At 59.5% G+C, this 56,159-nt stretch carries 57 protein-coding genes, 1 tRNA gene and 1 pseudogene (2 of these 59 running past the window's edge); 19 read left to right on the top strand and 40 right to left on the bottom strand.

The window, feature by feature from the left end; genetic code table 11:
- Both choW and choV read left to right on the top strand, forming a co-directional pair.
- Positions 1–592, top strand: the 3' portion of a protein-coding gene (gene choW / locus AB4Z24_RS20405; protein ID WP_441711156.1) for a choline ABC transporter permease subunit. The gene continues 263 nt to the left of window position 1, outside the view; 592 of the gene's 855 nt are visible here — the last part of the coding sequence; its start codon lies off the left edge, out of view; its stop codon occupies positions 590–592.
- Complete coding sequence (gene choV / locus AB4Z24_RS20400) at positions 589–1,779, top strand: choline ABC transporter ATP-binding protein (RefSeq protein WP_441711154.1); 1,191 nt, start codon at positions 589–591, stop codon at positions 1,777–1,779. The genes choW and choV overlap by 4 nt, the downstream gene beginning before the upstream one ends.
- A 25-nt stretch (positions 1,780–1,804) precedes the next feature.
- Here the strand turns inward: choV and AB4Z24_RS20395 are convergent, their stop codons facing one another.
- From AB4Z24_RS20395 to AB4Z24_RS20345, 11 genes are all read right to left on the bottom strand, one after another.
- Positions 1,805–2,920: a 2Fe-2S iron-sulfur cluster-binding protein gene (locus AB4Z24_RS20395; protein ID WP_441711152.1), complete on the bottom strand. Its 1,116-nt coding sequence runs from the start codon at positions 2,918–2,920 to the stop codon at positions 1,805–1,807.
- 6 nt (positions 2,921–2,926) lie between these two features.
- On the bottom strand, positions 2,927–4,207 hold the full coding sequence (locus AB4Z24_RS20390; RefSeq protein WP_441711150.1) for an aromatic ring-hydroxylating oxygenase subunit alpha: 1,281 nt from the start codon (positions 4,205–4,207) through the stop codon (positions 2,927–2,929).
- Between the two features lie 25 nt (positions 4,208–4,232).
- A complete protein-coding gene (locus tag AB4Z24_RS20385; protein WP_441711148.1) occupies positions 4,233–5,018 on the bottom strand; it encodes a hypothetical protein in 786 nt (261 codons plus the stop codon).
- The gene (locus AB4Z24_RS20380; RefSeq protein WP_441711147.1) at positions 5,015–6,136 is read right to left on the bottom strand and encodes an electron transfer flavoprotein subunit alpha/FixB family protein; all 1,122 of its coding nucleotides are present in this window, start codon (positions 6,134–6,136) and stop codon (positions 5,015–5,017) included. The genes AB4Z24_RS20385 and AB4Z24_RS20380 overlap by 4 nt, the downstream gene beginning before the upstream one ends.
- Complete coding sequence (locus AB4Z24_RS20375) at positions 6,133–8,013, bottom strand: (Fe-S)-binding protein (protein ID WP_441711146.1); 1,881 nt, start codon at positions 8,011–8,013, stop codon at positions 6,133–6,135. Before AB4Z24_RS20375 ends, AB4Z24_RS20380 begins: the two co-directional genes overlap by 4 nt.
- Positions 8,014–8,015: 2 nt before the next feature.
- The gene (locus AB4Z24_RS20370) at positions 8,016–10,079 is read right to left on the bottom strand and encodes an oxidoreductase (RefSeq protein ID WP_441711144.1); all 2,064 of its coding nucleotides are present in this window, start codon (positions 10,077–10,079) and stop codon (positions 8,016–8,018) included.
- A 10-nt stretch (positions 10,080–10,089) separates the two neighbouring features.
- Positions 10,090–10,695 carry a sarcosine oxidase subunit gamma gene (locus AB4Z24_RS20365; protein WP_441711142.1) on the bottom strand — a complete coding sequence of 202 codons (606 nt, stop codon included), beginning with the start codon at positions 10,693–10,695 and terminating at the stop codon, positions 10,090–10,092.
- Positions 10,688–13,738 carry a sarcosine oxidase subunit alpha family protein gene (locus tag AB4Z24_RS20360; RefSeq protein ID WP_441711140.1) on the bottom strand — a complete coding sequence of 1,017 codons (3,051 nt, stop codon included), beginning with the start codon at positions 13,736–13,738 and terminating at the stop codon, positions 10,688–10,690. Before AB4Z24_RS20360 ends, AB4Z24_RS20365 begins: the two co-directional genes overlap by 8 nt.
- On the bottom strand, positions 13,735–14,034 hold the full coding sequence (locus AB4Z24_RS20355; RefSeq protein WP_441711138.1) for a sarcosine oxidase subunit delta: 300 nt from the start codon (positions 14,032–14,034) through the stop codon (positions 13,735–13,737). Before AB4Z24_RS20355 ends, AB4Z24_RS20360 begins: the two co-directional genes overlap by 4 nt.
- 14 nt (positions 14,035–14,048) lie before the next feature.
- Positions 14,049–15,302, bottom strand: coding sequence for a sarcosine oxidase subunit beta family protein (locus AB4Z24_RS20350; protein ID WP_441711136.1), 1,254 nt, complete (start codon positions 15,300–15,302; stop codon positions 14,049–14,051).
- Between the two features lie 189 nt (positions 15,303–15,491).
- On the bottom strand, positions 15,492–15,980 hold the full coding sequence (locus AB4Z24_RS20345; protein WP_441711135.1) for a hypothetical protein: 489 nt from the start codon (positions 15,978–15,980) through the stop codon (positions 15,492–15,494).
- A gap of 148 nt (positions 15,981–16,128) precedes the next feature.
- Here AB4Z24_RS20345 and AB4Z24_RS20340 point away from each other — a divergent pair, with 148 nt between their 5' ends.
- Positions 16,129–16,602: a DUF1801 domain-containing protein gene (locus tag AB4Z24_RS20340; RefSeq protein WP_441711133.1), complete on the top strand. Its 474-nt coding sequence runs from the start codon at positions 16,129–16,131 to the stop codon at positions 16,600–16,602.
- 392 nt (positions 16,603–16,994) lie between these two features.
- Here the strand turns inward: AB4Z24_RS20340 and AB4Z24_RS20335 are convergent, their stop codons facing one another.
- The 13 genes from AB4Z24_RS20335 to AB4Z24_RS20275 form a co-directional block, all read right to left on the bottom strand.
- Positions 16,995–17,396, bottom strand: coding sequence for a DoxX family protein (locus AB4Z24_RS20335; RefSeq protein ID WP_441711131.1), 402 nt, complete (start codon positions 17,394–17,396; stop codon positions 16,995–16,997).
- Positions 17,397–18,081: 685 nt separating this feature from the next.
- Positions 18,082–18,966: a TonB family protein gene (locus tag AB4Z24_RS20330; protein ID WP_441711129.1), complete on the bottom strand. Its 885-nt coding sequence runs from the start codon at positions 18,964–18,966 to the stop codon at positions 18,082–18,084.
- The gene (gene exbD / locus AB4Z24_RS20325) at positions 18,966–19,427 is read right to left on the bottom strand and encodes a TonB system transport protein ExbD (protein ID WP_441711127.1); all 462 of its coding nucleotides are present in this window, start codon (positions 19,425–19,427) and stop codon (positions 18,966–18,968) included. Before exbD ends, AB4Z24_RS20330 begins: the two co-directional genes overlap by 1 nt.
- Before the next feature lie 5 nt (positions 19,428–19,432).
- Positions 19,433–20,554 (bottom strand): tonB-system energizer ExbB, encoded by a 1,122-nt coding sequence (gene exbB / locus AB4Z24_RS20320; RefSeq protein ID WP_441711125.1) that lies wholly within the window; start codon positions 20,552–20,554, stop codon positions 19,433–19,435.
- Positions 20,555–20,705: 151 nt separating this feature from the next.
- Complete coding sequence (locus AB4Z24_RS20315; protein ID WP_441711123.1) at positions 20,706–21,320, bottom strand: biliverdin-producing heme oxygenase; 615 nt, start codon at positions 21,318–21,320, stop codon at positions 20,706–20,708.
- A gap of 61 nt (positions 21,321–21,381) precedes the next feature.
- Entirely contained in the window at positions 21,382–24,795 is a 3,414-nt protein-coding gene (locus tag AB4Z24_RS20310; protein ID WP_441711121.1) for a TonB-dependent receptor domain-containing protein, read from the bottom strand.
- 249 nt (positions 24,796–25,044) lie between these two features.
- Positions 25,045–25,986, bottom strand: a complete 942-nt coding sequence (locus AB4Z24_RS20305; protein ID WP_441711119.1) for a FecR family protein — start codon at positions 25,984–25,986, stop codon at positions 25,045–25,047.
- 134 nt (positions 25,987–26,120) lie between these two features.
- Entirely contained in the window at positions 26,121–26,639 is a 519-nt protein-coding gene (locus AB4Z24_RS20300; protein ID WP_441711117.1) for a sigma-70 family RNA polymerase sigma factor, read from the bottom strand.
- Between the two features lie 416 nt (positions 26,640–27,055).
- Complete coding sequence (locus tag AB4Z24_RS20295; protein WP_441711115.1) at positions 27,056–27,868, bottom strand: TonB family protein; 813 nt, start codon at positions 27,866–27,868, stop codon at positions 27,056–27,058.
- Positions 27,869–28,240: 372 nt separating this feature from the next.
- A complete protein-coding gene (locus tag AB4Z24_RS20290; RefSeq protein WP_441711114.1) occupies positions 28,241–30,532 on the bottom strand; it encodes a TonB-dependent receptor domain-containing protein in 2,292 nt (763 codons plus the stop codon).
- Between the two features lie 1,122 nt (positions 30,533–31,654).
- Positions 31,655–31,731 (bottom strand) — tRNA-Arg (locus AB4Z24_RS20285).
- 109 nt (positions 31,732–31,840) lie between these two features.
- Positions 31,841–32,629, bottom strand: a complete 789-nt coding sequence (locus AB4Z24_RS20280; protein WP_441711112.1) for a glycosyltransferase family 2 protein — start codon at positions 32,627–32,629, stop codon at positions 31,841–31,843.
- A gap of 192 nt (positions 32,630–32,821) precedes the next feature.
- Positions 32,822–33,076: a GlsB/YeaQ/YmgE family stress response membrane protein gene (locus AB4Z24_RS20275; RefSeq protein WP_441711110.1), complete on the bottom strand. Its 255-nt coding sequence runs from the start codon at positions 33,074–33,076 to the stop codon at positions 32,822–32,824.
- Between the two features lie 575 nt (positions 33,077–33,651).
- Here AB4Z24_RS20275 and AB4Z24_RS20270 point away from each other — a divergent pair.
- The 5 genes and pseudogenes from AB4Z24_RS20270 to AB4Z24_RS20250 all read left to right on the top strand — a co-directional run bounded on the left by AB4Z24_RS20270 (position 33,652) and on the right by AB4Z24_RS20250 (position 37,685).
- Positions 33,652–34,167 carry a hypothetical protein gene (locus AB4Z24_RS20270; protein ID WP_441711108.1) on the top strand — a complete coding sequence of 172 codons (516 nt, stop codon included), beginning with the start codon at positions 33,652–33,654 and terminating at the stop codon, positions 34,165–34,167.
- Between the two features lie 34 nt (positions 34,168–34,201).
- A complete protein-coding gene (gene idi / locus AB4Z24_RS20265) occupies positions 34,202–34,777 on the top strand; it encodes an isopentenyl-diphosphate Delta-isomerase (protein ID WP_441711107.1) in 576 nt (191 codons plus the stop codon).
- Between the two features lie 238 nt (positions 34,778–35,015).
- Positions 35,016–36,368 (top strand): ammonium transporter, encoded by a 1,353-nt coding sequence (locus AB4Z24_RS20260; protein ID WP_441711105.1) that lies wholly within the window; start codon positions 35,016–35,018, stop codon positions 36,366–36,368.
- 210 nt (positions 36,369–36,578) lie between these two features.
- Positions 36,579–37,235 (top strand): annotated as a pseudogene (locus AB4Z24_RS20255) (UdgX family uracil-DNA binding protein); the annotation flags it as partial.
- Positions 37,236–37,316: 81 nt separating this feature from the next.
- Positions 37,317–37,685: a response regulator gene (locus AB4Z24_RS20250; RefSeq protein ID WP_441711103.1), complete on the top strand. Its 369-nt coding sequence runs from the start codon at positions 37,317–37,319 to the stop codon at positions 37,683–37,685.
- A gap of 48 nt (positions 37,686–37,733) precedes the next feature.
- On the opposite strand, the gene AB4Z24_RS20245 is transcribed toward AB4Z24_RS20250, so the two are convergent.
- Positions 37,734–38,099: a hypothetical protein gene (locus tag AB4Z24_RS20245; RefSeq protein WP_441711101.1), complete on the bottom strand. Its 366-nt coding sequence runs from the start codon at positions 38,097–38,099 to the stop codon at positions 37,734–37,736.
- A gap of 113 nt (positions 38,100–38,212) precedes the next feature.
- Positions 38,213–38,410: a CsbD family protein gene (locus AB4Z24_RS20240; protein ID WP_441711100.1), complete on the bottom strand. Its 198-nt coding sequence runs from the start codon at positions 38,408–38,410 to the stop codon at positions 38,213–38,215.
- A gap of 175 nt (positions 38,411–38,585) precedes the next feature.
- On the opposite strand from AB4Z24_RS20240, the gene AB4Z24_RS20235 reads away from it, so the two are divergent.
- Together AB4Z24_RS20235 and AB4Z24_RS20230 are read left to right on the top strand one after the other, a co-directional pair.
- Positions 38,586–38,840 (top strand): hypothetical protein, encoded by a 255-nt coding sequence (locus AB4Z24_RS20235; protein WP_441711098.1) that lies wholly within the window; start codon positions 38,586–38,588, stop codon positions 38,838–38,840.
- Positions 38,841–39,242: 402 nt separating this feature from the next.
- The gene (locus tag AB4Z24_RS20230; RefSeq protein ID WP_441711096.1) at positions 39,243–39,671 is read left to right on the top strand and encodes a hypothetical protein; all 429 of its coding nucleotides are present in this window, start codon (positions 39,243–39,245) and stop codon (positions 39,669–39,671) included.
- A 445-nt stretch (positions 39,672–40,116) separates the two neighbouring features.
- On the opposite strand, the gene AB4Z24_RS20225 is transcribed toward AB4Z24_RS20230, so the two are convergent.
- The 4 genes from AB4Z24_RS20225 to AB4Z24_RS20210 form a co-directional block, all read right to left on the bottom strand.
- Positions 40,117–40,662: an HD domain-containing protein gene (locus tag AB4Z24_RS20225; protein ID WP_441711094.1), complete on the bottom strand. Its 546-nt coding sequence runs from the start codon at positions 40,660–40,662 to the stop codon at positions 40,117–40,119.
- A gap of 238 nt (positions 40,663–40,900) precedes the next feature.
- The gene (locus tag AB4Z24_RS20220; RefSeq protein WP_441711093.1) at positions 40,901–41,854 is read right to left on the bottom strand and encodes a patatin-like phospholipase family protein; all 954 of its coding nucleotides are present in this window, start codon (positions 41,852–41,854) and stop codon (positions 40,901–40,903) included.
- A gap of 140 nt (positions 41,855–41,994) precedes the next feature.
- The gene (locus tag AB4Z24_RS20215; RefSeq protein ID WP_441711091.1) at positions 41,995–42,201 is read right to left on the bottom strand and encodes a hypothetical protein; all 207 of its coding nucleotides are present in this window, start codon (positions 42,199–42,201) and stop codon (positions 41,995–41,997) included.
- Between the two features lie 77 nt (positions 42,202–42,278).
- Positions 42,279–42,473, bottom strand: coding sequence for a hypothetical protein (locus tag AB4Z24_RS20210; RefSeq protein ID WP_441711089.1), 195 nt, complete (start codon positions 42,471–42,473; stop codon positions 42,279–42,281).
- Between the two features lie 326 nt (positions 42,474–42,799).
- Between AB4Z24_RS20210 and AB4Z24_RS20205 the strand changes: the two genes are divergently transcribed.
- A complete protein-coding gene (locus tag AB4Z24_RS20205) occupies positions 42,800–42,991 on the top strand; it encodes a hypothetical protein (RefSeq protein WP_441711087.1) in 192 nt (63 codons plus the stop codon).
- Positions 42,992–43,008: 17 nt separating this feature from the next.
- On the opposite strand, the gene AB4Z24_RS20200 is transcribed toward AB4Z24_RS20205, so the two are convergent.
- The 7 genes from AB4Z24_RS20200 to AB4Z24_RS20170 form a co-directional block, all read right to left on the bottom strand.
- Positions 43,009–43,251 (bottom strand): hypothetical protein, encoded by a 243-nt coding sequence (locus tag AB4Z24_RS20200; RefSeq protein ID WP_441711085.1) that lies wholly within the window; start codon positions 43,249–43,251, stop codon positions 43,009–43,011.
- 73 nt (positions 43,252–43,324) lie between these two features.
- Positions 43,325–43,669, bottom strand: coding sequence for a cupin domain-containing protein (locus AB4Z24_RS20195; protein WP_441711083.1), 345 nt, complete (start codon positions 43,667–43,669; stop codon positions 43,325–43,327).
- A 13-nt stretch (positions 43,670–43,682) separates the two neighbouring features.
- Positions 43,683–44,042 (bottom strand): PRC-barrel domain-containing protein, encoded by a 360-nt coding sequence (locus AB4Z24_RS20190; RefSeq protein WP_441711082.1) that lies wholly within the window; start codon positions 44,040–44,042, stop codon positions 43,683–43,685.
- Positions 44,043–44,160: 118 nt separating this feature from the next.
- Positions 44,161–44,511 (bottom strand): low affinity iron permease family protein, encoded by a 351-nt coding sequence (locus AB4Z24_RS20185; protein WP_441711080.1) that lies wholly within the window; start codon positions 44,509–44,511, stop codon positions 44,161–44,163.
- A gap of 244 nt (positions 44,512–44,755) precedes the next feature.
- Entirely contained in the window at positions 44,756–44,998 is a 243-nt protein-coding gene (locus AB4Z24_RS20180) for a PsiF family protein (RefSeq protein ID WP_441711078.1), read from the bottom strand.
- A gap of 262 nt (positions 44,999–45,260) precedes the next feature.
- Entirely contained in the window at positions 45,261–45,581 is a 321-nt protein-coding gene (locus AB4Z24_RS20175) for a hypothetical protein (protein WP_441711076.1), read from the bottom strand.
- Positions 45,582–45,848: 267 nt separating this feature from the next.
- Positions 45,849–45,989: a hypothetical protein gene (locus AB4Z24_RS20170; protein WP_441711074.1), complete on the bottom strand. Its 141-nt coding sequence runs from the start codon at positions 45,987–45,989 to the stop codon at positions 45,849–45,851.
- Between the two features lie 284 nt (positions 45,990–46,273).
- Between AB4Z24_RS20170 and AB4Z24_RS20165 the strand changes: the two genes are divergently transcribed.
- Positions 46,274–46,639, top strand: coding sequence for a hypothetical protein (locus tag AB4Z24_RS20165; RefSeq protein ID WP_441711072.1), 366 nt, complete (start codon positions 46,274–46,276; stop codon positions 46,637–46,639).
- Positions 46,640–46,709: 70 nt separating this feature from the next.
- Positions 46,710–47,012, top strand: a complete 303-nt coding sequence (locus AB4Z24_RS20160) for a hypothetical protein (RefSeq protein WP_441711070.1) — start codon at positions 46,710–46,712, stop codon at positions 47,010–47,012.
- A 36-nt stretch (positions 47,013–47,048) separates the two neighbouring features.
- Here the strand turns inward: AB4Z24_RS20160 and AB4Z24_RS20155 are convergent, their stop codons facing one another.
- From AB4Z24_RS20155 to AB4Z24_RS20145, 3 genes are all read right to left on the bottom strand, one after another.
- Positions 47,049–47,402 carry a hypothetical protein gene (locus AB4Z24_RS20155; RefSeq protein WP_441711068.1) on the bottom strand — a complete coding sequence of 118 codons (354 nt, stop codon included), beginning with the start codon at positions 47,400–47,402 and terminating at the stop codon, positions 47,049–47,051.
- 720 nt (positions 47,403–48,122) lie between these two features.
- Positions 48,123–48,275 (bottom strand): hypothetical protein, encoded by a 153-nt coding sequence (locus AB4Z24_RS20150; RefSeq protein ID WP_441711066.1) that lies wholly within the window; start codon positions 48,273–48,275, stop codon positions 48,123–48,125.
- A gap of 253 nt (positions 48,276–48,528) precedes the next feature.
- On the bottom strand, positions 48,529–48,696 hold the full coding sequence (locus AB4Z24_RS20145; protein ID WP_441711064.1) for a hypothetical protein: 168 nt from the start codon (positions 48,694–48,696) through the stop codon (positions 48,529–48,531).
- Here AB4Z24_RS20145 and AB4Z24_RS20140 point away from each other — a divergent pair.
- The 6 genes in view from AB4Z24_RS20140 to AB4Z24_RS20115 are tightly spaced (at most 37 nt apart) and all read left to right on the top strand, a layout consistent with a single transcriptional unit that may run on beyond the window.
- On the top strand, positions 48,695–48,784 hold the full coding sequence (locus AB4Z24_RS20140; RefSeq protein WP_441711063.1) for a K(+)-transporting ATPase subunit F: 90 nt from the start codon (positions 48,695–48,697) through the stop codon (positions 48,782–48,784). The genes AB4Z24_RS20145 and AB4Z24_RS20140 overlap by 2 nt on opposite strands.
- Before the next feature lie 12 nt (positions 48,785–48,796).
- Complete coding sequence (gene kdpA, locus AB4Z24_RS20135; RefSeq protein WP_441711061.1) at positions 48,797–50,500, top strand: potassium-transporting ATPase subunit KdpA; 1,704 nt, start codon at positions 48,797–48,799, stop codon at positions 50,498–50,500.
- 20 nt (positions 50,501–50,520) lie between these two features.
- Positions 50,521–52,632 (top strand): potassium-transporting ATPase subunit KdpB, encoded by a 2,112-nt coding sequence (kdpB, locus tag AB4Z24_RS20130; protein ID WP_441711059.1) that lies wholly within the window; start codon positions 50,521–50,523, stop codon positions 52,630–52,632.
- Positions 52,633–52,643: 11 nt separating this feature from the next.
- A complete protein-coding gene (locus AB4Z24_RS20125) occupies positions 52,644–53,249 on the top strand; it encodes a K(+)-transporting ATPase subunit C (protein ID WP_441711058.1) in 606 nt (201 codons plus the stop codon).
- Between the two features lie 37 nt (positions 53,250–53,286).
- On the top strand, positions 53,287–56,007 hold the full coding sequence (locus AB4Z24_RS20120) for an ATP-binding protein (RefSeq protein ID WP_441711056.1): 2,721 nt from the start codon (positions 53,287–53,289) through the stop codon (positions 56,005–56,007).
- Positions 56,004–56,159, top strand: the start of a protein-coding gene (locus tag AB4Z24_RS20115) for a response regulator (RefSeq protein ID WP_441711055.1). Its footprint extends 549 nt past the window's final position; the window shows 156 of its 705 coding nt (coding positions 1–156); the start codon lies at positions 56,004–56,006; its stop codon lies off the right edge, out of view. The genes AB4Z24_RS20120 and AB4Z24_RS20115 overlap by 4 nt, the downstream gene beginning before the upstream one ends.

The raw sequence follows: 56,159 nt of genomic DNA, 5'->3' as shown, positions 1-56,159 counted from the left end.
TCTCAATCAGGGGCTCTGGAAAGAGACCGTTCAAACGCTCGTGCTGGTCGTCGCTGCCACAGCGCTCTCGATGTCCATCGGCGTTCCGCTTGGCATATGGGCGGCGCATAATCCCCGCGTCTGGCGGGTGGCGCAGCCGCTGCTCGATCTGATGCAGACGATGCCAACGTTCGTCTATCTCATTCCTATCCTCATTCTATTCGGTCTCGGCGCGGCGCCGGCTTTGATCGTCACGATCATCTTCGCGATGCCCGCGCCGGTGCGCATGACATATCTCGGGCTGACCTCGATCCCCAAGCCGATGCTCGAAGCCGGCGAGAGCTTCGGCGCGACGAAGCGGCAGCTGTTGTGGAAGGTTGAACTGCCCGCGGCCCTGCCCTCCATCATGGCGGGCTTGACACAGTGCATCATGCTTTCGCTGTCGATGGTCGTCTTCGCGACACTGATCGGAGCGCCGAGCCTCGGCAATCCGGTCAACCGGGCGCTTGCCAACCGCAACATTCCGCTCGGCATTGAAGCCGGTCTGGCGCTCGTCATCCTCGCCATCATCCTCGACCGCGCCCTCTCCGTGCAAGCCGGAGCTCGCAAATGACGGTCGCAGTCGATTTCCAGAACGTCGATATCATCTTCGGCAAAGACGTCGCGAAGACGTTGGCCATGGTCGACGCGGGTGCGACGCGGGCGCAAATTCTCGCCAAGACGGGAGCCGTACTCGGCGCGGCCGGCGCCAATCTCACCGTGAACGAGGGCGAAATTTCCGTTCTCATGGGTCTTTCAGGTTCCGGCAAATCCACACTGCTGCGCGCCGTCAACGGTCTCAACAAGGTGTCGCGCGGTGCTGTCCTCGTGAAGGATGGCGACCGGATGGTGGATATCGCTTCGTGCGATGCGACGACGCTTCGCCACATGCGCCAGAAACAGGTCGCAATGGTTTTTCAGCAGTTTGCGCTGCTGCCGTGGCGAACCGTACGGGAGAATGTCGGGCTTGGACTCGAGCTTGCCGGCGTTCTGCACGCGGAACTCAAGGAGCGCGTTGACCGGCAGCTCAATCTCGTCGGCCTCGACACCTGGGCCGAGAAGTATGTTCACGAGCTTTCGGGCGGCATGCAGCAACGCGTCGGGCTTGCACGCGCCTTTGCGACGGACGCGCCGATCCTGCTGATGGACGAGCCGTTCTCGGCGCTCGACCCACTCATTCGTACAAAGCTGCAGGATGAGCTTTTGCAGCTGCAGAAATCGATCAAGAAGACGATCATCTTCGTCAGTCACGATCTCGAAGAAGCGCTGAAGATTGGCAATCGCATCACCATCATGGAAGGCGGGCGGATCGTACAGTCGGGCGCGCCGGAAGAAATCGTGCTGCAGCCTGCCGATGATTACGTCCGCGATTTCATCGCCAACGTTAATCCGCTGTCGGTACTGACGGCGTGGAACGTCATGCGCGACATGCGCGACCTCAAACGCGAGGCCGATGGGTGGATATGGCTTGACCGACGAAAGACGACGCGATTCAAAATCGATGCCTTGGGCAAAGTGCAGGCGGCCGAATGTGACGGCCGTCAAGCAGCCTGGGTGACGTGCGGCGAATGCGAAAAGCACGTCGGCGAAGATTCTTCACCCGTCTATTGGGCGAGGCCCGGCACAAGCCTCAAGACCGTCATTCTCGCAATGCACAAGTCGGGCACGGCACCCGTAGCGCTCTTCGACGACGACGATCGCTTCGTCGGCGCCATCGGCATCCGCGACGTGCTGCAGGCCATCTTGCGACGCAAGGATTGAGCGCTGCGCAGCGCCCCTCCGTCCGCTATTTTTCGATAGTGACGTTTTCGAGCGGCTTACTGCAGCAAATTAAGATCATGCCGGCGTCGATCTCGCGCTGGCGAATTCCGCCGCCGTGCTTCATCTCAACTTGACCTGAAAGCTTCTTGCTTTTGCAGGTGCCGCACACGCCTTTGCTGCACGAAAACGGCAGCCGCATTCCAGCTGCCTTTGCTGCATCGAGGATGAACTGATCGGGACGGCATTCGATCGTGCGGCCCGAGCGGGTAAACTCGATCTTGAACGTTCCGGCGTTCGCGGCGACGCCGGGGGCTGCAGCTTCCGCTTCCGGCAAGGGCACGCCTTGCCGCTCGAACGAAAAGCTCTCTTCGTGATAGTGTGCCATGTCGAAAGCGGCTTCTCGCAGCATCGCCCGGGCATTCGCCATATAGGCTTCCGGCCCGCAGCAGAAGATTTCGCGCGCCGCGAGATCCGGAACGATCGACTTCAGAAGCGGCAACGAGAGGTAACCCGTCGGCGCGCTCCAGTCGCGGGCTTCGGCAATTTTTTCGCACACGAACGCCGTTCTGAAATTGCTCGTTCCATGCGCCATCATCGCCAACTCGTGGCGAAAGATGATATCGCGCGGCGAGCGCGCGCTATGCACGAAGACGACGTCATGGTCGTCGCCGAGTTCGTAAAGCGTGCGTGCCATGGACATCAGCGGCGTCACGCCCGAGCCACCCGATATAAACAGATATTTCGGGCCTGGATGCAGCGTGCAGCTGAAGTCGCCGGACGGTCCGAGCGCTTTTATCTTGACGCCGGGTCTCATGTTGTCGTGCAGCCAATTCGAAACCCTGCCGCCCGGGTGCCGCTTCACCGTGATCGACAGCGTATCGGGGCGCGTCGGCGGCGACGATATCGTGTAGCAGCGGTTGATTACCTCGCCGTCGATCGCAAGCTCTAACGTGATGAACTGCCCGGGCCGGAAGCGGAAGAGACGCGGAGTCTCAGTGCGGAAAAGAAAGCTCTTGACGTCGTGCGTCTCCTGCCGGACGTGCGCACAAATCAGCGTATCGTCCTCGTCGGCGTTCCATTTGCCGGGCGTCGTGTCCCAAAGCTCCGGCCCCAGACGGCCCGGCCGATCTGCGTTACTCATGACGGATCAGGCGCTCGCCGCGAATGGGCTGACGGTCGCGGTTTCGTGTCCCGTTTCCGCTCGGAGCCGCTTGAAATACCAGGACATGAATTTCTCGACCAGCTCCTCGGTGTATGGCGAATACGGTCCCGGCAGATAGGCAGAGCTCTGAGAACCTATCTGCGTGCGTTCGACCAGCGCGCCGTCCTGCTTGTTCGTCGCGTGCCAGACTTCGCTCAATTCTTTCGGATCGTAATCGCGCCCTTCCACGGCATCCTTATGAATGAGCCACTTCGTTCTCAGAAGCGTGCGCTCGGCATCGATCGGCAGCACGCTGAACGTTACGATGTGATCGCTCATGAAATGATGCCAGGAATTCGGCTGCGTCCAGAATGAGAGGCCGCCGAGGTTCCGCTGCGTGAGATCACCCAGCAGCTTCTGGCAGGCGACCTTGCTGTTCATCGTCTGGGATTCACCGGCCTTATCGAGCGGCAGCCTCTGGGTACGATAGGCCGTCACGCGGCTGTCGAGAAACTCGCGTTCGACGGAGGGAAGTCCGCAGGACTCCCATCGCATGGTCTCGCGAACGATCAGATCCCTGAAGGCTTGAACCTCCTCGGAGTTTTCCGGCGACGGCTGGTAGCCAAAGCCGAATTCGTAGAGCGATACGGTCAACTCCGGATGGTTCGCCTTGCAATGGTAGCACTCACGATTGTTCTCCATCGTGAACTTCCAATTGCCGTTCTCGATGAGATCTTCCTCGTAGGCGATCTTACAGTTGCTGATCTGATGCGGAAGAATGTAGGGCTCCATCTCCTGGCGCATCTGTTCGAAATCGGCGGGTGGTTCGTCGGCGAGGCAGATGAAGATGAGGCCCGCGACGTTCCCCACGTGCACCGTCTTCAGCCCGAACTGGCTGCGATCGAAATCATCACCCATATGCTCCGTATGGATGAGCTTTCCGGTCAGATCGTATGTCCACTGGTGGTACGGGCAAACGACATTGCCGACGCTGCCTTTGTCGCCGTCGCAAAGGCGCGCGCCGCGATGCCGGCAGACGTTGTGAAAGGCGCGAACCGTCATGTCGTCGTCACGCACGACGACGACCGACGCGCGGGCGAGCGGCACCGTGAAATAATCGCCTGGCTCTGGAATGTCAGGCTCGACGCCGACAAAGATCCAGTGGCGTCCGAAAATGACGTCCATATCGAGGTCGAAGATCTCTTTGTTCCGGTAAAACGGCGCCTCGAGGCTGTAGCCGGGACGGCGACGTCCGATCATCACCCGCAGTTCGTCGGATATTTGCATGTGATCCTCCCTTCGCACGGGCATGCTAGAAATCGACGAGCCGATGTTCTCTCAGATAGTTCAGCATCACTTGTGCTTTATCGACGGTTGTCCCCTCAAAAGCGACAACGCCGCCTTTCGCCTCGGAAACGATGGCAGATTGCATCCGCGCGTGGGCTGATTTTCCGTCTTGCGCCTTGAGCTTCACCGGGCGGCGCGGCGCAGTCTCGACCGCCCATTCCGGCAGCAGCAGGGGCGCGGCCATTCCCTGATCCGGAGCAACATCGATACGGCCCGACACACGCCGGGCATATGCATATTTGAGTTCAACCGGTGCACGCGGATGAACGGAAACGACGAGCGGCAAGGGACAGGCGATCCGACGCCGCTGACCCTTTGGCAGAAACTGACGAATTTCAGCGTTCCAACGCGCGTCGGCGTTTATTGCAAGGCGCACATCGAGTGCGTTGGCGATCACCGGACGCTTAAGCGCTTCTGCCAGCGCGTATGGGAGCAGCCCGCTGCCTCGGCCGAATTCGGCATTGCCGCCGGTGAGGATGATATCGACATTCCGCAAATAGCCGGCGAGTGCTGGTGCGGCGTCGGTGCCCGCATCGACAGGCAAAACCTCGATCGTTCCCGCGCCAAGCGCCAGATAGTCTTGAAGCGAGGGCTCGTCCGCCGTGCCCGCGTGAACAACGTGAAGGGCATCGCCAGCGAGTTGGTGGCCCAACGCCATCGCAACGGCGTCAGCGCGGCAAGCGCGTGGCGCGCCGCTCACCGGATGCCGTCCCGCCGAGATCAGGGCCGCGACAGTGAGCGCGCTGCTCATCGTTCGACCTCCCCCGCTTCGCCCTGGCTGCGCGCCTGCTCCACGCGCGTTATCAGCGCCTGCATGAGTTCCTCGGCATCGCCAATGACTGTCAGATCCGCCCGCTTGACGATCGGCGCGCCTGCGTCGCGATTGATGGCGATGACGTGACGGCAGCTCTTGATGCCTTGTAGATGCTGAACGGCACCCGAAATTCCGATCGCGAAATAGGTTGTCGCGCTGACCGTCTTTCCTGATGCGCCGATCTGCTTGTCGCGCGGGAACTTGCCTTCATCGACCGCGACGCGGCTAGCGCCCACGGCTGCACCGAGCGTTCGGGCAAGCGTGTCGATTGTTTCGACGTTGTGCACGCCATTCCCTGCCGAGACAATGAAGTCTGCCTCTTCGAGCGCGATATCCGACATCTCAGTCGGCTCGTGTCCAAGATCCCGGCCAACCTCGGAGACGCCTAAAATTTGCGGCGGCTGCGTTTTCTCTCCTGCACCTACGTATGGGAGATCGATATCGACGGTCCCGGGCGCCAGGAGCAGAAAACGCGGGAGCGCTGCATTCGCAAGAGCGGTGCCGTTCCATCGGACAGACACGTGACGACGATTCAGCTCCACCACCTGCGTGGCCGCTTGGGAGCTCTCGTGCTTTGCGATCAACCGGCGACCGAGGTCGCCGTCGCCAAGCATGTTGTCAGGCATGAAGACATGCTCGGGGCGATATTCATCCAACAGCATCTGAACGGCGACGACTTCGCGCCGGGGCTGAAATCTCGCGGCATCCAGCTCGGGAATGACGATGATCCTATCGGCGCCCAATGCCGCGATGTCCTCGTGCAATTCACCGAGTATGACGGCGATGACGCCAGTTTCGGGCGTCGCAATGATGGCTGCCGCCGCAATCGCTTCGCGTGCGTGATCATCGAGCCTGCCGCGATTGGAATGGGCGATGGCCATGTGCCAGCGCTTGGCTGGTTCGCCCGTTCGGCGTGGCTTAACTTTTTCATGAGGACGAGAAATCGCGCCAAATTGCAGACCAACCCCAGCACTCTCTCCGAGCACGATGCGGCGCAATCCCGAAGGCGACAGGCGATAGGGCCGGCGTGGATCGACGCGCTTCACACCGCTCATTGTTGCGCCTCCAAAGACGAGGCCACCAGTTCGGCGATGTCCAGGATTTCAGCGCGCGCGCCCGCGACGCCTTCGAGCATGGCGGTGCATTGCGGACAAGCAACGGCGATGACATCGGCGCCGACTTCGCGCGCGTCGGCCATGCGAATATCGGGAATGCGCTGCTTGCCGGGAATGTCGGTCAGCGGCGCGCCGCCTCCGCCGCCGCAGCACCTGCCGCGGAGGCCCGCACGCTGCATTTCCCTCACCTCGATGCCGAGATTGCGCAGCAGATCGCGCGGGGCTTGCGTCTCGCCATTGTAGCGGCCGAGATAGCAGGGATCGTGGTACGTTAGCGCCCGCGTTTCTGTCGACTTTCCGAGCTGCAGTTTGCCTTGCGATGCCAGCTCGGCAAGAAGCGCCGTGTGGTGAATGACAGTGTAATTGCCACCGAACGCCGGATATTCGTTGCGCAGACTGTGCAGCACGTGCGGGTCGGACGTGACGATGCGCTTGAAATCGAGCGACGCGAGCATTGCGATATTTTGCTTTGCCAAAGCCTGGAAGGTCGCCTCGTCACCGAGACGGCGTGCGGTGTCGCCCGTATCGCACTCTCGCGCGCCGAGGATGGCGAAGTCTGCGCGCGCGGCCTTTAGACTTTTCACGAGCGCCCGGAGCGTCCGTTGATAGCGCATGTCGAATGCGCCTTCGCCGGCGACGAGCAAAAGATCGACGGGCTTCCCCGGTTGCGCCTCCGGCACTTCGAGATCGATGGCCCAGTTGTATCGCGCCGACTTCGCGTATCCGCCTTGCGTTCCCGTTTCGCGGAGGTTGCTTAGTGTTTCGGGAGCGGTTCCCGGTATGTCGCCTTGCGTGAGGTTGAGGCTGCGGCGCATACCGACAATCGCATCGACGTGCTCGATCAGCATCGGACATTCTTCGACGCACGCGCGGCACGTGGTGCAGGACCAGACCGTTTCGGCTTCGATGAGTTTCGGAATAATCGGTTGGTTGGGCGATCCCCGATGCGCGCCGATTGCGATGCCGGGATAGGGTCGGCCCGCATAGGCGACATCGCTCGAACTCGATAATCCGGCGACGAGATCCTGAATGAGTTTCTTCGGATTGAGCGGCTGGCGGGCCGCGAAAGCGGGACACGATTGCTCGCACTTTCCGCATTCGACGCAGGCATCGAAGCTCAACAGCTCGGTCCAGAGAAAATCGGATGGCTTCGTCACGCCGAAATCGCGGTTGGCCAAAGCCAGTGGCGCCAGCGCAGTGGATTGTACGCCGGAGAAGCGCTCGGGCCTTGGATGGAATGCCAGATGCAAAAGTCCCGCGACCGCATGCTTCATCGGAGAGCCAGTACCAATGCCGAGCGCCAGCTCCGCCGAACCGGCCAAGAGCAGCAACAGCGCGAGCACTGCAATGGCGAGCGAGAGTGCCTGCGGCGGGATCATAACAAGAATTGCAAGGCCAATGGCGAACGCGGTGAGCGAATACGGGAGGCGATTCCAGGCGCCGCGCGAGAGCCGTGACGGCGGCTGTTGCCGTCTTGCCCAGACGAAGTACGTGCCGGCCAGCATGACGACTGCGGCGAGCAGAATGCCCCAATCAAGAAGGCGCGCATAAATCCCGAGGCCGTAGTTGATCGCGACGAGCGCAAGCGCGGCAATCGCTCCGCCCGCCGTCACGATATGGGTCTTCGCGATATAGGGATCGCGCGCGACGACGTGATGCAAATCGACGAAGTAGCGCTTCGGCACCGCCAGCAGCTCGGACCACGCGAAGGGAGCCGCCCTCCCCGCGCGCCACAGGACAGAGCGGCGCGCAAGGCCAATCGCGAGGGTCGCGACCGAGACCCAAAAAAGCACCGTGACGGCTGGCGCGACCCACACGATCAGAAATCCTTACACAGCCGAAGCGAGTCGTAGATGGCGGCGTGGATGTTGTGCATCGAAACGCAATCACCGACGCGAAACAGCAGAAAGCGTCCGTCACCGGTGGCTTCCTGGAGCGCCGGTTGCGGTTCGGCGGCGTAGAGCGATTTGGGATCCACCTGCCCGCGATTGAGCGAGCGGTCTTTCAGCGAGGTATAGAGTTCCGTGTTCGGCGTGATGCCATTTTCAATGACGACTTGATCGACGACGCGCTCTTCAAGCTCATCGGTATATTCGTTACGCAGCACCGCGATCTTCTTGTTGCCTTCGGCATAGACGCGATCGAGCCAATGGTTCGGGGTCGGTATGATGCCTTGCGAATAGAGGCGCCGATAGAAGATCGGGAACGTGGTACCACCGACGTCGTCTGAGACTTTGGCGTCGGGCGTCACGATCTCGACGGTGCAGCCGCGGCTGGCGAGGAAATCGGCGGTGCCGAACCCAGCATGGGCGCTGATGCCGTCGTAGACGAGCACGTTCTCCGCCGGCGCGACCTTCTCCGACAGGATATCCCACGAGCTGATGGAGAGGCCATCCTTCGCGCCCCAATTCGCGACCTGATCGGAAAAACTCCGGCCGCCCGTGGCGAGCACGACGATGTCCGGCCGCTCGTTCAGCACCATTTCGGCCGTCGCGTCCGTTTCGAGGCGCCGGTCGACGCCGAGGCGTTTGGTTTCGAGATCGAACCAGCGGACGATGCCCGCCATCTGCTCGCGTTGCGGCGCCTTCGCCGCGAGATTGATCTGGCCCCCGACCGTGGCGTTGCGCTCGAACAGAATAACGTCGTGTCCGCGCGAACGAGATACGCGCGCGGCTTCGAGGCCGGCTGGACCGCCGCCGACAACAACGACGCGCCGCTTTGTGCCCTTCGTCTGCGTGATGACGTGAGGCATCGTCGCTTCGCGAGATGTCGCCGCGTTCTGAACGCAGAGCGTATCGGAGCCCGAATACATCCGATCAATGCAGTAGTTGGCGCCGACGCATTGGCGGATCTGGTCCTCGCGGCCTTCGCGGACCTTCTTCATGATGTGCGGATCGGCGATGTGCGCGCGGGTCATGCCGACCATGTCGACAAACCCGTACGCAAGGATGCGTTCCGCCTGCGTGATATCGCGGATGCCCTGCGCGTGCAGGATCGGCACGTTGACGACGGACTTGATCCCGGCCGCAAGATGCACAAACGGTTCGGGCGGCAGCGCCATTGGCGGCATGCAATTCGCCAACGTGTTGTGCGTGTCGGCGCCCGACCCAATGACGCTGATGAAATCGATCATGCCGGTTTCGGACATGCCCTGCGCGATTTCCTTCAGCACTTCGTGATCGAGGCCGTCGTCGTGGAACTCGTCGGCGCACATCCGCAGCCCGACGCAGAAATCGCGGCCGACCGCTCCGCGCACCGCCTTCAGCACTTCGAGACCGAAACGCATGCGGTTTTCGAGGCTGCCGCCCCATTCATCGGTGCGCATGTTGGTGCGCGGCGACCAGAATTGATCGATGAGTTGCTGATGGGCGGCGGAAATTTCGATGCCGTCGAAGCCCGACGCCTGGACGCGTTTGGCGGCGGCCGCGAAATCCGCGATGATGCGCGCGATATCCTCGATTTCAATTGCCTTGGCGTTGCCGCGATGGACGAACTCGCGAACGCCCGACGGCGATACGAGATGCGGCCACGGATCACCCGCATAGGCCGAGCGGCGGCCCATATGCGTCGCCTGGATCATGATCTTCATGCCATGGCGATGAACGGTTTCCGCGAGCCGCGCCATCGGCTCGATCACACGGTCCGTCGTGAGGTTGACGGGGCGCCACGCGCCTTGGGGGACATCGATCGATACGGGGCTCGATCCACCGCAAATCGCCATGCCTAGGCCGCCCTTGGCCTTTTCTTCGTAGTAGCGAATGTAGCGATCGCCGGGCATTCCGCCCGCGTCCGCGTAGACTTCGGCGTGGGCCGTCGAGTAGATGCGGTTCGGCAGCGTCAGTTGGTTGAGCTTGAGTGGCGTGAAGATGTGCGGATAGCGCATCGCTTGATCCTCAGTCTGGAGCCACGTTCGCGATGCCCAATCCGTATGGCGTGGTGGCACGCACGAGATAGCGCCAAATGTAGTCGGCGAAGCTCCGGCGCACGATCAGGCGATAACCGTCCCCCTGCTGGAATGCGTAGGCCGATGATTTTCCGAACGTCGTGCCGACGACGCGGCCCGGTTGCAAGCTTTCGAAATCATAGACGCTGACATGTCTGAGAACGTCGAGGGCGTGCGTGCCTCCGAGAAAGATTTGTGTATAGCCGCCTGAGTTATCGACGACCTGGCTCCGAACGCCAGCCAATGCCTGCTCCAAGCTCGCGCGCAGTGCGTTCACCCGACCGGGCGCCGAGATGATCATCCACTCGTCCGGCGACAGCCACAAGACCGTTACGCTTTCCGATCTCGCAAGTGTGCAGGGATCGAGGGGCAGCGGAACGCCGAGTGCTTTCGATGCGCCGCTTACGAAAGCCTGGTCTCGGCTGTCGCCGCGAAGGCTGATGTAGCCGAGGTGCGGTATCTCATTCGCCCAGACACCGTGGCTGTCGTCGATCGGCCTCGCCTGACTTGCAAGACCGAGCGCATGAAGCGGCGACCGCATGATCGGCTCAGACATTCTGCCGTTCTCCCTTGGGATCGATGAAAACGGGCGATACGAGTCTGACCTTGTGCGCCTTAGCCCCAGCGTGGGCATAAAGAACGTCGCGTCCCGCTTTGCGGCCCTCCTCGCTCCGCCGGTTGATGCCATCGCGGACAACGGCGAGTGCGATGGAGCGCCCGAGTTCGGGGCTGAAATAGCTCGACGTCACGTGTCCTAGCATCGGAACGGGTGGCGCGATGTCGGCGCGCTCGATGATCTGCGCGCCTTCGGCCAGCACGATTTCGGGATCATCCGTCAACAGGCCGACGAGCTGTTTGCGATTGGGACCGGCGGTATCGCTGCGCGCGAACGAACGCTTGCCGATAAAGCTGAATGGCTTCTTCATGCTCACGGCCCACGCCATATCGAGATCGAGCGGCGTCATTGACCCGTCGGTGTCCTGGCCGACGATGATGAAGCCCTTCTCCGCGCGCAACACGTGCATCGTTTCGGTGCCGTAGGGCGTGATGTCGAATTCGCGGCCAGCGTCCATCAGCGCTTCCCAGACGTGATGGCCGTAGTTTGCGTCGACGTTGACCTCGAAAGCGAGCTCGCCGGAGAAGCTGATGCGGAACACGCGCGCCGGTACGCCGGCCACGGTTCCGTCGCGCCAATCCATGAATTTGAAGGCCGAGGATGAGAGATCGATACCGGCGCAGACCTTCGCCAAGACCTCGCGACTCTTCGGTCCCACTATGGCCGCGGTCGCCCAGTGATCGGTTACCGACGTCATGCAGACGTCGAGATCCGGCCATTCGGTCTGATGCCATTTCTCGAGCCAGGAGAGGACGCGCGCGGCGCCACCGGTCGTCGTGGTCATGACGAAATGATCATCAGTGATGCACGCTGTTACGCCGTCATCCATCACCATGCCGTTTTCATCCAGCATCAACCCGTAGCGGCATTTGCCGGGCGCAAGCTTGCTCCAGTCGTTGGCGTAGACGCGACCCAGAAATTCGCGCACATCCTTGCCGCGAAGATCGATCTTGCCAAGGGTGGACGCGTCCATGATGCTAACGCCACGCCGCGCGGCCAGACATTCGCGGCGGACGGCTGCGTGCATGTCTTCACCCGGCAGCGGAAAATACCGGGGCCGTAACCACTGACCGACCGGTTCGAATTCGGCGCCGCGGGCGACGTGGCAGGCGTGCATCGCCGAATAACGCCGCGGCTCGAACGTCTCGTCCGCGTGGGCACCCGCGAGCGTGCCGAACGTGACCGGCGAATAGGCGGGGCGATACGTCGTCGTTCCGACTTCGGGGATGCTTATGCCGCGCGCATCGGCGGCGATGGCAAAGCCATTGACGTTCGACAGTTTGCCCTGATCCGTTCCGAAGCCCAGCGCCGTATAGCGCTTGATGTGTTCGATCGAGCGATAGTTCTCGCGCACGGCCAGATGAATGTCGGCCGCCGAAACGTCGTTCTGAAAGTCAACGAAGGCCTTCTTGCCGTGGCCTTCGCGCTTGCCGTCGGGAATGCGGAAGATGCGGCGCGGTGGAACGGTCGCCGGTTCATCGGTGTGCACATCGACTGCGCTCGTGGTGCCGGCGGATTTGCCGAGTGACGCGAGCAGATCGCCGATCGTCCGCTGTGTCTGCTCCAACGCCTGCTGCAAGCCGAATTCGCCGGTGACAGCCCCGACGCAGTAGATGCGGGATTTTGCGCGCCCGGTCGCGGGAACGACGAAGGCCAGTTTCTCCTCATCCCAATGCGGGCGGCCGCCGTCGTGACAATAGAGATGCACGGTCGGGGACAAGCCGCCGGAGCTTCCGAGCGCATCGCAATCGATACTCGGACCCGTGCCCGTGACGGCATTCCGCTCGGCATCGAGCTTCACGAGTTGCGCTCCGCTGACGGCGCGCCCTCCCCTCGCGTCGGCGATGCCGTAACCGAGCCTCAGATCGACGCCGGCGGCGCGCGCGCGCTTTTCCCAAGCGGGATTTACGCGGGTGCGCGCGTCGGCCACAACAACTTCGCAGCCAGCGCGAACAAGATCGCAGGCGCCTTGATAAACGTGCTCGTTGCTCGTCTGCAGCAATACGCGCTTGCCGGCGGCAACGCCGTACCGATTGAGATATGTCGTGAGCGCCGACGCGGTCATGATGCCGGGAAGGTCGTTGTTGCCGAACACGAGCGGGCGTTCGATTGCGCCAGTCGCGAGCACCACGTTTTCCGCGCGGATGCGATGCAGCCTCTGGCGCGGGCGATGTGGCACGCGTTCTCCGAGCGGCAGATGATCCTGAAGCTGCTCGACACCCAAAACCAGGTTCATGTCGTGGAGTGCGAATGCGCTCGTTCGCGTCAGCACTTCGACGTTCGGCATGCTCTGTAGCTCGCCGATCACGACTTTGAGCCAAGCATCCGACGCCTTGCCGCCGATGATGCTATACGGCGATGACAGTAGCCAACCGCCGCATTCCTTCTGCTCATCGACCAGCACGACTTTCAAGCCGGCGCGCCCCGCAGCCAGTGCCGCGAGCAATCCGCTGGCGCCCCCGCCAACGACAAGAACTTGCGTGTGGCGATGGCTATGATCGTAGGTTTCGGGATCGGATTCCGTCGGCGCGCTGCCGTAACCCGCGGCCTGCCGGATGATGTGCTCGAACTTCGGCCAGAGCTTCTGGTTTTGAAACGTCTTGTAGTAGAAGCCCGCCGGCATGAAACGCGCAAATAGGCCGCCGATGCTTTTGAGATCGAACTCAAGCGTCGGGTAGCCGGTCGTGCGGCGCGCAATGAGGCCGTCGTACAGCTCGACCTGCGTCGCCTTGAGATTGGGGATCGTGTGCGCGCCCGTTTCGATCTGCATGAGCGCGTTCGGCTCTTCGGGACCGGAGCCGACGATGCCGCGCGGACGGCCGTATTTGAAGCTGCGCGCGAGCATACGCACGTCATTTGCGAGAAGCGCAGAGGCAAGCGTATCGCCAGCGAATCCGGAGTAAGGTTGGCCATCGAACGAGAACGACAGCGGCTTTGCGAAATCGATCCGCGCACTTGGGCGCCGGACGCGGAAACTGGTCACGTTGCGCCACCCTCCGCGTCATAGGCCATTCGGCCTTCGGCTAGCGTCCATGATCCGGCAATGGCATTCGTCGCGGTGTTGCGCTTCACGACGAAGAACTTGCGGCAGCCGGTGTTGTGCGACCACATTTCCCAATGCCAGCCCTTGGGATTTTTGCGCATGAAAAGATAATCGCCCCATGCGTCGTCACTGAGTGTTTCCGGCGTCGACGGGCGCGGAATGAACGCCTCGCCGCCGTAGCCGAATTCTTCCTCTTCCCGGTTTTCCCCGCAATGCGGGCAGAAAAACACAAACATCGCGAGGTCCTGAATTAATGAGCGACGCCGGCGGCGCCGTGCTCATCGATGAGATGTCCCGTTGAAAAGCGTGCCAGATCGAAGGCACGGTTGAGCGGATGCGGGTCGTCCTTCGCGATCGTATGAGCGAAGACATTTCCGGAACCCGGCGTCGCCTTGAAGCCGCCCGTTCCCCAACCGCAGTTGAAGTAGAGGCCCTTGATCTTGGTTTTGCTGATAATCGGGCATGCGTCGGGCGTTGTATCGACGATGCCGCCCCACTGGCGATTCATGCGCACGCGCGAGAACATCGGGAAAAGCTCGATGATAGCAGCTGCCGTATGCTCGATGATGTGCGGGCTGCCGCGCTGCGTGTAGCTGTTGTAGTGATCTATGCCCGCACCGATGACCAGCTCGCCTTTGTCGGACTGACTTGCATAGCCATGCACGGCATTCGACATGACGACCGTATCGAGCACGGGCTTCATGGATTCGGAGACAAACGCCTGCAGCGGATGGCTCTCGATCGGCATCCGAATGCCCGCCATCTTGGCGAGAACGGACGAGTGCCCGGAAGCAACGCAGCCGACGCGCTCGCACTTGATCGGTCCGCGCGTCGTCTCCAATCCGACGATACGGCCGTTTGCGATGTCCATGCCGGTGACTTCGCAGTTCTCGATGATGTCGACACCGTACTTGCTGGCCGCGCGTGCAAATCCCCATGCAACGGCATCGTGCCGGGCAATGCCGCCGCGCGGCTGGAAACTGGCGCCGAGAACCGGGTATCGCGCCGTCTTCGCCGTGTTGAGAATGGGAATGCGCCGCTTCACCTCGGCAGCATCGAGGACGAGCGCATCGATGCCGTTCAGATTGTTGGCGTTCACGCGGCGCTCGATGTCGCGCATGTCCTGCAGCGTATGGCCGAGATTGAAGACACCGCGCTGACTGAACATGACGTTGAAATTCAGGTCTTCGGTCAGACCTTCCCACAGCTTCAGCGCGTGTTCGTAAAGAAGGGCGGCTTCGTCCCAAAGATAATTGGAGCGGACAATCGTCGTGTTGCGCGCGGTGTTGCCGCCGCCGAGATATCCCTTCTCGATGACCGCGACTTTGCGAAGCCCATGTTCCTTGGCCAGGTAATAGGCGGTCGCAAGACCGTGGCCGCCAGCGCCGACGATCACGACGTCATAGGACGGCTTCGGCTCGGCGCTCCGCCACGCCGGATCCCAGCCTTCGTTGTGCCTGAGGCCCTTCGTGAAAAGCGACCAGGAAGAGTAGTCTTTCCTCATCAATACTCCTCAGCGGCATCACACGACTGGGCGATGAACAGCTATTTATCGAGATGCATGCGCTAGTTAGGCGGACGGTCCGCTTTCCGTGCAGCCGCAGAAGACGCAAACTTTGCAAATTGCGACACGATGGGACCTGCGTCACCCGGCTTTCGCCTCGAGCTGTGGACGACTGACGCCGTTTCCCTCCTAGGCTCCGCGCATCTTGGCGATCAGGTCACGCACCGGATCAATCGAGATGTCGGGTCTTCCGGCCAGCTCGAGTTCGCAGAATTCCTTGGTGACGACTTCATGCTCGGTCAAAAATCGCAAAGTCTCGGCGTCCTCAGGGGCGCATCGCTGTTCCAGTGCGGCGTAGCGCGGAATGATCGGATCGAGCTCGCCGCTGAAGCGCTTCATGAAGTCGTCCCACGGCATGCTGGCGTATTTTGGGACGTGGTCGATGCCCTTCTGGCGATAAGCTTCGCTTTCGCGCGCATCGCCCCCGAGCTTGGCGACGAGATCCCGCATTCTGGCCTTCGTGACGACTTCGAGTTCGGTCAGAATGCGCCACTTCTTCGCCCGGTCCGGGTCTGCCATCGCATCGGCAATGCCGTTGTACAGCGCCTCGCCGTAAACTTCGCCCTGATAGGCGCGCTCGACCTTGCTGATGAAGTCATCTTTTGCTTCGACCGTCATGGAGTGTCACCCCTCTCTCCGGCTATTATCTATCGATGTAACATTCCGGGCCGAACTATGCCAAACGGCTATCTGCATTTGGCGTGCTGACGACTTAGCGGCGGAACGCCGGTTCGGCCAATGCGAAAACATTCAAAGGGATGAACCAATGCGCAAGCCCGCAACCAAAGCGCGCCCGGTCGTTGCCAAAGGGACGTCCGAGACGCCGGTGAGGATTGCGAAGACAGGCGCGGAAGGAGTCGACACTCCCGCGCAGTTGATAGACGCGAAGATCAAGGAGCTGAACGACTGGCGCGGCGAGACCCTCGCGCGTCTCCGGACTCTCATCAGGCAGGCCGATCCTGACGTGACCGAGACATGGAAATGGCGCGGCGTTCCTGTGTGGGAGCACGCGGGAATAATCTGCACCGGCGAGACGTACAAATCCGTCGTGAAGATGACCTTCGCCAAGGGAGCCGCGTTGGACGATCCATCGGGCTTGTTCAACTCCAGCCTCGAAGGGAATGTCAGGCGCGCCATCGATATCCGTGAGGGCGACAGGATCGATGAAAAAGCCTTGACGGCGCTCATCCGCGCCGCCGTGGCATTGAACGCGTCCACCAGCTCACGGAAGAAGACGTGAAGGATTGAAGAGTAAGCGGCAACGCGACCCAAACCGCAAACGAGATCTGCGGTTCAATTGTTGAACCGTCCCTCTCTCGACGACAACCAGACGCGAGATTCAATTTTGCGGACGGCTACCGCTTTGCGGGGCTGAGGCATTCGGCGAAAGACTCTCGCCCATGCATGCTCCAACGGGCTCCATCGGTTGATCGTAAACGTATCCGCACGTATCGCGGCATCGCTTCGCCAGGTCTTTGAGGTCGGGAGCGTTCAATTTGTCGCCGGGATGGACTTGGCCTTTGGCGTCCTTGCATTGGCAGTCACAACCGGCGAACGCACCATCGCCTTGAAATATGAAGCAGCTCGCCAGCCCGATAATGAGAATTAGTCTTTGCATCGATATTTCCATAGCTATTTCTTATCGAAGAACTTGCTGTCCAAGCTTAAAGATCCGCCACCAGCAAAAACGAGATAGAGAAAAACAAAGCAAAAAAGGATTGCACTATCTCCGCGGTTCACGATCGGGAGAAAGCTTTTGGGGGCGTGCACAAGCCAATACGCAATTGCCATTTCTCCAGAAAGCAGCAACGCGACGGGGCGTGTGAACAGACCAAGGACCAAAAGTCCGCCGCCGACAAGTTCGAGCACACCGGCAAACCAGTCGAGCGAAAGAAACGTTGCTACTGGCATGTTCGGCGGCGGCGGCAAATTGAACAGCTTCTGCATGCCGTGTTCAAAGAAGAGCATTGCCGTCACGATCCTCAAGATGCTGAGGACGACCGGTTCCCAACGCTCGAGCGATTGCAACACCATGAAATCCCTCTCCTGCAGCTTTCCAGCGGAGACAGAGAGGCTTTTCTATCAGCCTGCGCGCAAAATCAATTGGCGCGCCGCTGGACCTTTGGCAATTTTGCAGTTCGGTACACGTAGCCACCCTGCGGATCAGGAACACATCCCGATGGAGCGGATTAATTTTCCTGCAATGGCCGCCGTTACTGCCTCGCCTCCGGGAACGCATTGACTGCCTAGCCCGACGGATGGCTGGATATTCCCGCCTCTCCGATGATTTCCAGGGGTGCTCGCGCTGCTGCAAGCGTCTGGCCTCATACTGGCTCTGATCGCCGATGCGCCATGGGAATCGCTAGCTTGGGTGCTGGTTGCCGCATCCGGTGTGATGTTCGCCGTTTTTCTTGTACGCGGGCTACCCAAAACGACGGAGCAAGAACTCCTTCGCTTCTAGTCTAACCTTTTGCCGAAATTCAGTCATTTAGCCTTACCGATCGGATCGCGCCGAAGTTGGACAACAAGCGTGACGCCTAATTGGTCAGGGACAACCCAAAGTTCCGGCGCGCCGGTGTACGTTCAGCTCACCGAATTGTCGGTATGCCACTGTTCGTCCCCCGCGAAAATCCGACGTCGACGTGGGTCGGTGAATCCGCGCACATCAAAGCGTTTTTATGCAGATCAAAATCTGAGTAAGCGATTGCGGGCGTCAACGTCATCGCGAGAACCGGACGGGCACGGTGAGAACAACGGTGCCGCCGGGAATGTTGGTGGGTGGTGGCGGCACCGGGCTCGCGCGGCGCGGGAGTGCGGCGGCTTCCTGGTCGAGCACATTGCTGCCTGAAGAGCGGATCAGGCGCGCCGAGAGGACGCGGCCCGCACGATCGATGGTGAAGGCGACCGAGGACGTTCCACCGCCGCCGCCCGGAGAGCGCTTGAAGCGCTCGAGATGCGCCATCACCATGCCGCGCCACGTCGCAATCGACATCGACGAGGAGGTGCCGGACACCGGAGCCGCGTTGGTCTTGGCCCGTGGCAGCGGCATCGCCTTCGGCGCCATCGCCGTCTTCTTCGTCGCCTTCGGCCGTTCCTGCGGCTTGGCTTCCTTCACCACCTTCTCTTTGGGCGGCTCGGGCTTTTCCTCTTCCGTCTTCGGTTCGGGCGGCTTCGGCGGGGGTGTCGGCAGCAGGGCTTCCGCGTTCGGAACCGCATCGAGCTTCGGCGTCTCGACGGGCTTTGCCTCTTCCACCGGTTTGGCGTCCGGCTCAACCTTCGCCGGCTCATGCACCGGCTCGGACGTGGGCTCCGTCTTCTCGACCGGCTTCTCCTTGGCCTCGTTCGGCGTGCTCTCCTCCTGGTGGTCCTGTGTCGGTCCAACGGCGAGGTTCTGCGGCGTCGTCTCGGGCGCAACGGGAAGCGGCGCCAGCTCGATCATCACCGCAGCGGGCGGCTGACCTGCCTCGACCGGCGGCTTCGGCCAATTGAGAACCGCCCAGGCCGTGCCGCCGTGCAGCGCTGCAACGCAAAGCACTGCGCCACTCCAGCGGAGAGCCATCCGCACCCGCGTCTCATAGAGCTGGTGACTGACCGCCGTTGCCATTAGTGCGGCTCCGGTTTGCTGGATGACGCCGGCGCGGGCACGGTGCCTTCGAGGCCAACCAGCGCGATCTTCAGATATCCGGTCTGGCGCAGGAGGTTCATGACCTCCATCAGGTCGCCGTAAGAGACGGCCTTGTCGGCACGCACGAACACCCGTTGCGTGGGGTCGCCGCTCGTCTTCTGGTCGAGCGCCGCTTTCAGGCCCTCGCGCGGAATCGGATCGTCGCCGAAGGCTAGCGACAGATCGTTCTTGACGGTGAGGAAGACCGGATCGGTCGGGCGCGGCTGCGGCGTCGCGTTGGACGCTGGCAGATCGACGGGAACATCGACCGTCGACAACGGCGCCGCCACCATGAACACGATCAGCAGCACCAGCATGACGTCGATGAACGGCGTGACGTTGATCTCGTGCGTCTCTGCGAGATCGTCGCTGTCGTCGCGATGCCTGAGGCTGCCAGCCATTGCTCTTACTCCGCCGCCCGAGTGAACGGGCGTGATCCGTGCTGCGGAAGACAGAGCAGGTCGAGTTCGCGACTGACCATTCGTTCCACGACGGCCGAAGCGTCGGCGAGGAGAAGGCGGTAGCCTGCGATCGAGCGGGCGAACACGTTATAGATGACGACCGCCGGGATCGCGGCCACCAACCCGAGTGCGGTCGTCAGCAAGGCTTCGGCGATGCCCGGCGCCACGACGGCGAGATTGGTCGTCTGCGCCTCGCTGATGCCGATGAAGGCGTTCATGATGCCCCAGACCGTGCCGAAGAGACCGACGAACGGAGCGACCGCACCGATTGTCGCCAATACGCCGGTGCCGAGCGTCATGCGGCGTCCCGCAGCGGCTTCGACGCGCGACAGCCGCGACGTGACCCGCTCCTTGATGCCGTCCGTCAGTCCGCGGCCATCGTAGACATGATCGAGCAAGGCCGCTGAGCTCCGGATTTCTTCTGCCGCTTCGCGAATGAGGACCGGCGCCGGTCCTCTCGTACGTTTCGTCATCTCGACGGCGCGGCTGAGGCTGTCGGCGGACGCAATCTCTCCGATCGCCCGCCTGAGACCTCGCTTGGCGCTCATTAGCTCGACCGCCTTGGCGAGCCACACCGTCCAAGTCAGGAACGACGCGATCGCAAGCCCGATCATCACCGATTTCACGACTACATCTGCCTGCTGGAACATGCCCCACGGCGACAGGTCGCGCGGCAGCGTTCCGGACGATGCGGCAGGGGCGGACGGCGGCGCCTCAGGCAATGGCTTGGGAGACGCTGCCGGTGAAGATTCCGGCGACGCTGGAGCAACGGAAGATGCCGGAGGCGCAGTCTCGGAGACTGTCGAAGCAGGCGCAGGTTCCGACGGTGGTGAGTTCTCCGACGCCGACGGCGGGCTGGACTCATGAGACGCGGCGGCCGGAGCCGTTAGCGGTGCGGACTGTGACGGCGTCACGCTCTCGGCTGCTGCGGGCGCAGCCGGAGCAGATGACTGCGGCATTTCCGAAGCAGGTGTGCCGGTCGCCTCCGGCATCTGCGCGCGGCTCGTCGTGGCGCACACGCAGACGAGCGCGACGAGGCAAAAGGCAAAACGGGATCTGCTGTTCATGTCATGACCTGCGACGTTCAGGGCGCAAACGCACCAATGACGCCGGTTCCATCGGACTGATGAAACCGGATGCGCTGGCTGGCTATTGACCGGGAAGGTCGTCCTGGCTGGCTTGCGCTCCGCCCCTCAAGAGGCGGTTATTGTCTAGTCCTTAGACGGCTGCGGCAGCGGTTTGCGCCACCGCAAGATGCTCATCGACGAGTGCCGCGACGCACGTGAAGGCCGCAGTCGCGCCGGCAATCGCCCGTTGCTCGTCTTCCTCTGAAAGTGTCACCGCATCGAGCGCCGCCGTGAAACCGCGCCAATGAGCGCCGCGCCCCTCGGGTGCCGCCGCCAGATGGCGCGCGCCGAACGTCTCATCGAGCCCGAGCTTCCCCGCTTCCTTCAACAGGAAAGCCGCGCCGAGGTTAGACCCCTCCACCACGTAGAGCCAGCCGAGGGCTGTCGGAACGTCGACGTGACCGCCGAAATGCGGAGCGATGTCGTAGCGCGGAACGGCGACGCCGAGATCGGCGAGATCGTCTTCGATCTGCGAGAGCCTCTGCCGGCCCGCAAGGTCCGGTATTAATGCTGCGAGCGACGCGTTGCCATAGAGCGCCGCGAGATCGCGATGGAACGCATGCTGCACCTTGACGAAACGCACGTACCGCTCGCGATCCGCAAACGGTGCCGCTGCCATGATGCGCGTGTCGAGACGCTCGTGCGCCTCGTGCGTCTCAGATTTTAGGCGTTTGGCGCGGCTTGCTTCAAGTTCGATCATTGTCATTGTGGATAAGCCTTTGGCAAATGAAGCGGGGTGACCAAGAGAACCAGCCCCGCTTCCAACATCAGAACCGATAGTTCACGCCCAACCTGAGCATGGGGATATCCACGTCGCTGTGCACCTTGCGGCCATTGGTAACCTCGGACGTAACCGGATAGCCGTTGCCATTGGAGATCATCACGCCAGCCTTGGCTTCCGGAAAGCTGAATGTAGCGTCATCGAAGTGAGCGAGCAGATATTCGCCAGTCAGCGACCAGGAATTATTAAGTGCAATTTCCGCACCGCCGCCGATCGCATAGCCGACCCGTGTCGCAGAGGCGCTTTCAGTAAATGATGGGACCGTTGTGGTGACAGGAGCAAACGGGCCCGCCCAGGCTTTCGCACCGACGTATTGGGTTCGCTCCTCGTTTTGCTGCATCAACGCTAAGCCGCCGGTGACATAAAGCAAAAGGCGATTGTTGAAGGCGTAGCCGAGCCGGCCGCGCAGAGTTGACAGCCATTCGATCTCGCTCTTTTGCACGGACTCGAATTGGCGGTATCTGTTCAGGTTCGTGTTGTTGGGGGTGGTCGATCCTTCGGTTGCGTAAGTAATTTGCGAACCCGCAATCTGCGACTTCGCGATATCGCCGGCAAAGCCGGCAACAATGTTCTTCCCGATCTGGAAATTATATCCGGCTTGAACGCCAAACGAGAGCGCACTCAAGTCCAGATTCGGCGATTCCAGCGCAGGGTAGCCGCCGCTCGTTCCATCCAGAGCTGTCGTCGTTCCCTTTAATTCGGCGAAATTATAAGCTGAATTCACACCGATATAGGACCCGCCCCATTCGGGGGTACCGGCGCTCGGGCTAAGCAAGTTTGCAAGAGATGCGAAGGAAACGGGGTCGCTTCCTCCGAGCTTGCTGGTCACCCCAACACGAATTGTGCGTCCGGGACTCGGCAGTTGAACGAGACTCAACGGATCGACGTAATACTGATCGGTTAAATTCTCGATCGATGCCGATACGGTAATGTCGTCGCTCAGCTTATGCTCGGCGAATACGTCGAACATCCAATAGGGCTGCCACATGATCGGAGCGATGATGGCTGCCGCCCCGTACTGCACTGGGCCATGGCCTATGGAACGCGGCCCGATATAGCTAACGCGGCCACCGACCGTGAGCTTATCGTCAAGCAGTTTTTGCGAGAGGGTGAGATTTGCCGAATACTGCGGTGGAACTTGGTTGGTCGCGTAGTCGCCCGATATGGTCGAGCCGCTGCACGTGGCTGCGGTCGGGCAGAATTCAACATTCAAATAGTAGTTCGCCGCTAGGTCCGCAGCGAAGCCGTTGTTTTCATACCGGCCAGAAAACTCCAGGCCTTCGAATTTTGCGCGATCGATATTGGCGATCGTCAGCGCCGTGTAGGGATAGGTCGGGTCTACGAACTTCCGGCTCATACGCGCGACATAATTGTCCACGTCCCAGTTGAAGTAGCCGAACTTCAACATGGCTTTGTCTTGCGGATTGAACAAACTGTCCTTGGTGACGTTGACGCCAAGTTCCCAGTTGTTCGATCGCTCCGGACGCAGAGCGGGGTTGGGGATCAGGGTGTAAGCTGCCACCGTTTCAAAAAGGGTTGGCATGCGTAAAGCGCTCGAATAGTTTGCGTATAGTTGCGCGCCCTTGACCGGCTCCACGACGATTCCAGCCGATGGGCTGTACCCTCCACCCTCTCGAAATGGTTTCGGATTCGCTTGGCTCGTGAGGATGCCAGTGTCCTCGGCCCAATAGCGAGAGTAACGAAGACCGGCGTTCAGCGTTAGCCAATCGACCGGCTTGTAGGCAGCCTTGCCGAAGGCGCCAACTTCGTCCCTCTTTCCTTCTCGTGACGGAATGCCGAGGTTCAGTTTATCGGTGAACGCAAGCGGATTGGTCGATTCGTTGATGTACGACAGACCATAGGTAAACTGTAGCAAACCCAATCGATCGACTGAGAGGTTCGACTTGTTGCTGACATCGCCTCCCCACATTTGGCTGTCGTTACCGGGCAGATAGTTGAAGGGAAGTCCATAATCCTCCGGCCGTGTGTTGACGATGCTGGCGCGCGGCGGGGTCCGCATCGTCAAATTGGTCAACCAAAAATTGGTCTTAAGATCGACCAAATCGTTATCATGAGGGTTCCAGCGGTGACGCAGTGTGAAGGCATCAACCTCGGTGCTGTTTGTTTGGGCCTGCTCCTTTGCTTGGCTGAATTCGCTCGAAAAGAGTGACGCGAGAACGTCACCCGCCGAGCTGCGAAAGCCGGTGTAACCAAGCTGCAGAGACTGGTCATCGTCGGGACGGATCGTTGCTTTGGCGAGCCACGATTCCGTCTGCAGTTGCGTATTGAGCACCTGCTCGCCGGCGCGATAGCTCGTAAGGCCGCCATTTTCATAGACGTGCGCATACGAAATCGGATTCGGCGGGTAATAGCATAACCCGCTCGGATAACAGAGCGGCTGGGGGCCGGTATCGATGACCTTCGCGCCCGGACCATTTCTTCCGGCAAAGTAATTTCCTTGCTTGCGGAAGGCATACCCTCCGAGCAGATCAAATTTCTCCTCCTTGATCGCGGCGACGGCACTGAATGAGCCGCTGGTCGGATCGAGGAGTCCTGGCCGATCGAGACCAGATGCCGAGGCGGTCGGTACCGGATAGGGCTGAGGATCGCTAACGTATGGCCTCGGCCACGTATATCCGCCGAGATCTCCAGGCCGCGGCGTGGCCGTATTGGTGCCGAAGCCGCTCTTGACCCATCCACCCCACTTTTCGCCTGGCTTCACGACATCGTCGGCACTGAGTGTACGCATCGCCACCGTGCCAGCAATGCCACGCGAAGCAACATCAGATCCCTTGGTGATATCAACACCGGCCAGAAAATCGGGATCGACAAAAGTTCGATTGGAGATGCCCTGATACCCTTGGTAGACATTCAGTCCATTCTCGGCGCCATCGACAGTCGTCGCCACACGTCCCATACCCTGCATGCCGCGGATATTGGGATCGATCGAGCCTCCGCCGTTGCGGGCTTCACCTGACATGACGCCCGGCGTGCCGCGGAAAATATCGGCCGGGCTGCTGCCACGGAAACGCTCGATGTTTTCGCCTGAAATATGCGACGTCGGCGCGGGGGTCTCGTAAGGCGTGTAAACAGTGCCACCCTCGGCGCTCCCCCCAGACACGTCGATCGTATCAAGTGCGACCGCGCCGTCGATTGTCGCGCCGGAATTGTTGCTCGTCGGATTGTTGATCGTCGCGGTCTTGGCGCCGGTGAAGCTGTAAGTCAGGCCTGTGCCGTTGAGCAGACGGCTCAACGCATCTTCAGGTGAGAGCTGTCCGCTGAGCGCTGGCGCAGATTTGCCAGCCGCCAGCGCGGCTGGATAAGCGAGTTGGACGCCCGACTGCCGCGCAAATGCCGTCAGCGCCGATGTCAACGGCTGCGCCGGTATGTTGAAGTTCACCGCGCTCGCCTGCGCGGAGCTTGGTTGCTGCGCGCGAACTTCGGATACTCCGGATAAAATCGCTACAGCCGTCGACGCGAATAAAAATCCCCGCAGTAAGCTGTACGCCCCGTATGCTCTCAACATAGATCCCTTGTCCCCCATGTCCTGACGAGGGATCGCAGCCAGCGGGCTCAACTCCCTCACAGGCTTAGACGGGTTCTTTACAAAAAACCTCAACAATGTGGTGAAAAAATTTTAGAGGATTCTCTAAGTGATTGAAATTACTGTGACAAAAGAGGAAAGGCGCCGAACATTGATCGGCAGGCCGGCCGCTAAAGCATCAATTGAGGCGTCCGGCGTCCGGAGGCTCAGAACAGCGTTGACCTTCAGTCGTTCCGCGCCTGCATCCTGAAAGACGATCCAACCTCTGTGGTACGCACGAAGCGCTGCAACGACGTCTCCGAGTTCCAAGTCCTCGGCGATCAGCGTTCCCGTCTTCCATGCGATCGCAGTCTGCCGATCCTGTTGCGTAGCAGGGCCGATGAGACCGGTGTCGGAGATAATGACTTTGCGATCCTCCGACAGGATCGTGCCGACAACGTTCCCTTGCGACTGCACACGAACGGAATGCTCGATTGCCGAAACGCTGACACGTCCCCACGCGAGACTGCAGTCGACGTCGAAGGCAGTTCCGAGTGCGGTGACTTTCGTACCGCGCACTATGACCTCAAAGGGAAGCCGGGCGTTTGGGGCTACCTCGAAGTAAGCCTGTCCTTCGACCAGCACGACCCTCCGAAGAGAAGGCGAATAGTCAATCTTGATTGCCGACATGGCATTGAGCGAGACACGCGTGCCATCGTTGAGATCGACAGTGCTGAGCTCGCCAACACCGGTCACATGATCCGCAAACAGTGGGCGGAAGGCTCCGCTTGCCCATAGTGCCCCGGCTCCACTCAGTCCGGCACCCGCTATCCCACCCAGGATCGCGCGGCGGGATAAGCCAACTCTCGCCCGCCTCCCAGGGCGAACGGTGCCGGTTTCCGGATCCCAGTGCAGATTTGAAGCGTCGCCCCAAAGCGCCTCGGCCTCGACACCCGCAGCTTCGTGTTCCGCGCTTTGCGAGCGCCAGGCTTCAAATTCCGCCCAGTCGCGTTTTTTCGCTTTCCCTGAGTTGAGACGAACGATCCATTCCAGAGCCTCGTTCGACAATTCCCTCGACGGGTAGCTGGTTTTAGGGCCGTCCTGTATCACTGGGCGAACGCTCGATCGTTATTCATAGATAATCCTCCCGTCCCCTATAGACGGGTTAGCGGTCCGAAATCCTCAACGGCGTGAATGGATTTCTAGCGGGAGTCGTCGTCGCGCATCAGATCACGGCAGTGCATAAGGGCCCGCATAACGTGCTTCTCGACCATACTGACGGAGATGCCGAGGGATCTCGCGATCTCGCTGTGAGTTCTGCCCTCGATCTTGTTCATCACGAACACCGCCTGACAAGCGGATGGCAGTTCGTTCAGAACAACAGCCAACCGAGCGATGCGTTGGCGACGATAAAAAGCGGAGGTCGGATCTTCGGTCAGCGCGAGCGATGATAGATCATCGGCGTCCACACGGTATGACCATTCTACGGCCCGTTTGGCCGTGAAATCGACTGCGGCGTTGCGGGTGGCCGTAAAGAGATACGTTTTAGGATGCTCTATCGACGCGGCCTGGGCAGATCGCGCGGCAAGCCGCACGTAGGTATCCTGCACGATCTCCTCACCGCTATCCCTGTCGCCGACAAGCCGGGAGGCGTATCGGACGACCTCCCTATGATAACGATGGAAAAGATCTCCAAGCCAGCGATGCAAATGATCGGCCATCGGATCGAATGCCTTGTACGCTGCAAAATGGTGACGCCACTCCCGATGACTCCGTAGCTCAGTCGAAAAAAGTCCGCAATCACAATGATCTAGACTTGCTCTAAACAGTCGCCACCCATTTTCCAGCTTAGGCCGCTCGAGACACGGTGCCGTAGCATCCGAGTGGTTTTCAACCGCCTGCGAGGACGGTCAAGCAAGCCGATCGAGAAAGGCCGATGTAAGGAGGCGCCTCGCGCCTTTGCCACGAAGCACCGTCATGAGCCTGACTGGACTATCCAATGGGCCAAGTGTCGCAAAAAATCCGTTCGCGACCCACGTGGTCCAACGCATCGATCTACAAATCGACGCTTTGTCCTTCAGTCAAAACACGAGCGTATCCAACGAGCATTCCCGCGACCCAATCGTCCGTCACTAGCTCAACGAAAATAAAACGGTATCACGAAAGCAAGCTGCTTTTGCGCCATGTCGGAGGGTGGTTTCTCAAAGGGCGCGGAGCGCCGTACCGCTGCGAGCGCGGCATCGTCCAAAGCCCCGTTTCCTGAAGAACCTGCAAGACGCACGTAACTCAGTTCTCCCATTGCGCTAATCCCGAACGACACACGTACCGTTCCGTGGAGGCCGTTGCCCGAAGGTTTGTTACGTTCCACTTGCGCGCGGATGCTGGCGGCGTAGGTCAAAGCGTTCCCGCTGCTTGCAGAAACACGGCCATTGACGGCCGATTGCGCAGCACTTGATCGCGACGTTGCGCTCCCCGCTGCTTGCGCATGTGATTCCGCTTGCTCGATCCTTTTCTCTTTCTCGAGTTCCTTTTCGCGTTTCGCTTTTTCGGGTTCATCCTCCTTTGTCTCGACGTTGTCGGGCATCTCGACAACGGGCTTTTCCGCGATTTGATCAGCCTTGATCTCGTTCGCTGCGTCAGCTTCGCCGCCACCGCGAACCACGGGCAGCGGATCGTCGGTCGGGGCGAGCGCCGCCGGATTTACATCTGCGACTTTGACTGGCTTCGGAGGCGGCTGATCAGAGACGGGGATGTCTTTGATCTCTGCAAGTTCCTGCGGCATCGATTCGGCTGATTGAACCCCGCCCGCTTGCGAGGAGGCAGCCGACGCGGCGACAGCCTGCGTATCGGTGGAAATCGATTCCAGCACCACGGTTTGGATCATCGCAAGACTGATCGCATCGCTCTTTTCTGCGACCGTACCGAATTGCTCACCGAACTCTCGCGGCATTGCTGCCTCTATCGCAGCCACGTGGAGCGCTGAGGAACATAAGATCGCGCCGACGAGAAGTTTTCGGGATCCTGGCTTCCCTTTGCCTCCATCCGCAGTAGCCGATGTCTCCGCGGCATCGCCAAATTTCGGCGACGCTAATCTCCTTTCTCGACTGCCAGAAAACGACACGACATTGATATTCGCGGCACTCTCATCGAATGCTTGAGATTTGGATCCTGGCGAGCGGGTCTTGCTCGACGTAGAACCACGGCGTTCGATGAGCATCGGTTGCTCTCGTCTTCGTTCAAAGCAAATCGCAGTATCGGCATGAGCGGTGGCGCGCTTTTGCTCGCCGCCGCCGATTTTCTCCAAGCTGCATTGGTTCCGCGATTAGAATTGCGCCCTTGTTGTCAAGAGGAACGTGCGACCTCGGCCCGTCTCAGTCGGGGCGTTGCCCGTCGGTTGCCCGGTCAGTGCCGGCGTGTAAGCAACGTCGGTCAAATTACTAACCGTCAGCGCGACGTCGACATCGCTGGTGAGTCTGTAATCAGAGAAGAGATCGTACGTCGTGTAGCCATCGTAAAAGGCCGGCGCGCCGGTTAGCGTGTTGATGTCGCCGGCTTGGCTCTTTGAAGTGTAATAAGCCCGCGCGCCTACCGTGAGACGCTTGTCGAAGAAGCGCAAACCGCCAGTAACGGTCGCGACATCGCCCGGGAGATAGCTGTGCAGACCGAGGCCGTCCAGCTGTGACGGCAGCGTCGTGTGATTGTGGCTATAGCTCAAGCCCGCGAAAGCGTAGCCCACATCGTATGTGCCCTGCAGCTCGACGCCTTCCACCTTCGAGGTGCCGGGATTGTTCACATAGAAGAAGAGCAGGAATGCCGGGTCGACGGTGGAAGCGGTGATGTAATTATCTACATCCATTGTGTAGTAATCGCCCTTGAAGCGGAATGAGTCACCGGGCTGGAAAAGACCATCGATCTTGGAGTTGAGGCCGAACTCCCAACCCGTTTGCGTTTCGGGCTGAAGAAACGGATTGGGAGCAAACTGAATGGGGTCGGCGCCAGGATGAACGCCAGCGAGCAATGTCTGGGAAATGGTTGGAGCGCTGAATGAATTCGACCACGTCACGTAAGGCTGGAACCACTCGACCGGTTTAGCCGCCAATGTCAGCTTGGGACTAAATCCGCCGTCCGACTTATCGACCTTATAGGGACCCGTCGTGAGAAACGGCGGCAGCACGGGCGTGTAACAAGGTCCGGGACCGGCGGGTATGCAATCGACGAAAACGTCGCCGCTGCCTTTGAGATTGTAGTCGTCGTAGCGCAGACCGACGATAAAATCGAAGATGCTCTTAGAGAACGTCGTCTGAGAAAAAACCCCACGGATCGTTGAATCGCCCGAAGGGTTTACGCCGCCTGCGTTCGCAGGGGCGAGTTTGTTGAACGCATCGACGTCGTCGTGAAAGTATTCGTATCCGTAGTTCGACTTGACGTGGATGCCGCCTAAGTCGAACAGCGACGTGTTGGAGACGTCGAAGCCTAAGCCTAGGTCCTCTATCCGACGTCCCGCCTGGTTAAAGGCCGACGTGTCAAGGCCATCGGCGGCGCGCAAGTACGCCATGTTCAGATCGCTGCCGGAGAAGTCGGCGCGAAAGTTGATCAGATCGTTTCCAGGATTATACGTGTAGCTGGCTGTGTAAATCTTTGAATCGATGTTCTGGTCGTAGCCATTGGCAGTGAAATCGTTGTTGTAAAGAACGGTGCCGAACGACACCCGCTGAGCAGGATCGATCTGAATGTGAACCTTCGCCAATCCGGAAATCAGATCCTGATCGGTAAATGGCACGCGCTGGCCCAGACCGTTGTCGTAGTCATCGATATTGTGCTTGCTGATGGCGCCCGCGACGCTGATGGCGCCGCTGCGGATAGCGCCCGCGCCCATCTCGGAAAATCCGACTCCGTTGCTACCCCATGACAGACTGGTGAGCGCGCCGTAATTCCTTCCGGGCTTTAGGATGTCGTCGACATCGAGCGTATGCAGATCGGCGGCTCCCGCGAGCGCACCAGCGCCACCAACTCCAGAAACCGCGCCGCGCTCAACGTTGATGCTCGCAAGAAGCAGCGGATCGACATAGACGAAGCCGGATGCATCGTGGCCGGTGAAGCGGAAATTCTGCCGAACGCCATCGATCGACATATTCACGCGGCCTTCGCCTTCGAAGCCTCTGATATTGATGGCGACGCCGGGATTGTTTGGATCGTTGGCCGTTGAAACGCCAGGCATCGCGCGCAGCACGTCCTGCACATTCGTCTGCCCGAACGTCTGGATCTCGCTTTGCCCGGCGACGCTGACGCCTGCCGGCGTGTCGTAGGGAGCATCGATTTTCGCAGCTTGGTTGCCGCCGTCCGTCGCCGGAGGAGGTGCCGGTTGCGGAGCAGGCTCTGCCGTTTGAATTGGCTTGGGCTTCGGCTTACTTTTAGCCGCGCTGCTTTTCTTAGCCGGCGCTCCCTGCACGTTGATGCCAGGCAGCTGCGTTTCCTGTGCGGAGGCGGCTTGCACAAATGCGAGCGAGGCTAGCGAAACCGTCAGCGCCAGAGTGACGTTGCCGGATGAGTTAGGCGATGCAAACGATCTGTCTGCAACTCTAACATTACGAACATCAACGATACGCGCAGCCATTCCACGATCCCCCCAATGCTCCCCAAATTTAGACGGGGAGGCTGGCTGGCTGGATGCGGTTAAGCACGTGGCTGGCTGGCCCCGCCTTCGCGGAAATCTCCAACGGAGACGGACGCGAAGGCCCCGATGTGTGATCAGGCCCGTGCACGCTAAAAAAGTTTACGTTACGAGTAAACAATCACGTGGTATACCTTTTTGTAAGCTTCGGCGTCGATCAGCACACGAAGTGTCGTGGTACGGATGTTCGGAGAGAGAAAAAAGTTTAAATCGCTTCTGTGCAGGCCGAGGGCATGTCGCAACAGCGGAGCGGATCTACGACATTCGCCATGGATCAGGAGGCGTTCACCTCTCAGCCGACATGATGAGTCTGTCGATTGAGGAAATATGGTCGGACATTGATGATGTCCGCCCGATCATGAGTTTGCAGGAGCCAAAGCGATTCAGGTGATGAGCTCGGACAATCCTCGATGAATGCGAGGCTGCCATTTACCTCTCATTATCTCCGAGCTTCTTCCGCAAACTCCAGACTAAAGCCATGCCGCGTCCGCGTGTTGTCGGCAGTCGGAGAATATGGGACGTCGAGGAACTCGATACAGCATTCAAAGCTCTGCCGCGGGAGCGAGGCGACTCTGAACCAGTGTTCGTCTCGGAAGAAAGGCAAGATAGCTGGGCCGACTTCAAATGACGAACGTGAAGCTCAAATATTTGGATCGATTTATCGATCGGCATAGCAAGGTCCGCTATTATTTCCGCCGGTCCAGCGGACGTCGGATTCCCCTTCCCGGTGAACTCGCCTCGGTCGAGTTCCTCGCTGCATACCAGAATGCCTTAATGACGGTTCGGTGAAGGTTGGCGTCGCTGGGCGCGGCGGCTTGGGAACATTCGATCAACTTGTAAGGGACTATTTCGCCAGCCCAGACTTCCTGGGCTTGGGCCTGGAAACCCAAGCGCAATACCGCGGCATGATTGAGCGCTTTCTGGAGAGCGACAAGGTCGGACATCGCCAAGTTCGGGAAATGACTCGGCAGCACGTACAAAAGATCATCGCCCGTTGCGCAACCACTCCCAGGGATGGGAAATGATGCCAAAATTTCCAATGTTTCCAAAGCCGATGTAGGCGAATGGCGATCCCGGCAGGATTCGAACCTGCGACCCTCTGCTTAGAAGGCAGATGCTCTATCCAACTGAGCTACGGGATCCTGGGCGCAGTCTATACGCGGAAATGGCTGGCGTATGAAAGACCCCTCTTCAACGCAGGCACGGGCGTGAGATGACCGTGCCGCGCCTGAATTGGGGGCTCTGCGCCTGTCAGGCGGCGAAATTTTCCGGACCGACCTTCGCATTAGCCGACCGCCACATGCGGTAGATCTTCAAAAATCGAAAGCGGGCCTGGATCGACGCGTACCTCAAGCCAGTGAGGCCTCCGGTCCAGTGGCGCCTGACGATATAATATTTGAAAAAGTTCACGGGCAATTCGATGGGCAGACGAGCCGCCAATGTGATCTTGGAACTCAAATCGGCATTTTTAGCCAGAAGCCACATCCGCTCGTCGAGCTTGCGCTTCATTTCCGCAAAAGAGCGCATCGAGTAGTGAAATACCGGCGCCCGGAAAGCGCCGACCGGATATCCATCCGTCACGACTGCGTCATGAACGTTCGAGTCTCTGAATCTGGTAAATCGCCGGTTGTATAGCCGCACATACCAATTATCCCGTGCCATTGGCCGCGGTGTTGCAGCACCCGGATAGATCATCTCGAACGGCATGCCGTAAGCAACGAACTTGGGGTCGCCGTCCGCGAACGTAGCGATGATTTCACGCGCCAACTCGGGGGTCACGACTTCGTCTGCGTCGATGTTGAAGACCCAGTCGTTTCGGCATTGGTCCTCGCCGAAGCGTTTTTGGGGGCCGAAGCCAAGCCAAGGCTGCGTAATGACCCGGCATCCTTCGGAGAGCGCAACACTCACCGTATCGTCGCAACTTTCGGAATCGATCACGACAACTTCGCGCACCCAGGGACGAACGGATCGAATGGTGCGGGCTATACGGTCGCCTTCGTTCTTAGAAATGATGAAACAAGAAACTGGAACCTCAGGCATTCGCGCCGACCGTCATAACGCCACATTATGCTCAAGCCGTTAGCAGGTTTGGAGAAGTAAGCAACGTTTCGAGCTCAAGTTTTCGATGGGCAAATTGCAGCGGCTGCAGAGGGCATGCCTAGGCGCGCGCAAAAAACGGGCCGCCAACGTCGCCGTCGACAGCCCGTCCGGAATGACGTCAGATCCGCGTCGCTACGCTCGTCGAACGAGGCGCGCGACAAACAGCAGTATTATCGCTCCAATGGCCGCGGCAATGACTTCGCCGACGATACCGCCACCCAGGTGAACACCGAGGAAGGGGAACAACCAACCGGCGATAAACGCTCCGATAATACCGACGATGATATCTCCGACCAAGCCGAAGCCACCACCACTCATTATTAGCCCGGCCAACCAACCGGCAACGGCGCCGATTATCAGCCAGACAATCAATGCTTGGGGATCCATTTTGTATTTCTCCCTGTCAGCACGCTCACGAATCGTGAAACGCCTGTCATCATCCGCGTCAAATCGTCTGCTGGCAAGTTGCTCCTCGTTTTCTCGCGTTTAGCGAACTCGGTTCGTCCTGAATGTTTTGACGAGCCGCGGAAATGTATTGTTTTTGCAAGCGATTTGAAAATGCCGCCGGCCTAAACCGAGGGCCGTGCGTGCTCCGGCCGTCCGGCGAAGCGGCGGCAACTCGTTTGGCAAATTATCTGGATGCCTGACTTTTCTTTGCGAGCCACGAGCCCAGTTCTGCAAAATCAGCCGCCCCGGAGAATGCTTGTCGGCGCCGTCAGCCATGGAGACCCAACGCCACGGGGCGCAGATCGCCCCGCCGTGTCGCGCGCAATGCCTCAAATATCGGCATCGGCATGCCTGCCGGCCCACGGCTTGGGCAACTTTCGAACGAGCATCCCTCCGCCGCTTCCAGGTTCCGGAAATTGCTTCAAGACCGTCAGAGGGTTAATTGCCTTTCGGGTCACTGGCACATAACTTGAGTCAATCAACAACAATCAAGCTCAACATGCAGAGTGCGCGCCGTGAGCCAGGACGACATGCATGGCTACACGGTGGCCTACGAACGGGAAGAGATTCAGTTTCCCGTTTATGTCGTCTGCTTGATCGGCGCCTGTCTCGCGACGATCGGCATTGCGATCGACAATATCATTCTGATCGCGCTGTCGCTGATGGCATTGGGATTTGCCTACTACAATTATCCTTTGCTCGAGACCGGCAAGCCGCGCGTCGGCTGCGGGCAATATGGCATCTTCGCCGAGGGTCTCGGGATCGTCGCTTGGAGGTCGATCAAGGAGATCGAGCTGAAGGCCATCGATATCCGCGGCTCGACAAGCAATGAGTTGCGCATCACTCTCGAAGATCCGCTGGAGAGGGCTTTGCTCGTCGATTGGCGCCGGCGGCCATTCTACAGGTTCCTCATGCGGCTTCCCTGGAGCTTCTCCAAGAGCGTCATCCGCATTCCGCTCGACGTTTTCGACCGGCCTGCCGACGAGATCATTCGGAGCTTCACGCGCATGATGAGCTTCTACAAACGTTGAGCACAGGGGGTTATCCGGCGGCGACCGAGGCGCTATGCTGCACGTGGGTGAAACCGTACAGCCGGAAGACCGGGAAAGCGCGAAACAGATGTTGCGGGAAGAAGTCGTCCTCGTCGACCATGAGGACAAAGAGATAGGCGTTGCCGAAAAGCTCGAGGCTCACCAGCAGGGTGTTCTTCACCGCGCTTTTTCCGTGATGGTTTGGGACAGCAGGGACCGGCTGCTTCTGCAAAGGCGGCAGGTCGGCAAATATCACTCGGGCGGCCTTTGGACGAATTCCTGCTGCGGGCATCCCCGGCCCGGCGAGACGCCTCTTGCAGCCGCGGCGCGCCGGCTCAACGAAGAAATGCGTGTCATCTGCGCGTTGACGGAGATCGGCACCTTCACCTACCGCGCGGAGCTCGACGCGGGGTTGACCGAGCACGAGTTCGTGCATGTTTTCCGTGGCCGCTACGATGGAGTGATCGCGCCCGATCCCGTCGAGTGCGACGGCTATAGCTGGACGAGCCCGGATGTCATTCGAAAGCAGATTGCGGCGGTACCTCAGTGCTTTAGTGCCTGGTTCAAGAAGTACGTGGAAGCCGGGTGGCCAATCGCGCCTCCAGGCTGAGATATCGTCAGTGGTGATATTATCCGCCAACTGAGTTTGCCTCACGAATGATCAAAGTGCCCAGTCCTTGATCTAACCCCATCAAGTCATTGGTACATTCGTCCCCACAAACAGGGATTTTGTGTCGTCTGGCACATTCCTTGCGATCACTCTCCGTGCCTGATGAGAAAGCAGCAAAAACCCGCACAAGCTGTGGTCGGACGGCATGGAACGATCGGGACCAACATTGGGGGACTCAATGACTTCAAGACTTCGACCCTCGCTTGCAGCCACGGCTCTCAGCGTCGTGACGCTACTTGCGACATCAGCAATTGCATTTGCCCAAGAGGCCGCCCCTGCCGCAGCACCGGCGGCACCTCCAGCATCGACCTTGAGCGCCGGCGACACCGCATGGATGCTGACGTCTTCCGTGCTGGTGCTCATGATGCTCGTCCCCGGTCTGGGGCTTTTCTACGCCGGCATGGTGCGGAAGAAAAACGCACTCGCCATTCTCATGCAGTGCGTCTTCGGGGCCGGCCTTCTCTCCATCATCTGGTGTGTCGTCGGATATTCGATCGCCTTTACCGAAGGTAGCCCGTTCTTCGGTGGCCTTTCGAAGGTGATGCTGGCTGGCATTGCGGTGGATACCCCAGCGCCTGCCGCTTCCGGCATCCCTGAGTTCCTGTTCGTCATGTTCCAGATGACGTTCTTCATCATCACGCCGATCATCGCTCTTGGCGGGCCGGCCGATCGCATGAAGTTCTCGGCGTCGATGCTCTTCGTATCGCTCTGGGCGATCTTCGCCTACGCACCGATCGCGCACATGGTGTGGGGCCCTGGCGGCTATCTCGGCGGCGCGGGCGTTCTCGACTTCGCGGGCGGCACCGTCGTTCACATCAACTCGGCAATCGCAGGTCTCGTCGCCGCCATCGTCATCGGCAAGCGCAAGGGCTACGGCAGCGAGCAGATGGCACCTCACAATCTGGTTCTGACCATGGTCGGCGGCTCTCTGCTGTGGTGCGGCTGGTTCGGCTTCAACGTGGGCTCTGCGCTGTCGGCGGGTGCAAGCACGGGCATTCTCATGATCAACACACACCTGGCCACGGCGGGCGCCGTCGTCTCGTGGTCGCTCGTCGAGTGGATCCTCAAAGGCAAGCCGAGCTTGCTCGGGGCCATTTCCGGCGCCATTGCAGGTCTCGTCGCCATCACACCGGCGTGCGGCTTCGTCGGAGTCAATGGCGCTTTGATCATCGGTCTTGCAGCGGGCGTCGTTTGCTACTGGGGTGTCACCGGCCTGAAGCACACTCTTGGCTATGACGACGCACTCGATGTCTTCGGCGTCCATGGCGTCGGCGGCATCCTCGGCGCCGTGCTGACTGGCGTCTTCGCCATTCAGTCTGTCGGCGGCGCAGGCAAATCCGGCTGGATCGAAGGCAACCTAAACCAGGTCTGGCTACAGATCGAAGGCATCGGCTTGACCATCGTCTGGTCGGCTGTCGTCAGCCTCGTGGCCCTGCTCCTCATCAAGTTCACGATCGGATTGCGGGTCAACGAAACCGAAGAAGCCGAAGGTCTCGACCTCGTTCTCCACGGAGAAACCTTCCACAATTAATGGGCCTCAATTAATGGGCACGACTGAGGTTGGCAGTGCTCCCTGACTTGCCTCAGACGCGGGCGTCGGAACCCCAAGTTCCGGCGCCCATCTCGGATAGCGCGATTACGATCACGCCTATTTGGACTTCAGTAACTTACTCCGAGGCATCGCTGCGGAACCAAAAGTTGTGACTGCGCGTCGGTCAATGGACCGAATTTTGAACATACGCGCGATGACAGCATGCCGAAGAACTCAACGCGGGCTTCCGCCCCATCGATCGGATCGGACGATCTTTTTCAAGGCGAAGAGCCTCACAGTCTCGCCGGGCTGAACGAGATCATCGCGGCCTCCAAGCCCATGGTTCACGGTGGGAAAAAAGCCGTGCTCGGCGAGGGCCCGATCGGCGCCAAGCTGGCCTTTGTCGGCGAGCAGCCGGGCGATCAGGAAGATCTTCAGGGCCGCCCATTCGTCGGACCAGCCGGGCAACTGTTGGACAAGGCGTTGGCCGAAGCCGGTATTCACCGGGAAGACACATACGTCACAAACGCCGTCAAACATTTCAAATATGAAGAGCGCGGCAAGCGGCGCATCCACGAGAAGCCGACGATGGGCGAGATCAAGCACTATCGATGGTGGCTTCTCAAGGAACTCGGCTTCGTTCACCCGCGTCTCGTGGTGGCGCTCGGCGCGACGGCAGCGGCGGCTCTTGCGGGCGAACCCGTCGCCATCGGAAAATCACGCGGCGAATATCAGTTCGGGGACATTCCGGGCTTCGTCACCGTCCACCCCTCGACGATGCTGCGCATGCCGGACCAGGGCGAACGCGAACATGCCTTCGCTGATTTCGTCAGAGATTTGAAGAACGCTCGAAAATTAGTTCACTGACGTTCGCGTCCGTCAACGACGACCGCAATCGCAGTTCGGCGAACCGCGCGCAGACTCTGGCGCGAGAAACGAGAAGGTGCCGTGCCTATTGCGAAAGTTCTTATCGTAGAAGACGAATTGCTCATCCGAATGGGCCTTGCTGCCGATTTCGAAGAAGGCGGATACGATACGGTGCAGACCAGCACCGCGTTTGACGCGCTGCACATTATCCGCACGATCCCGGGCATCAAGGTCGTTTTCACTGATATCAATATGCCGGGCGATATGGATGGGCTGACGCTCGCGCACTACATCCGTCAGCACTGGCCGCACATGGTGATCATAGTCAGCTCGGGAAAGCAGTTGCCAACGGTTGCGGCATTGCCTTCCGGTGCGCGCTTCCTGGCAAAGCCGGTAAGCCAAGCGACCATGGCGGTCTTGTGCAACGACATCAAAGAGCAGCTTTTGTAGGCCGCTTTCGAAAGCTCGCCGCGGAGCTTTCTCTTCGCTCGCGTTCCGTTACTGCCGCGCCGGATATTTGACCTTCGTCATCGCTTCGACTTCGTCGATCAGCGCTTCACCGAGGTCGAGGGCTTGATCGGCGGTGAGGCCATAGGCCGGTTCGTTCTCGAAACGCAGCATGACGACCGGTTCGTGGCGGCCGTGACCCACGGCGTAATTGTCGGGAATTTTCGTGAGATCGCCGAACGTGCCGTGCGACTGGAAATGATCGGCAAGGACCGACGACAGCGTTTCGGCGACGGCGGCGCTGATGGAAATCGTCTGGCGTTCGCCCGTCGCGTTGCAAAGCGAAATTTCCAACCGCTTGTTGGCACGGTCGAACTCGGAGCGCGTCAGCATCTCCGCAAAAAAAGTCTTGGACATGTCCTCTTTCCCAGCACCGGAATCCTACTGCTTCGTAGCGCATTCTAGCCGGTCGAGGCAAAAAGAAAGGCCCAATGACCGGGCCTTCCCTTATCGAAGTGCTGATAACTTTCTCAGAGCGAGCCGGTCCAGGTATCGACTTCCTTCTTGGCCTGATCCTTGGCGTAGCCATAGCGCTCCTGAAGGATGCCTTCGAGCCGCTCGCGGCTGCCATTCACCTTGGCGATCTCGTCATCGGTCAACTGACCCCACTTCTCCTTTACCTTACCCGAGAACTGCTTCCAGTTGCCTTCAACACGGTCCCAATTCATGGAAATCCTCCTCTGTTGCTTGGCTATGAACGTGCGTGCGGAAGCTCGGGTTCCAAAAAAGGCCACGCATTGCCGAGAACTTTCGCATAGGAAATTGAGAGGGACGCCAAACGGAACGAAGGCCGACGATGCAGGTAGTGCTGCCGTGTCGTTTCCTCGCAAACGAGGTTTGCTCATGAAAGCTTTAATTCTTACTGCGGCAGTCACGACGTTGCTTGGCGCTCCGGCAGTGCGGGCGCAAAGCGAAGCTGAGTATTATACGTATGAAGAGCAGGCCCGGCCCGCGGATGACGACGTCGACGAAATGGCGAACGCACCGGATGTTCCCGGCGTCGATGTCAGTAGCGAGGGCGCGAGTTCCGGCGAAAGCGGGCTCGGCGAAGACGATTATGACGTCGCGCCTCCAGGAGCCCCCGTGCCTGAGGAGTAAGACGAAAAAGCCCCGGTCCCCGCTCTCAAGCGGGTCCCGAGGCCTTCCATGACCCCACGTCTAGGAGCCATGCGCCAGCGTCTCTGCCGGCAACCAGATCGCTCTCGCAAGTACTCTTCCGCCAAGGCGGTGTTTGTGAAGACAGTACTCTCTAGAACTTCTGATCCCGCGTTCGAGAAACGCGGTATGTCTGCATTACTTCAAAGCCAGCGGATGGTTTCATCAAAGGCGGATGGTTTCGTGTTTCTCTTATTTTACCGTAGGCGGATGATTTTCCGGTAATTTTCAAGATCGTCCGGGAACCTACCTCGATCGTCGCGCGTCATAAGGTCATCCACTATTGGGCCGCACCGCCATGCAGCGGCAAGCGCCCGAAGCATTAAGAGACTGGGGAGCGATGTCATGGCGGCTGACGGAGGTCAATCAGGTCCTAAAGCTGTTGGATCCCGTCCCAGCTCACTGCTTCACTGGCTGAGCGATCGCGTCAATTTTCGTCTGTTCGTTCATACGCTTGCTGGAAGGCGGGCGCCAAACCGTGCAACATCAAACGATGAAAAAAATCCGACCGCGATCAAGGCCAGCGACTATCTCGAGATATGCCGTGAAAAGGCCCTGGACGCCTACACGATCGAAGAGGCGATCTACTGGCATAACGAAATCATCACCGAGCTTTCGATAGAACTTCATACCGTTCAGACCATGCGCTGGCCCGATACGGTGAAGGCCAGCATGACGATCGCTCTTGAGGACCGGCTCAATCAGCACGCAACTGCCGTGACCCGGTTGGCAGGCATTCTCGAAAGAAACGAGCAGCTTATCTGGCAGCCTTGAGTTCGCCGCCGCGAGTTCGCTAGCGCGTCTTTTTTGCGGCTGCCGGTGCGCTGGTGTTCCGCTCGCGCTTTTCGGCTTTCGCGAGTCGCTTTTCCAGGGCTTCCTGTTTTCGCTGACGGAAAACAATGCGCCGGCGGCGGTCGTCCGACATTGTTGGCATAATCTGCTCCTTTTTTTGACAGCCAGGCGCAACGCCCGAAGGGCGAGATTGCGCTGCGCCTTAGTAGCAGACCCAGAAGAACGCGCCATAGTCGTTCTCGCCGCGCGAGCGCGAACGGCACAAAAATGAAAGCACCCTGGCGGGGGGAAGCCAGGGTGCTTGGAGCCACGGCTGAAAGGAGCACACCGAGGAGTGCCGCCGCGGGTATGTAGGTTACGTTCTGGCCGTTGACGTGTTCCTGCGACATGAACGCGATTCGCGTGCGCGTTCGAGCGAAGAACGAAACTAAAGCGATGCGGATTCCGTTACGGTCGCCGCCCGCTGGAAGAGCGGCAATCGCAGCAAGCGGCCGTTTTCCACCTCCGCCATCTTCTTCAAGCAGAGACGCTTCTCGTCGAGGAAGGTCGGGCCGAATGCCGGATTATGCGACGCGATCGCCGTCCCGTTATCGATGATGTCCGCCAGCTTGATGAGCTTCGCGTCCCACGGTGCGCGCGACAGTCTCCACGCCGCCTGCACGGCGCGCGAGGTCCGGCTACCCTTTTCAGAATCCGTCAGCCAATAGACGAGCTCGGCAATCTGCTCGCCAAATCTCTGACTGATCTCCTCAATGGTCGTATCGCTCTTCTCGATCGTATCGTGGAGAAAGGCTGCAGCGAGCATATCGGGATTTTTATATCCATGTTCGCTGAGAACGGAGGCTACGGCGTCAAGATGCACCATATAAGGGCGACCGTCGTGCTTGCGCACTTGCCCGCTGTGCTTCGCGATCGCGAAGTCTCTCGCATCGTGTACCGTTGCGGACACCCGCATCTGGACCGTTAGCCTCACGTTTCGAGGTCCAAGGAATTTCTTTTAAATATGGACAATCAGTAGACGCACATCCGGCGGAAGCGGTTTCGAGCGGTGGCAATGTGCCATAGTATGGAGCCGCACTTGTCCGCGTGGGAACAATAGGGTGAATGGATCACCCATTCGTTGCAGTCGGGTGCTCAACTTGAAGCAGTTTTGCCACGCCTAAGCGGCCGCGCAGACACGCGACTGGCAAAACGCCTATTGCCAAGCACGGCTATCCGGCAAAAAGCCGCGTATTAACGAGCGCCGGAGGCGGCGATTTCAGGTATCGCTCGATCATCGGCAGATGCGGCTCGATGGCAGCCTTGCCGCTGGCGATCATTTCGTCCGCCCGATGAAAATCGAGGACGCCGATATCCGCGAGATCCGGCGTCACGAGAAGATCCGGCGGATCACCCATCAGTCGTGCTCTTGCGATGCGGTCATGAAAGATGCTGAACGAGTTCAGGATCACGGATGTAATGCCGGGGGCGCCGTCCTGGCGCTGGCCGAAAATCTGCCGGTGCAGCAGTTGAAGCGCACCACTGCCGTTCCATCGCGTGATCGGTGCATCCTCTACGACGATTTCACCAGGGATTTCCTCATCGTCGTCGCCGATGCAAATTCCGCCGCGGCCGAATTCACTCGTCAGATTGACGCCAACCACGACGCGCGCCCCAAGAGCGCGACAGACGGAAACAGGCACGGGATTGACGAGGCATCCGTCCACGAGCCAACGCCCACCGAGATGTACGGGTCGCACAATTCCGGGGATGGCAGATGATGCGCGGACTACCTCGGTGACGCATCCGCGCCGCAGCCAGACTTCATGGCCAGTTGCGAGATCGGTCGCAATCGCGGCGAAGCGTACTGGCAATTGTTCAACCGAGAACCCACGCAGATGGTCGTCGAAGCGATCGAACAGGCGCTGACCTGCAATCAGCCCGGATCCCGACACGCTCAAATCCAAAAAGCTGAAGACGCGCCGGCGTGTAAGCTCACGTGCAAAGCCCGCGAGATCGTCCAGGCGGCCGGACGCATAATGTCCGCCGACGATTGCTCCGATTGAGGTGCCAACGACGATCTCGGGTTCCAAGCCGGCTTCCGCCAAGCCCTGAAGAATCCCAATATGCGCCCAGCCCCGAGCAGCTCCTCCGCCCAAGGCTAGCGCGAATTTCTGTTTTGCCATTTCCCGGTACCTCTCGCCGCGACCCAATTTACGGCGATTTGACAACGCGTGAAAAGGCGATTTTGTTCGATGCCCAACTGGCCTAGTGCTTTCAAACGATCGAGCACAAGGTGGGCGTCGCCGTGCAATTGCCGAAGGTTTTACGCGGCAGCCTTGCGGTTGCGAAAATCAGAGGCGTACACCTCGTCGAGAACCTGGTGAAGCTGACGGCGCGCCTCCTTCAAGTGCCTCGTGCACTCGTCAGGATTGGCGATATCGAGCACGGCCGGCGCGACCTTCAGTTCTTTCTCGAGCTCGTAAACCGCTTTCAGAACCTCGTAGACCTGATTGACGGCCTTCTTGCGCATCGCGGTCGCCTCCGTTTGCTCATGTGCCGTGGTTAACCGGCATTAGCAATCCGGGTTCCAGCGAAGCGCCAGAATAATCAATCGAGGCGGCCGGAGACCTGAAGCTCGTGCAGGACCTGACGCAGGTGGAAACATTCGTCCTTGATCGTCTTGAGCGCCAGCTTGGCTTCGAACGATTTTCCTTCCGCGCGCGCCGCATCTAGGCGCGACGCTTCTTCGCGAATGAGATTGAGACCTTTGACGATACGGCCTGCGGCGTTTTCCGTGCCCATGACTCACACCCCGTTTTGTGCGTCTGGACTTTTTTTGCGCCAAATGCGGCAACGAGTTGGCGATACGCTTTCACTTGCCACCGCGGTCGCAAGGCAGTCTGACGCATCGGCGGCTCACGGCATTTCTTCACGGTCGCGATCGCTCGCCTCCGCCACGACAGCCGTGGCTTCGGCTGCTGTGAAAGGTATTTGGCAACTCCACAAACCAAGCGCAGTTGAGTGGCCCTTCGCTGACCTTTTCGGGAGACTAAACCACGCGGGAACGAGGATCGTACGCACACGTTAGGAAATCAGAAGGAGAGGAAATAGCAAGCGGAAGCAGGATAGTGACACGCGACATTGACGATTGGATGTTTCATTTTGAACGGCAGGCGGGACCGCGGCTCAAGGCGTTGTTCGAAGCAAATCTCGAAAGCCTGCCGCCGGCACTCGCCTCGCGCCTGCAGAAACTGCGGAATGTGGAAGATCCACAGGCCCATCATCCGAATACCGCAGATGAAAGACACCCAAAGCGGTAAATCTCCGCGATCAGTCGCTAGATGGCGAGATCGGCGTCACGCTCCGTCCAATAGAGATCGGCGAGACGGTCAAGAATAGCGTCGGGAAGCGGATTTTTCGCAAGGTCGGAATGCATGTAAGCGCCCGCCCGGATGAAAACCGGATTAGCGCGTTGCCGGATTTCGTCGCCACCCCGCAGACTTTGCTCTCCCAACAGAGCGTTCTGCCAGACGCGGGACATCGAAACAGACCAGATCCAGAGTGCCATCGCGGGGTGCATTTGACGTTCTCCAAGGAAACCCGGAATCAAACGCACCAGCCCGTTACCAGGTTTCGGCCAGCATCCGCGACAATCATTCTGCCTTCCCGGCTGGACGTTCGTCTCCGTCGCGCGTGTATGCCGGCGGCACGTAGAAATTCAGTGTTTTCATGCGATCTTCGCCGGTGTTGCGGACTTCATGCTTTTCGCCGTGGGCGATCAGAATGAGGGATCCCGGCCGAAGCGGATGGACGTGACCGTTAATGATCGCCTCTCCGCTGCCGCTCTCGACATAGAGCCACTGGTCTGCGCCCTTGTGAAAGTTGTCTTTGCCACCTTCGCTTTCTCCGGGTTCGATCACCATCGAGGCGGCCTGCGAGCGGGCATTGCCCGCGAGGACGTGAAACCCATTTCCGTATTTTACCGACGCGTGTTCCATTGCGTGCATCCGCTCAGCGCGGCTCGAGTTCCCAATATGTCGGCGCTCCGTAGGCCGCATGCAGACGCCCTTCCGTATCGCGATTTCGCAACGAGAGCGGATCTAGATCGGGTGACGCCTGAAGCTGCTCTTCCGTAATGCCCGTAACGTAGCCATTGAGTTCGGAATCCCAGCGCAGCGCCGTCCACGGAACGACGTACTGGGTTTTTCCGAGGCCGAGGAATCCGCCGAAGCTCAGCACGGCGTAGCGGACACGCCCGGTCATCGTATCGATGATCAGATCATCGACCGAGCCGATCTCCGCGTGCGCACCATCGTAGACGGCCGTGCCTGCGACCTGACTGGTTTCGAGGAATCTGTTTTCGGCCTGCATTTTTGATCCTTTTTTCCGAAGCCGGGATAAAAGACCAACGCGTGCTGCAAGACATTGTTCCGATTGGCGCCAAGCTTCGGTGGCTATGCTTTGTTCGGCGCTGCTTCGCAATATTGGCTCAGCGCTGCCGGCGCTTCGCGAATTCCTTTTGCAAGTTTTCAATCTCGTCCTCGGTTGCATGCTCGAGATCGATTAGGATATTGCGCGCACTTTGCGTGCTGCGAATGAGTTCATCGAGCTTCAATTGAATTGCTTTGCCGTCCTTATTCTGACTGTGCTGGATGAGGAAAACGGCGAGGAATGTCACCAATGTCGTGCCCGTGTTCACGACGAGTTGCCACGTATCGGAATAATGGAAATACGGTCCCGTCGCAGCCCACAGAAGAACCGATAGGGTCGCAACGACAAAAGCCGAGGCCGAGCCAATGACGATCGCGGACCGGCCCGCGAATTGGGAAAAGCCGTGCATGATCTGTTGGCGCCATCCAGGCCGAGCAGTTTGCGCGCGGCCAGCTGGCGATGGCTCAGTTGCTAGGGTCATCGATTGTAGAACCGGACGGGCTAAGCGCGCATCTCGCGCATGAGACAGGCGCGCCTAGCACTGATTATCGAACGTCGGCCATGAAACGTCGACGCGATAACGTTTGTTCCCACCGAGGGCAGTTGACCCTCGGCGTAATCACGACCGTTACTTCTCAATCAGGCCAGCACTCTCAAACGCCGGAAGCATCCTTGACGCATTTCTTGGTGAAGCTCGTTTGCGCGGCGCCATGGAGATTTTTTGCCTTCGCATCCGAGTCACATTTCGCCTGTGCATCCTTTTCGCATTTGGTCATGAAGCTCTTCAGCGCCGCGCCAGCAAGCTTCTTATCCTTTGCGGTTGCGCTGCATGTCGCGTCGGCGAAGGCCGCGCCGGACAAACAGACACTCATCAATACTGCAAGAACTAATCTCATTGTTTCCTCCATCGACTTCTCGAATCCATAAGGGGCGCATTCGCACTCGATTGGCCTACGGAATGAATACGTCAAATGTTATTTCGAGCGGCATCAATTCGAAGGCGCAAGCTTACCGAAAAGTAAAGTCGGGAGTGTGCAAAACGGTTTCCAGCGAGATGCGTTTGCGAATGGTCGTACCCATAGGAATAGCATTCGCGGATCGAATAGGCTCGCGATTCGGACGTGCGTGAGAGACCGTTTTGCGCGTTCGATCGCTCGATTATTTCGGCTGGACGCTCTGATCACCGCCTGGTTCGCCCGGCGGCACGATCACCGGCATTTTGTCTCCGGTTTGGGCGGGCGGCGCTTGATGAATTCCGGGATCGACACCCTGGGGCGGTTTCAGCACGCCATCGTTTTCGTCGAGCTTTTTGCTCAGAGGCTCGTCTTTGGGCTTGGTCTCTGCGGTCTTATCGTTGGCGCCCGCCGCAGGCGTTGCTTTAGTGGCGTCTCCAGTCGCTTCAGCATTCGACGGCGCCGCGTAGGCGCTCAACACTGCTGCTACGCAAAGAGCACAAACCAACGAGGAATCACGGCGCATTTTTGTTCCTTTTTGTGTCAGCCGTTCGGCCTAATAGTCAGCCAACGGGCCTCGCCCCTCCGAGGTTCCGAGGTGTTCACAGAGTTGGCACCGCCTGTGAAGTTCTGGTGCGGTGGGAACTGTTCGACGGACAATGGGTAAAATTCTCACCACGGCACGCACTACCCCTAGTGCGACTGCCCCCCAATGCCGTGGCTTAAGGGAGCACCCCGGTTTGGCAGGGGATCGGGGTGCCTCCATCTGCGCCGTTTTGAAACCGAAAGAATCTTAGCCCGGCCGCGACGAACCGCGGTCAGCGTTGGGGGCAGATTTTTTCATGAGCGAGTTGAGCTGACCGAAAAGCAATGGTCCCTCAACCTGATCGTCCTGATAGCCCTCTTCGCGCAGCTTGCGCTTGATGTCGGCCACTGTCGTGCATCGGCCCGATCGAGCAAGCTCGAACGCTCTTTCCAATTGCGAAACACGAATTCCCACGGCGATGCTCCTCAATCCTCATTCACGTCTTCTCGATGATCGTTCCAAGAGCGCGCGACAACTTGGCCCGCCATCATTCGGCCACGTGACATTGCGTTCAGCTTTGTCGCTCCTCTATTCGCCTCATTTACCATCCTCTCCGGGACGCATGCATAGGCCATGCTCAAAATGGTTCGGGGCGGTTTGGAGTTCCGATCTCTTTCTGGAATTTGTTTAAAATGACCCATCACCAGCCACACCATCACCAGCCTGCTGCCGACAATGCGCGCGTTTTCATTGCGTGCAGTGCAGAGTACAGGAACCGGAAAGCACTTGTAGAGGCTCTCGGATCTATCTTCCTCGACACCATCGATGGCCGGCGCGAATATTACTACTTCGAATGTCCCGTCATAAGTGAGATCTTCGACGACGGCGTTTTCGGCCCTTCGTCGTTTCGGCGCTTCGTTCCCGAAGACGCAACGGACTTGGCAATCCTAAAGTCTCTCAAGTTTACGCATATCGTTGCGGGTGGCGACGACGCGTTCATCACGACACTCATGTCGAAATTGGATGCACCGAACGCCATCCTTGTCCGTCTGACGTAGAAGACGCGAACCTTAGTTCGCCCCTGCGCGTTATATCTTCAAAGATGCTTCTCGGGATCGAGGATCAACAATGGGTAAACGCAAGGCGCAAATCGTCGAGCCGGAGGCCTTCGATCCGGACGAACGTTCGCCTGTGGTGGCGCCGCTGCCGGGGATGCCGCAAGCCGCTCCCTCGTATCCGGGAGACGCAGACGATTCCGATGACGAGCGCGAAGACGAAAACGAAGCCGTCCCGGACGGGGCCGGCCCCCGGTCGATTACCGTCGACGCCGAAGTTGAAAATCGTGATACGGCGCGCGGGCGCCTCAGAGAAGAGATCGACGCCGCCGACTATATCGATAACGATGACACAGATAATGATGACGACGAATAAATGCCAGGCGGATGGACCGCCTGGCATTCTGTGGCGCTAATGAATGGCGCGATATGCCTGCGCATCCCGTTCCGCAATCAGCCCTTTGACGGCGATGATCGCGTTCGACATCCGGCGCTTGACCGGATAACGCGCGGGTGGTTCCGACGTAAAGACGGGTGGAATGCTCCGCTCGGCTATCGCCCGGCAGAAGGCGATGGTTTCAGGATTTTGCGAATAGGGCAGGATGACCGCGTCGATCTTTTTTGAATCCAGCAGTTTCTCCGCCGACGCGAAATTCGCAACCACATGGGTCGTCGCACCTGCGGTGATGAACGATTGGCGCAAATCAAAGGCGGTTTCGCCATTCGGATCGACAATGAGTACAGAAAGATTTTTGAGAGTCGTCATAGTGGGTACCTTGCGGCGCGATGCGGTCGCGCTTTCCGCTTGGAGCTTGAACCGATGCCCGGTCAAGCAGTCCCAGGATGACAGCAACGCACCGGGGGACGTGCTGACAAAGCGATCATTGCTCCCGGTGCCGACAGCTATGCATTTGCTCCGACCTCAGGCAAGCAGAACCTCCTTCACTGTACGTACATTCGTCGCTGCATCGCACATTATAAACGCATTCTAAAATTCAATGCAGTTTCCACTGCGTGGCGTTCAACGCCAGAAAACACTCGTTTTTTATGCGCGTTTAGATGCGGCGTTTGCGATCCGGCTGCTCCTTTCGACGATGAATAGTTTTCGCAACGCACAGGCAAACATTCCCTCGCAAGCGACAGCTCGAAGCTGCAATAAACAACGGCAGCATCGCGCGCACCTGCTCCTTATTCGCTACTGCATGTGTGGCGTTTCAACTTGCTTTCAAAATCGGCCGGCATCCGGAACACCTCGCATTGGGATCCGTTCAACAGGCAGGATCAACAGAAGAGGAGAAAGCATCATGAAGCGGGTGATGGCTGCCGCTGCGACCGGTCTTCTGCTTGGAGCGAACGCAGTGTTTGCTGCGGGAGCCGGGGGTACAGGCGGAGCTGGAGTGGGTGCGGGCGTCGGCGCAGGGGCCGGATCGAGCACCGGGATTGGCTCCAGTGCAGGTACGGGGTCGAAGTCGAGTAGTGGATCGAATTACGATCCGGGATCGACGACACCGTTGACGCCGACGCCGAGGATAACCGGCAGCGGGGCTGTTACAAATCCAACGGGTCCTGCAAGCGCAAATCCGGCAATGCCCAGTAACGGCTCGAGCACCGGATCATCGGGAACGGGCACGTCGAGCACGAGCGGGACAGGCGCCGCCTCCCCTCCAGTACCGGGTCAAACCACCGTTCCCGAAAACTCAACAGCTCTTCCGCAAACGGGCGGAACAACCACCCCATAATCGGATAACCCGCACGCTCTTCGACTCGCTCCGAGGCGTGAGCCCGGACCGTGCCGGTGCCGTTTCGCGTTTCGACACCAGATATTTCGAAACCGCCGCCCCGCGCTCTTTATGAGATTCCTATAAGTCCCCCGATCCGGACAACTCGAATTCCTATGCCGCGAGTGGCACGTATCCGCTGCTCGCCACCCATCCCTGCGCGAGATCAAAGGATCGGAACATCAGATGTACGACATCATCCTTCTCGCAGGCGGACTGGCGCTCTTCGCGCTTTCCGTCGCCTACGCCTTCGCCTGCGATCGGCTGTGAGGAATCTCTCATGACATTCGATTATGCATTGGCAGGGCTCGTGACGGCCGGACTGCTGCTTTATCTCATCTACGCGCTCGTGCGCCCTGAATCCTTCTGAAAGGCATCTCAAATGACCCTCGCCGGTTGGGCGCAGATCGCCTTGTTCTGCGCCGTCGTCGTTGCGCTCGTAAAACCTCTCGGCTGGTACATGAACCGCGTGTTTGCGGGCGAGAGAACGTTTCTTTCCCCAGCGGTGAGGCCGATCGAGGTCTCACTTTATAAAATCGCTGGCATGAACGAGCGGTCCGAGCAGGATTGGCTGACGTATACCGTCTCCATGCTAATGTTCCATGTCGGCGGCTTTCTCATTCTCTATGTCCTGCTGCGGACGCAAGGCTGGTTGCCGTTCAATCCTCAGGGCATGACGGCGGTCGCGCCGGATCTGTCGTTCAATACCGCTGTCAGCTTCATAACGAATACGAACTGGCAGAACTACGGTGGAGAATCGGCGCTTTCCTATCTCAGCCAGATGCTCGGGCTGACGCATCAGAACTTCCTATCGGCCGCGACTGGCATCGTCATCGCCATTGCGCTCATTCGCGGTTTCACTCGCGCTTCGACGCGCAATATCGGCAACTTCTGGGTCGATATCACCCGTTGCACGCTCTACATTCTATTGCCGATTTGCATTGTCTACACGCTGTTCCTGGTTTGGGACGGCATACCGCAGACGCTCGGCGCTTATGTCGACGCGACGACGCTCGACGGCGGCACGCAGACGATCGCGGTCGGCCCCGTCGCCTCGCAGGTTGCCATCAAGATGCTCGGCACGAACGGCGGCGGCTTCTTCAATGCCAACGCGGCGCATCCTTTTGAAAATCCGACGGCGTTCTGCAACTTCGTGCAGATGGTGTCGATCTTTGCTCTTGGCGCAGCGCTGACAAACGTCTTCGGCCGCATGGCGGGAAATCAGAAGCAAGGCTGGGCAATCCTCTGGGTCATGGGCGTTCTCTTCGTCGCAGGCGTCGCCGCCTGCTACTGGGCGGAATCGGCCGGCATCACCGGTCTCAACGCGCTCGGCCTGACTGGCGGCAACATGGAAGGCAAAGAGGTTCGCTTCGGGATCGCCGCGTCTTCGCTCTTCGCGGTCGTCACGACGGCTGCTTCATGCGGCGCCGTCAACGCCATGCATGACTCATTCACGGCACTCGGCGGCATGATCCCAATGATCAACATGCAGCTCGGTGAGATCATTATCGGCGGCGTCGGCGCAGGCCTTTACGGCATGCTGATCTTCATCGTGATCGCGATCTTCGTCGCCGGTCTCATGGTTGGCCGGACGCCGGAGTACGTCGGCAAGAAAATCGAATCGAAGGAAGTGAAGATGGCGATGCTCGCGATCCTCGTCCTTCCGCTCATGTACTTGGGCTTCACGGCCGTGGCGTCGGTTCTTCCATCCGCCGTCGCCTCCATCGCGAACCCCGGGCCGCACGGCTTCTCGGAGATGCTCTATCTCTTCACATCCTCGACCGCGAACAACGGTTCGGCGTTTGGTGGCATCTCCGGCAATACCCCATTCTACAACATCACCGGCGCCATCGCGATGTTCGTCGGCCGCTTCTTCATGATCATTCCGGCGCTCGCCATTGCCGGATCGATGGCCGAGAAGAAGATCGTGCCGCCATCGGCGGGCACTTTTCCAACGACAGGAACCCTCTTCGTCGGATTGGTCGTCGGCGTCATCGTCATCGTTGGTGGACTGACGTTCTTCCCTGCGCTGGCTCTCGGTCCGATCGTCGAGCACATCTCGATGACCAGAAATATGCTCTTCTGATTTCCTCGGAGATACGCGAAATGGAAACTACGGTGCGCAAGAAGGGCTCGGCGGCAACGATGCTCGATCCACAGATCGTCCTCCCCGCGATCAGATCGGCATTCATCAAGCTCGATCCCAGGACGCTGATCAGAAATCCGATCATGTTCGTGCTCGAAATCGTGTCGCTGCTGACGACGATCATCTTCATCCGCGACCTCGTTCAGGGCGGCGAGCACCTCGGCTTCACATTCCAAATCATCCTGTGGCTGTGGTTCACGGTGCTCTTTGCCAATTTCGCCGAGGCCATAGCCGAGGGACGAGGAAAGGCGCAGGCAGATGCGCTGCGCCAGCAACGTACCGAGACCCAGGCGAAGCTGATGAGCGGCGCGGACAAAGCCTTCAGGCTCGTTCCGGGAACGTCACTCGCCGTCGGCGATGTCGTTCTTGTTGAAGCCGGCGATACGATCCCGTCCGACGGTGAAGTCATCGAGGGTATCGCGTCAGTGAATGAATCGGCGATTACGGGCGAGTCGGCTCCGGTCATTCGTGAATCCGGCGGCGATCGCTCCGCGGTGACAGGCGGCACGCAGGTTCTATCGGACTGGATCGTCGTGCGCATCAGCGCGGCGCAGGGCTCGACATTCCTCGATCGCATGATCAGGCTCGTCGAAGGCGCCGAGCGGCAGAAGACGCCGAACGAGATCGCGCTCAACATTTTGCTTGCCGGATTGACGATCGTCTTCGTTTTCGCCACCGCGACAATTCCGAGCTACGCGGCTTATGCGGGGGGTACCATCTCCGTCGTCGTGCTCGTTGCGCTGTTCGTGACGCTTATCCCGACGACGATCGGCGCCCTTCTTTCCGCTATCGGCATCGCGGGCATGGACCGTCTCGTCCGCTTCAATGTGCTCGCGATGTCCGGACGTGCGGTCGAAGCTGCGGGCGATGTTGATACGCTGCTCCTCGACAAGACGGGTACAATCACGCTTGGCAACCGCCAGGCGACGGAATTCCTGCCGCTCACGGGCGTCAGCGAAGCCGAGCTTGCAGATGCGGCTCAGCTTTCGTCACTCGCTGACGAAACGCCGGAAGGACGTTCCATCGTCGTTCTCGCGAAGGAGAAGTACGGGCTTCGCGGCCGCGATATTGCCGATGTGAAAGCGCACTTCATACCGTTCACAGCGCAGAGCCGGATGAGCGGCGTCGAGACCGATGAATCGTCCATTCGCAAGGGCGCGGTCGATGCAGTCATACGATACGTCAGTTCGATCGGCGCATCGCCGCTTTCAGCCGGATCGGCGGCACCGGCATTGCGGCCGGCAATGAGTGCCGAGACCGCGCGGGAGATCAAACTTATAACGGATACGATTTCCAAATCCGGAGGTACGCCGCTTGCCGTTGCCAAGGACGGCCGGTTGCTCGGCGCCATCCATCTCAAGGACATCGTCAAGGGTGGCATTCGTGAACGCTTCGCCGAGCTTCGCCGGATGGGCATTCGCACCGTCATGATCACTGGCGATAATCCGATGACCGCCGCGGCCATCGCGGCGGAAGCCGGTGTCGACGATTTTCTCGCGCAAGCAACGCCCGAGGACAAGCTGCGCCTCATCCGCGACGAACAAGCCAAGGGCAAGCTGGTCGCGATGTGCGGCGACGGCACGAACGACGCTCCTGCTCTGGCTCAGGCGGACGTCGGCGTGGCAATGAATACCGGTACGGTCGCCGCCCGCGAGGCCGGAAACATGGTCGATCTCGACAGCAATCCGACGAAGCTCATCGAGATCGTTGAAATCGGCAAACAGCTTCTGATGACGCGCGGTGCGTTGACGACGTTTTCCATCGCGAACGACGTAGCCAAATACTTCGCGATCATCCCGGCAATGTTCCTTGCCTTCTATCCGCAGTTGCAAGTTCTCAACATCATGAATCTCGGGAGCCCGCAGAGTGCGATTCTGTCAGCGATCATCTTCAATGCCCTGATCATTATCGCTCTGATCCCGCTGGCGCTGAAAGGGGTCGCCTATCGCCCGATCGGCGCGGGTCCTCTGCTCAGCAGAAATCTCCTGATCTACGGCCTCGGCGGCGTCTTGATCCCCTTCATCGGCATCAAGGCGATCGACGTCGCCGTCAATGTTCTGCACCTCGTCTAAGGGGAACTTCGATGCTCAAACTCTTTCGCCCGGCGTTCGTGTTGCTGATCGCGCTGACCGTCCTGACGGGCCTCATCTATCCTCTGGTAATGACCGGAATTGCCGGCGTGCTCTTTCCAAAGCAGGCGCAGGGAAGTCTGATCGTGCGCAATGGGAAAGTCGTCGGGTCGGAACTGATCGGCCAGAATTTCACCAGCGACCGGTATTTCCGCGGCCGGCCGTCGGCAACGACGGGGACCGATCCCGCCGATCCAAGCAAAACTGTGCCGCAGCCTTATAATGCGGCGAACTCCATGGGATCGAACCTCGGGCCGACGAACAAGGCGCTGATCGACCGCGTGAAGGGCGACGTCGATAAGCTCAAAGCGGAAAACCCGGGGGTGCCCGTTCCGCTCGATCTGGTGACGACGACCGCCAGCGGGCTCGATCCGGATATTTCGCCGGCGGCGGCATATTTCCAGGTACCCCGCGTCGCCAAGGCCCGCAACCTGCTGGAGCAAGACGTTAAGAAACTCGTCGATAGGCATATCGAAACGCGCCTTTTTGGTTTAATCGGTGAACCCCATATCAATGTGCTGGCGCTGAACCTCGATCTGGACGGCGTCGCCACGCGTTAAATCTAACGCGGCGGCAGGTGCCCCAGGAATGGCCTAGATGGCAGACGATACCCACGCGGAGCACAAGCGGCCATCACCGGACGCTCTTCTCGAGATTTCACGCCGGGAGGCACACCGCTGCGGCCGATTGAAGATCTTTCTCGGCGCTGCCCCCGGCGTCGGGAAGACGTATGAGATGCTGCGCACCGCGCGCGCAAAGATCAGGGAAGGCGTTGATGTCGTTGCGGGCGTCGTCGAGACGCACGGCCGAAAGGAGACGAAGGCGCTTCTGCGCAACATCGAGATCATTCCGCCGCGGCAGATCGAATATAAGGGCAAGCTTCTCGATGAGCTCGATCTCGACGCGCTGATTGCTCGCCGTCCGCAAATCGCGCTGGTGGATGAGCTGGCGCACACGAACGCCCCTTCGAGCCGGCATCCCAAGCGTTACCTCGACGTCCAGGAATTATTGGATCAGGGCATCGACGTCTACACGACGGTCAATATCCAACACGTCGAAAGTCTGAACGAAGTCGTCGCGCAGATTACCGGTGTCCGCGTGCGCGAAACGGTGCCCGATTCAATTCTCGCCCGTGCCGACGATGTCGAACTCGTCGATATCACGCCTGAGGATCTGATCCAACGGCTCAAGGAGGGAAGAGTTTATATTCCCGAGCAGGCTCACCTCGCGCTCGAGAACTTCTTCTCGCCCGTCAATCTGACGGCACTACGCGAATTGGCGTTGCGGCAGACGGCCGAACGCGTCGACGAACAACTCGTTACGCAACTCCGCGCGAAAGCAATGTCGGGCCCATGGGCCGCTTGCGAACGCGTGCTCGTCTGCATCAGCGATGATCCCCGCTCGGCAGGGCTCGTGCGTTACGCCAAGCGCGCCGCCGATCGCCTGCATGCGCCTTGGACTGCGTTGACAATCGAGACCCGGCGCAGCCTCCGTCTTTCCGACGAGGAGCGTAACCGCATCGCGGAAGCTCTGCGCCTTGCCGAGCAGTTGGGCGCGGAAACGCTCACGATCCCAGGAAGCTCACGGAAGATCGCCGACGATATCATAGCATATGCGCGCGACCATAACGTCACGCAGATCATCATCGGCAAGTCCGAACGGCCGCGCTGGTTCGAGATTCTCAACGGCTCGGTCGTTCACGATCTCGTCCGGCAATCGGCCGACATCAGCGTTCATGTCATTTCGGGCCAACAGCTGCCCGCTCCCCAACCGAGGCCGGCGGTGAGAGCTGCACCCGCGGCCCGTTCGAACAATCTCATAGCCTATACATTCGCTCTAGCGGCTGTGACGGTCGCGCTCGGCTTAGCGTTGTTGCTCAAGCCATGGATCGGCGTCGAGAGCGTCGACCTCATTTTTCTGACAAGCGTTATCGCCGTCGCGGTCGGCTATGGCCTCTTGCCTTCGCTTGTCGCGAGCATGCTCGGGTCGCTAACGTATAATTTCTTTTTTCTCCCGCCGCTCTACACTTTCACCATTTCGGATCCCAAGAACGTCGCAGCATTTGTGACGTTCGCAATCGTCGCAATCGTCGTTTCGAACATCGCGGCCCGCATGCGCAGCCAAGCCGTCATTGCCGTCAATCGTGCTAGTACCACAGAATCACTCTACGGCTTCAGCCGCAAGCTCGCCGGGATCGGAACTCTCGACGATGTGCTATGGGCGACCGCCTTCCAGATCGCTTCGATGCTGAAGGTTCGCGTCGTGCTGCTGTTGCCGGAAAATGGAGGAATCGCCGTGAAAGCCGGCTACCCGCCGGAAGATACGCTCGATGACTCCGATCTCGCGGCCGCCACGTGGGCATGGATGAACGATCGCCCTGCCGGGCGCGGCGCAGACACCCTCCCCGGCTCGCAAAGGCTTTTTCTGCCGATGCACACCGATCGCGGCGTCGTCGGCGTGGCCGGGATCGACAGCGACAAGCCGGGGCCATTGCTGACGCCCGATCAGCGGCGTTTGTTCGACGCGCTGATCAACCAGGGCGCTCTGGCCATCGAACGCGTGCGGTTGGTGCAAGACATCGAGCAGGCGAAGCGCACGATGGAGACCGAACGTCTTCGTGCCGCGTTGCTGACGTCGCTATCGCATGACCTCAAGACGCCGCTTGCGGCAATTCTTGGAGCCGCCAGCACCATGCGCGATGTTTCCGACAAGCTCGACGATGTCTCACGCCGCGAACTCCTTTCCACGGTCATCGATGAATCCGAACGCCTCAATCGCTTCATCGCCAATCTGTTGGATATGACCAAGCTTGAGGCGGGCGCCGTAGCGCCGAAGCCGGAGGTGCATGACGTCAGCGAGATCGTCGATGCGACGCTCAAGAGAGCAAAGAAAATCCTCGCGCATCATCGCGTGCAATACAGTTCCGCCGCGGGCAATCCGCAAGTCCGGACCGATCCGGTTCTCCTGGAGCAGGTGCTTTTCAATATTCTGGATAATGCTGCAAAATACGCGCCCGGGGGTACGGGCATTCACATCAGGGCGTGGCAGGATTACGACCAGCTAACGTTGCAGATTTCCGATGAAGGTCCCGGAATCCCGCCGGCCGATCTTGAGCGGATCTTCGATAAATTCTATCGTGCGCATAAGGGCGATCGGGTTCGCGCCGGCACCGGCCTCGGACTTCCGATCGCGCGAGGGTTTGTCGAGATCATGGGCGGCACGATCACGGCCGCCAACCGTACCGACGGCCACGGGGCCGTATTTACGATCACCTTGCCTGCCGGCTACGAGAGCGAAACGTTGGATCACGCCGCATGAGTGCGCCTCTCAACGTTCTGGTCATCGACGACGAACCGCCCATTCGGAAGCTCCTCCGTATGAGCCTTGCCACGCAGGGCTATCAGGTAACGGATGCGCCCAACGCCAAGACCGCGCTGGAGCTGATGGACACGAAGCCGGATCTCATCATC

Source organism: Hyphomicrobium sp. 2TAF46, from assembly GCF_052114865.1.
In the GTDB taxonomy this organism is placed as follows: domain Bacteria; phylum Pseudomonadota; class Alphaproteobacteria; order Rhizobiales; family Hyphomicrobiaceae; genus Hyphomicrobium_B.
This window is presented reverse-complemented; position numbering and strand designations above follow the sequence as displayed.

Coding starts and splice junctions, on each gene's coding strand:
- kdpA (WP_441711061.1), top strand. CDS start 48,797: ATGACCCTCGCCGGTTGGGCGCAGATCGCCTTGTTCTGCGCCGTCGTC.
- AB4Z24_RS20165 (WP_441711072.1), top strand. CDS start 46,274: ATGACCCATCACCAGCCACACCATCACCAGCCTGCTGCCGACAATGCG.
- AB4Z24_RS20230 (WP_441711096.1), top strand. CDS start 39,243: ATGGCGGCTGACGGAGGTCAATCAGGTCCTAAAGCTGTTGGATCCCGT.
- AB4Z24_RS20240 (WP_441711100.1), bottom strand. CDS start 38,410: ATGAATTGGGACCGTGTTGAAGGCAACTGGAAGCAGTTCTCGGGTAAG.
- AB4Z24_RS20235 (WP_441711098.1), top strand. CDS start 38,586: ATGAAAGCTTTAATTCTTACTGCGGCAGTCACGACGTTGCTTGGCGCT.
- AB4Z24_RS20295 (WP_441711115.1), bottom strand. CDS start 27,868: ATGCCGCGAGAGTTCGGTGAGCAATTCGGTACGGTCGCAGAAAAGAGC.
- AB4Z24_RS20195 (WP_441711083.1), bottom strand. CDS start 43,669: ATGGAACACGCGTCGGTAAAATACGGAAATGGGTTTCACGTCCTCGCG.
- AB4Z24_RS20355 (WP_441711138.1), bottom strand. CDS start 14,034: ATGTTTGTGTTTTTCTGCCCGCATTGCGGGGAAAACCGGGAAGAGGAA.
- AB4Z24_RS20145 (WP_441711064.1), bottom strand. CDS start 48,696: ATGAGAGATTCCTCACAGCCGATCGCAGGCGAAGGCGTAGGCGACGGA.
- AB4Z24_RS20350 (WP_441711136.1), bottom strand. CDS start 15,302: ATGAGGAAAGACTACTCTTCCTGGTCGCTTTTCACGAAGGGCCTCAGG.
- AB4Z24_RS20180 (WP_441711078.1), bottom strand. CDS start 44,998: ATGAGATTAGTTCTTGCAGTATTGATGAGTGTCTGTTTGTCCGGCGCG.
- kdpB (WP_441711059.1), top strand. CDS start 50,521: ATGGAAACTACGGTGCGCAAGAAGGGCTCGGCGGCAACGATGCTCGAT.
- AB4Z24_RS20300 (WP_441711117.1), bottom strand. CDS start 26,639: ATGGCCGATCATTTGCATCGCTGGCTTGGAGATCTTTTCCATCGTTAT.
- AB4Z24_RS20315 (WP_441711123.1), bottom strand. CDS start 21,320: ATGACAATGATCGAACTTGAAGCAAGCCGCGCCAAACGCCTAAAATCT.
- AB4Z24_RS20380 (WP_441711147.1), bottom strand. CDS start 6,136: ATGAGCGGTGTGAAGCGCGTCGATCCACGCCGGCCCTATCGCCTGTCG.
- AB4Z24_RS20335 (WP_441711131.1), bottom strand. CDS start 17,396: ATGGTGTTGCAATCGCTCGAGCGTTGGGAACCGGTCGTCCTCAGCATC.
- AB4Z24_RS20140 (WP_441711063.1), top strand. CDS start 48,695: ATGACATTCGATTATGCATTGGCAGGGCTCGTGACGGCCGGACTGCTG.
- AB4Z24_RS20245 (WP_441711101.1), bottom strand. CDS start 38,099: ATGTCCAAGACTTTTTTTGCGGAGATGCTGACGCGCTCCGAGTTCGAC.
- AB4Z24_RS20175 (WP_441711076.1), bottom strand. CDS start 45,581: ATGCGCCGTGATTCCTCGTTGGTTTGTGCTCTTTGCGTAGCAGCAGTG.
- AB4Z24_RS20155 (WP_441711068.1), bottom strand. CDS start 47,402: ATGACGACTCTCAAAAATCTTTCTGTACTCATTGTCGATCCGAATGGC.
- AB4Z24_RS20395 (WP_441711152.1), bottom strand. CDS start 2,920: ATGAGTAACGCAGATCGGCCGGGCCGTCTGGGGCCGGAGCTTTGGGAC.
- exbD (WP_441711127.1), bottom strand. CDS start 19,427: ATGGCTGGCAGCCTCAGGCATCGCGACGACAGCGACGATCTCGCAGAG.
- AB4Z24_RS20370 (WP_441711144.1), bottom strand. CDS start 10,079: ATGCGCTATCCGCACATCTTCACGCCACTCAAGCTCAACCAACTGACG.
- choV (WP_441711154.1), top strand. CDS start 589: ATGACGGTCGCAGTCGATTTCCAGAACGTCGATATCATCTTCGGCAAA.
- AB4Z24_RS20275 (WP_441711110.1), bottom strand. CDS start 33,076: ATGGATCCCCAAGCATTGATTGTCTGGCTGATAATCGGCGCCGTTGCC.
- AB4Z24_RS20385 (WP_441711148.1), bottom strand. CDS start 5,018: ATGAGCAGCGCGCTCACTGTCGCGGCCCTGATCTCGGCGGGACGGCAT.
- AB4Z24_RS20120 (WP_441711056.1), top strand. CDS start 53,287: ATGGCAGACGATACCCACGCGGAGCACAAGCGGCCATCACCGGACGCT.
- AB4Z24_RS20200 (WP_441711085.1), bottom strand. CDS start 43,251: ATGCACCCCGCGATGGCACTCTGGATCTGGTCTGTTTCGATGTCCCGC.
- AB4Z24_RS20340 (WP_441711133.1), top strand. CDS start 16,129: ATGCGCAAGCCCGCAACCAAAGCGCGCCCGGTCGTTGCCAAAGGGACG.
- exbB (WP_441711125.1), bottom strand. CDS start 20,554: ATGAACAGCAGATCCCGTTTTGCCTTTTGCCTCGTCGCGCTCGTCTGC.
- AB4Z24_RS20260 (WP_441711105.1), top strand. CDS start 35,016: ATGACTTCAAGACTTCGACCCTCGCTTGCAGCCACGGCTCTCAGCGTC.
- idi (WP_441711107.1), top strand. CDS start 34,202: ATGCTGCACGTGGGTGAAACCGTACAGCCGGAAGACCGGGAAAGCGCG.
- AB4Z24_RS20345 (WP_441711135.1), bottom strand. CDS start 15,980: ATGACGGTCGAAGCAAAAGATGACTTCATCAGCAAGGTCGAGCGCGCC.
- AB4Z24_RS20330 (WP_441711129.1), bottom strand. CDS start 18,966: ATGGCAACGGCGGTCAGTCACCAGCTCTATGAGACGCGGGTGCGGATG.
- AB4Z24_RS20365 (WP_441711142.1), bottom strand. CDS start 10,695: ATGTCTGAGCCGATCATGCGGTCGCCGCTTCATGCGCTCGGTCTTGCA.
- AB4Z24_RS20280 (WP_441711112.1), bottom strand. CDS start 32,629: ATGCCTGAGGTTCCAGTTTCTTGTTTCATCATTTCTAAGAACGAAGGC.
- AB4Z24_RS20290 (WP_441711114.1), bottom strand. CDS start 30,532: ATGGCTGCGCGTATCGTTGATGTTCGTAATGTTAGAGTTGCAGACAGA.
- AB4Z24_RS20215 (WP_441711091.1), bottom strand. CDS start 42,201: ATGCGCAAGAAGGCCGTCAATCAGGTCTACGAGGTTCTGAAAGCGGTT.
- AB4Z24_RS20390 (WP_441711150.1), bottom strand. CDS start 4,207: ATGCAAATATCCGACGAACTGCGGGTGATGATCGGACGTCGCCGTCCC.
- AB4Z24_RS20125 (WP_441711058.1), top strand. CDS start 52,644: ATGCTCAAACTCTTTCGCCCGGCGTTCGTGTTGCTGATCGCGCTGACC.
- AB4Z24_RS20190 (WP_441711082.1), bottom strand. CDS start 44,042: ATGCAGGCCGAAAACAGATTCCTCGAAACCAGTCAGGTCGCAGGCACG.
- AB4Z24_RS20220 (WP_441711093.1), bottom strand. CDS start 41,854: ATGGCAAAACAGAAATTCGCGCTAGCCTTGGGCGGAGGAGCTGCTCGG.
- AB4Z24_RS20210 (WP_441711089.1), bottom strand. CDS start 42,473: ATGGGCACGGAAAACGCCGCAGGCCGTATCGTCAAAGGTCTCAATCTC.
- AB4Z24_RS20160 (WP_441711070.1), top strand. CDS start 46,710: ATGGGTAAACGCAAGGCGCAAATCGTCGAGCCGGAGGCCTTCGATCCG.
- AB4Z24_RS20185 (WP_441711080.1), bottom strand. CDS start 44,511: ATGCACGGCTTTTCCCAATTCGCGGGCCGGTCCGCGATCGTCATTGGC.